This is a genomic window from Paenibacillus pseudetheri, from assembly GCF_924513355.1.
Taxonomy (GTDB): domain Bacteria; phylum Bacillota; class Bacilli; order Paenibacillales; family Paenibacillaceae; genus Paenibacillus_AQ; species Paenibacillus_AQ pseudetheri.
The window spans coordinates 57672-115342 of the sequence record NZ_CAKMAB010000016.1 but is presented as its reverse complement, the minus strand read 5'-3'; the positions used below and the strand labels follow the sequence as shown (position 1 = coordinate 115342).

The 57671-nt window shown below is 44.3% G+C and carries 57 protein-coding genes, 1 other RNA gene and 1 riboswitch (1 of these 59 only partly in view); of the genes, 16 read left to right on the top strand and 42 right to left on the bottom strand.

Translation table 11 applies throughout. From position 1 onward, the window contains the following. From L1028_RS16415 to L1028_RS16405, 3 genes are all read left to right on the top strand, one after another. Nucleotides 1-1242: the 3' portion of an RsmB/NOP family class I SAM-dependent RNA methyltransferase gene (locus tag L1028_RS16415; RefSeq protein WP_234535585.1), read on the top strand. Its footprint begins 162 nt before the window's first position; only the last 1242 of its 1404 coding nucleotides appear in the window; its start codon lies off the left edge, out of view; it ends in the stop codon at nt 1240-1242. A gap of 111 nt (nt 1243-1353) precedes the next feature. Beyond that, nucleotides 1354-1446 (top strand): YjcZ family sporulation protein, encoded by a 93-nt coding sequence (locus L1028_RS16410; RefSeq protein ID WP_234535583.1) that lies wholly within the window; start codon nt 1354-1356, stop codon nt 1444-1446. A 456-nt stretch (nt 1447-1902) separates the two neighbouring features. After that, the gene (locus tag L1028_RS16405) at nt 1903-1995 is read left to right on the top strand and encodes a YjcZ family sporulation protein (RefSeq protein ID WP_234535581.1); all 93 of its coding nucleotides are present in this window, start codon (nt 1903-1905) and stop codon (nt 1993-1995) included. 403 nt (nt 1996-2398) lie between these two features. Here L1028_RS16405 and L1028_RS16400 read toward each other — a convergent pair whose 3' ends face one another. Continuing rightward, on the bottom strand, nt 2399-3040 hold the full coding sequence (locus L1028_RS16400; protein ID WP_234535578.1) for a histidine phosphatase family protein: 642 nt from the start codon (nt 3038-3040) through the stop codon (nt 2399-2401). 249 nt (nt 3041-3289) lie between these two features. Between L1028_RS16400 and L1028_RS16395 the strand changes: the two genes are divergently transcribed. After that, nucleotides 3290-3511: a TetR-like C-terminal domain-containing protein gene (locus tag L1028_RS16395; protein ID WP_234535576.1), complete on the top strand. Its 222-nt coding sequence runs from the start codon at nt 3290-3292 to the stop codon at nt 3509-3511. A gap of 13 nt (nt 3512-3524) precedes the next feature. On the opposite strand, the gene L1028_RS16390 is transcribed toward L1028_RS16395, so the two are convergent. The 18 genes from L1028_RS16390 to L1028_RS16305 form a co-directional block, all read right to left on the bottom strand. Then, on the bottom strand, nt 3525-4508 hold the full coding sequence (locus L1028_RS16390) for an ABC transporter ATP-binding protein (protein ID WP_234535574.1): 984 nt from the start codon (nt 4506-4508) through the stop codon (nt 3525-3527). Nucleotides 4509-4541: 33 nt separating this feature from the next. Then, nucleotides 4542-5291, bottom strand: coding sequence for an ABC transporter permease (locus L1028_RS16385; RefSeq protein WP_234535572.1), 750 nt, complete (start codon nt 5289-5291; stop codon nt 4542-4544). 29 nt (nt 5292-5320) lie between these two features. Beyond that, complete coding sequence (locus L1028_RS16380) at nt 5321-6142, bottom strand: ABC transporter permease (RefSeq protein ID WP_234535570.1); 822 nt, start codon at nt 6140-6142, stop codon at nt 5321-5323. A 49-nt stretch (nt 6143-6191) separates the two neighbouring features. Further along, entirely contained in the window at nt 6192-7364 is a 1173-nt protein-coding gene (locus L1028_RS16375) for a serine hydrolase domain-containing protein (RefSeq protein ID WP_234535568.1), read from the bottom strand. 145 nt (nt 7365-7509) lie between these two features. Further along, on the bottom strand, nt 7510-7908 hold the full coding sequence (locus L1028_RS16370; RefSeq protein WP_234535566.1) for a hypothetical protein: 399 nt from the start codon (nt 7906-7908) through the stop codon (nt 7510-7512). 181 nt (nt 7909-8089) lie between these two features. Continuing rightward, on the bottom strand, nt 8090-9646 hold the full coding sequence (locus L1028_RS16365) for an extracellular solute-binding protein (protein ID WP_234535564.1): 1557 nt from the start codon (nt 9644-9646) through the stop codon (nt 8090-8092). A gap of 58 nt (nt 9647-9704) precedes the next feature. After that, complete coding sequence (locus L1028_RS16360; protein WP_234535562.1) at nt 9705-11999, bottom strand: DUF4962 domain-containing protein; 2295 nt, start codon at nt 11997-11999, stop codon at nt 9705-9707. A gap of 2 nt (nt 12000-12001) precedes the next feature. Then, the gene (locus L1028_RS16355) at nt 12002-14080 is read right to left on the bottom strand and encodes a heparinase II/III domain-containing protein (protein WP_234535560.1); all 2079 of its coding nucleotides are present in this window, start codon (nt 14078-14080) and stop codon (nt 12002-12004) included. After that, complete coding sequence (locus L1028_RS16350; protein WP_234535558.1) at nt 14077-14838, bottom strand: SDR family NAD(P)-dependent oxidoreductase; 762 nt, start codon at nt 14836-14838, stop codon at nt 14077-14079. The genes L1028_RS16355 and L1028_RS16350 overlap by 4 nt, the downstream gene beginning before the upstream one ends. A 49-nt stretch (nt 14839-14887) precedes the next feature. After that, nucleotides 14888-16684, bottom strand: a complete 1797-nt coding sequence (locus L1028_RS16345) for a sensor histidine kinase (RefSeq protein ID WP_234535556.1) — start codon at nt 16682-16684, stop codon at nt 14888-14890. Then, on the bottom strand, nt 16684-17715 hold the full coding sequence (locus L1028_RS16340) for a response regulator transcription factor (RefSeq protein WP_234535555.1): 1032 nt from the start codon (nt 17713-17715) through the stop codon (nt 16684-16686). The genes L1028_RS16345 and L1028_RS16340 overlap by 1 nt, the downstream gene beginning before the upstream one ends. A gap of 63 nt (nt 17716-17778) precedes the next feature. Continuing rightward, a complete protein-coding gene (locus L1028_RS16335) occupies nt 17779-18663 on the bottom strand; it encodes a carbohydrate ABC transporter permease (RefSeq protein WP_234535553.1) in 885 nt (294 codons plus the stop codon). Between the two features lie 21 nt (nt 18664-18684). Beyond that, nucleotides 18685-19641, bottom strand: coding sequence for an ABC transporter permease (locus tag L1028_RS16330; RefSeq protein ID WP_234535551.1), 957 nt, complete (start codon nt 19639-19641; stop codon nt 18685-18687). Next, nucleotides 19631-19837: a tautomerase family protein gene (locus L1028_RS16325; protein WP_234535549.1), complete on the bottom strand. Its 207-nt coding sequence runs from the start codon at nt 19835-19837 to the stop codon at nt 19631-19633. The genes L1028_RS16330 and L1028_RS16325 overlap by 11 nt, the downstream gene beginning before the upstream one ends. Before the next feature lie 234 nt (nt 19838-20071). Continuing rightward, nucleotides 20072-20782 carry a Crp/Fnr family transcriptional regulator gene (locus L1028_RS16320; protein ID WP_234535547.1) on the bottom strand — a complete coding sequence of 237 codons (711 nt, stop codon included), beginning with the start codon at nt 20780-20782 and terminating at the stop codon, nt 20072-20074. A 46-nt stretch (nt 20783-20828) separates the two neighbouring features. Further along, complete coding sequence (gene rd / locus L1028_RS16315) at nt 20829-21011, bottom strand: rubredoxin (RefSeq protein ID WP_234535544.1); 183 nt, start codon at nt 21009-21011, stop codon at nt 20829-20831. Nucleotides 21012-21039: 28 nt separating this feature from the next. Beyond that, entirely contained in the window at nt 21040-22254 is a 1215-nt protein-coding gene (locus L1028_RS16310; protein WP_234535542.1) for an NAD(P)/FAD-dependent oxidoreductase, read from the bottom strand. Between the two features lie 16 nt (nt 22255-22270). Further along, nucleotides 22271-23509, bottom strand: a complete 1239-nt coding sequence (locus L1028_RS16305; RefSeq protein ID WP_234535541.1) for an FprA family A-type flavoprotein — start codon at nt 23507-23509, stop codon at nt 22271-22273. A 234-nt stretch (nt 23510-23743) separates the two neighbouring features. Between L1028_RS16305 and L1028_RS16300 the strand changes: the two genes are divergently transcribed. Beyond that, the gene (locus L1028_RS16300; RefSeq protein WP_234535540.1) at nt 23744-24760 is read left to right on the top strand and encodes a CapA family protein; all 1017 of its coding nucleotides are present in this window, start codon (nt 23744-23746) and stop codon (nt 24758-24760) included. Between the two features lie 99 nt (nt 24761-24859). Here the strand turns inward: L1028_RS16300 and L1028_RS16295 are convergent, their stop codons facing one another. From L1028_RS16295 to L1028_RS16260, 8 genes are all read right to left on the bottom strand, one after another. Next, complete coding sequence (locus tag L1028_RS16295) at nt 24860-25981, bottom strand: NADH-dependent flavin oxidoreductase (protein ID WP_234535539.1); 1122 nt, start codon at nt 25979-25981, stop codon at nt 24860-24862. A 153-nt stretch (nt 25982-26134) separates the two neighbouring features. Next, a complete protein-coding gene (locus tag L1028_RS16290; protein WP_234535538.1) occupies nt 26135-26983 on the bottom strand; it encodes a DUF6612 family protein in 849 nt (282 codons plus the stop codon). Between the two features lie 117 nt (nt 26984-27100). After that, nucleotides 27101-27192, bottom strand: a riboswitch (cyclic di-GMP riboswitch). Between the two features lie 207 nt (nt 27193-27399). Further along, nucleotides 27400-28200 carry a Cof-type HAD-IIB family hydrolase gene (locus tag L1028_RS16285; protein WP_234535537.1) on the bottom strand — a complete coding sequence of 267 codons (801 nt, stop codon included), beginning with the start codon at nt 28198-28200 and terminating at the stop codon, nt 27400-27402. A 92-nt stretch (nt 28201-28292) separates the two neighbouring features. After that, complete coding sequence (locus L1028_RS16280) at nt 28293-29057, bottom strand: pseudouridine synthase (protein ID WP_234535536.1); 765 nt, start codon at nt 29055-29057, stop codon at nt 28293-28295. 2 nt (nt 29058-29059) lie between these two features. Then, the gene (locus L1028_RS16275) at nt 29060-30580 is read right to left on the bottom strand and encodes an RsmB/NOP family class I SAM-dependent RNA methyltransferase (RefSeq protein WP_234535535.1); all 1521 of its coding nucleotides are present in this window, start codon (nt 30578-30580) and stop codon (nt 29060-29062) included. 102 nt (nt 30581-30682) lie between these two features. After that, nucleotides 30683-31135: a DUF309 domain-containing protein gene (locus tag L1028_RS16270; RefSeq protein ID WP_234535534.1), complete on the bottom strand. Its 453-nt coding sequence runs from the start codon at nt 31133-31135 to the stop codon at nt 30683-30685. Next, the gene (gene yjbM / locus L1028_RS16265; RefSeq protein WP_042126350.1) at nt 31125-31937 is read right to left on the bottom strand and encodes a GTP diphosphokinase; all 813 of its coding nucleotides are present in this window, start codon (nt 31935-31937) and stop codon (nt 31125-31127) included. The genes L1028_RS16270 and yjbM overlap by 11 nt, the downstream gene beginning before the upstream one ends. A gap of 30 nt (nt 31938-31967) precedes the next feature. Beyond that, entirely contained in the window at nt 31968-33062 is a 1095-nt protein-coding gene (locus tag L1028_RS16260) for a quinone-dependent dihydroorotate dehydrogenase (RefSeq protein WP_234535533.1), read from the bottom strand. Nucleotides 33063-33273: 211 nt separating this feature from the next. On the opposite strand from L1028_RS16260, the gene L1028_RS16255 reads away from it, so the two are divergent. Continuing rightward, complete coding sequence (locus L1028_RS16255; protein WP_167348489.1) at nt 33274-33411, top strand: hypothetical protein; 138 nt, start codon at nt 33274-33276, stop codon at nt 33409-33411. On the opposite strand, the gene L1028_RS16250 is transcribed toward L1028_RS16255, so the two are convergent. From L1028_RS16250 to L1028_RS16240, 3 genes are all read right to left on the bottom strand, one after another. Next, a complete protein-coding gene (locus L1028_RS16250) occupies nt 33408-34841 on the bottom strand; it encodes a L,D-transpeptidase (RefSeq protein WP_234535532.1) in 1434 nt (477 codons plus the stop codon). The two genes, L1028_RS16255 and L1028_RS16250, sit on opposite strands and share 4 nt — an antisense overlap. 135 nt (nt 34842-34976) lie before the next feature. Further along, complete coding sequence (locus tag L1028_RS16245; RefSeq protein WP_060624367.1) at nt 34977-35219, bottom strand: ferredoxin; 243 nt, start codon at nt 35217-35219, stop codon at nt 34977-34979. Between the two features lie 150 nt (nt 35220-35369). Beyond that, the gene (locus tag L1028_RS16240) at nt 35370-36701 is read right to left on the bottom strand and encodes a DNA polymerase IV (protein WP_423803052.1); all 1332 of its coding nucleotides are present in this window, start codon (nt 36699-36701) and stop codon (nt 35370-35372) included. Between the two features lie 179 nt (nt 36702-36880). Here L1028_RS16240 and cimA point away from each other — a divergent pair, with 179 nt between their 5' ends. Then, a complete protein-coding gene (cimA, locus tag L1028_RS16235; protein ID WP_234535531.1) occupies nt 36881-38500 on the top strand; it encodes a citramalate synthase in 1620 nt (539 codons plus the stop codon). 92 nt (nt 38501-38592) lie between these two features. On the opposite strand, the gene L1028_RS16230 is transcribed toward cimA, so the two are convergent. Next, on the bottom strand, nt 38593-39156 hold the full coding sequence (locus tag L1028_RS16230) for a TlpA family protein disulfide reductase (RefSeq protein ID WP_234535530.1): 564 nt from the start codon (nt 39154-39156) through the stop codon (nt 38593-38595). 195 nt (nt 39157-39351) lie between these two features. Between L1028_RS16230 and L1028_RS16225 the strand changes: the two genes are divergently transcribed. After that, a complete protein-coding gene (locus L1028_RS16225) occupies nt 39352-39834 on the top strand; it encodes a M67 family metallopeptidase (protein WP_234535529.1) in 483 nt (160 codons plus the stop codon). On the opposite strand, the gene L1028_RS16220 is transcribed toward L1028_RS16225, so the two are convergent. The 3 genes from L1028_RS16220 to L1028_RS16210 are packed head-to-tail and all read right to left on the bottom strand — an operon-like array spanning nt 39816 to nt 43070. Then, nucleotides 39816-40565 (bottom strand): exonuclease domain-containing protein, encoded by a 750-nt coding sequence (locus L1028_RS16220; RefSeq protein ID WP_234535528.1) that lies wholly within the window; start codon nt 40563-40565, stop codon nt 39816-39818. The two genes, L1028_RS16225 and L1028_RS16220, sit on opposite strands and share 19 nt — an antisense overlap. Then, nucleotides 40562-41635 carry a DUF294 nucleotidyltransferase-like domain-containing protein gene (locus L1028_RS16215; protein ID WP_234535598.1) on the bottom strand — a complete coding sequence of 358 codons (1074 nt, stop codon included), beginning with the start codon at nt 41633-41635 and terminating at the stop codon, nt 40562-40564. The genes L1028_RS16220 and L1028_RS16215 overlap by 4 nt, the downstream gene beginning before the upstream one ends. Nucleotides 41636-41675: 40 nt before the next feature. Continuing rightward, nucleotides 41676-43070: an ammonium transporter gene (locus L1028_RS16210; protein WP_234535527.1), complete on the bottom strand. Its 1395-nt coding sequence runs from the start codon at nt 43068-43070 to the stop codon at nt 41676-41678. 545 nt (nt 43071-43615) lie between these two features. On the opposite strand from L1028_RS16210, the gene L1028_RS16205 reads away from it, so the two are divergent. Both L1028_RS16205 and L1028_RS16200 read left to right on the top strand, forming a co-directional pair. Further along, complete coding sequence (locus L1028_RS16205; RefSeq protein ID WP_042186848.1) at nt 43616-44050, top strand: MerR family transcriptional regulator; 435 nt, start codon at nt 43616-43618, stop codon at nt 44048-44050. Between the two features lie 35 nt (nt 44051-44085). Beyond that, the gene (locus tag L1028_RS16200; RefSeq protein WP_234535526.1) at nt 44086-44757 is read left to right on the top strand and encodes a zinc metallopeptidase; all 672 of its coding nucleotides are present in this window, start codon (nt 44086-44088) and stop codon (nt 44755-44757) included. Nucleotides 44758-44789: 32 nt separating this feature from the next. Here L1028_RS16200 and gltC read toward each other — a convergent pair whose 3' ends face one another. Both gltC and L1028_RS16190 read right to left on the bottom strand, forming a co-directional pair. Next, on the bottom strand, nt 44790-45704 hold the full coding sequence (gltC, locus tag L1028_RS16195) for a glutamate biosynthesis transcriptional regulator GltC (RefSeq protein WP_042186843.1): 915 nt from the start codon (nt 45702-45704) through the stop codon (nt 44790-44792). A 4-nt stretch (nt 45705-45708) separates the two neighbouring features. Further along, nucleotides 45709-46344: a rhomboid family intramembrane serine protease gene (locus tag L1028_RS16190; protein ID WP_234535525.1), complete on the bottom strand. Its 636-nt coding sequence runs from the start codon at nt 46342-46344 to the stop codon at nt 45709-45711. Nucleotides 46345-46460: 116 nt separating this feature from the next. On the opposite strand from L1028_RS16190, the gene tpx reads away from it, so the two are divergent. Next, nucleotides 46461-46979 carry a thiol peroxidase gene (tpx, locus tag L1028_RS16185; protein ID WP_234535524.1) on the top strand — a complete coding sequence of 173 codons (519 nt, stop codon included), beginning with the start codon at nt 46461-46463 and terminating at the stop codon, nt 46977-46979. 296 nt (nt 46980-47275) lie between these two features. Here tpx and L1028_RS16180 read toward each other — a convergent pair whose 3' ends face one another. From L1028_RS16180 to L1028_RS16170, 3 genes are all read right to left on the bottom strand, one after another. Further along, nucleotides 47276-47665 carry a DUF1499 domain-containing protein gene (locus L1028_RS16180; RefSeq protein ID WP_060624376.1) on the bottom strand — a complete coding sequence of 130 codons (390 nt, stop codon included), beginning with the start codon at nt 47663-47665 and terminating at the stop codon, nt 47276-47278. A gap of 159 nt (nt 47666-47824) precedes the next feature. Then, a non-coding RNA gene (ssrS, locus tag L1028_RS16175) (6S RNA) lies at nt 47825-48016 on the bottom strand. Between the two features lie 100 nt (nt 48017-48116). After that, complete coding sequence (locus L1028_RS16170) at nt 48117-48938, bottom strand: YesL family protein (protein ID WP_234535523.1); 822 nt, start codon at nt 48936-48938, stop codon at nt 48117-48119. Nucleotides 48939-49124: 186 nt separating this feature from the next. Here L1028_RS16170 and L1028_RS16165 point away from each other — a divergent pair, with 186 nt between their 5' ends. Then, on the top strand, nt 49125-49220 hold the full coding sequence (locus L1028_RS16165) for a YjcZ family sporulation protein (RefSeq protein WP_234535522.1): 96 nt from the start codon (nt 49125-49127) through the stop codon (nt 49218-49220). Nucleotides 49221-49341: 121 nt separating this feature from the next. Here L1028_RS16165 and cshA read toward each other — a convergent pair whose 3' ends face one another. Next, nucleotides 49342-50988 carry a degradosome RNA helicase CshA gene (gene cshA, locus L1028_RS16160; protein ID WP_279306869.1) on the bottom strand — a complete coding sequence of 549 codons (1647 nt, stop codon included), beginning with the start codon at nt 50986-50988 and terminating at the stop codon, nt 49342-49344. Between the two features lie 332 nt (nt 50989-51320). Here cshA and L1028_RS16155 point away from each other — a divergent pair, with 332 nt between their 5' ends. From L1028_RS16155 to L1028_RS16140, 4 genes are all read left to right on the top strand, one after another. Then, entirely contained in the window at nt 51321-52142 is an 822-nt protein-coding gene (locus L1028_RS16155; protein ID WP_042126312.1) for a YitT family protein, read from the top strand. Between the two features lie 191 nt (nt 52143-52333). After that, on the top strand, nt 52334-52522 hold the full coding sequence (locus L1028_RS16150; RefSeq protein ID WP_036689649.1) for a hypothetical protein: 189 nt from the start codon (nt 52334-52336) through the stop codon (nt 52520-52522). A 230-nt stretch (nt 52523-52752) separates the two neighbouring features. Next, nucleotides 52753-53961 (top strand): putative glycoside hydrolase, encoded by a 1209-nt coding sequence (locus tag L1028_RS16145; RefSeq protein WP_234535520.1) that lies wholly within the window; start codon nt 52753-52755, stop codon nt 53959-53961. A gap of 153 nt (nt 53962-54114) precedes the next feature. After that, nucleotides 54115-55485, top strand: a complete 1371-nt coding sequence (locus L1028_RS16140) for an MATE family efflux transporter (RefSeq protein ID WP_234535519.1) — start codon at nt 54115-54117, stop codon at nt 55483-55485. 64 nt (nt 55486-55549) lie between these two features. Here L1028_RS16140 and pfkA read toward each other — a convergent pair whose 3' ends face one another. After that, nucleotides 55550-56521 carry a 6-phosphofructokinase gene (pfkA, locus tag L1028_RS16135; protein WP_234535518.1) on the bottom strand — a complete coding sequence of 324 codons (972 nt, stop codon included), beginning with the start codon at nt 56519-56521 and terminating at the stop codon, nt 55550-55552. 66 nt (nt 56522-56587) lie between these two features. Continuing rightward, nucleotides 56588-57670: a tetraprenyl-beta-curcumene synthase family protein gene (locus tag L1028_RS16130; RefSeq protein WP_234535517.1), complete on the bottom strand. Its 1083-nt coding sequence runs from the start codon at nt 57668-57670 to the stop codon at nt 56588-56590. Nucleotide 57671: the final 1 nt, after the last annotated feature.

The window sequence follows — 57671 nt, the reverse complement described above, 5'->3', positions numbered from 1 at the left end:
CGCACAGTCTCACAGTTTGATCTGAAACCTATCCCATGGTGCCCTGATGGTTATTATTATGAAGAGCCCGCCCGACCAGGCAGGCACCCTTACCATGCTGCTGGACTATATTATATTCAGGAGCCTTCCGCAATGTCCGCAGCTGAACTGCTGGCACCTAAACCCGGTGAAACCGTCCTCGACCTTGCAGCAGCCCCTGGGGGTAAAACTACGCATATCGCTGGTTTAATGCAAGGACAAGGCCTCTTAATCTCTAATGAAATTCATCCAGAGCGCGCAAAAATTCTTGCAGAGAACGTAGAACGTTTAGGCATTAAGAATACCCTCGTAACCTGTGCAACGCCAGAACAGCTGTCTTCGCGCTTTCCACTTACTTTTGACCGAATTATGCTAGATGCTCCTTGCTCAGGAGAAGGCATGTTTCGAAAAGATCCAAATGCCGTTCAAGAGTGGTCTCCTGACCATGTGGTTATGTGTGCGGCGAGACAATGGGATATCCTGCAGGACGCCTACCTTATGCTTAAGCCCGGAGGTACTCTAGCCTACTCTACTTGCACCTTTAACCGCAAAGAGAATGAGGATACCATTGCCCGATTGACGGATCGTTACCCCGATATGGAACTTCTTACCTGGAAGCGCCTGTGGCCACATTTAAAAAAAGGCGAAGGCCACTTTGTTGCACTCCTACGTAAGCACAGAGTCACCGAAAACGACGTTATCGATGACGCCAAACGCAGCACCAAAAAGCGTCGAAGCAAAAGCAACCCAAAAATTAATTCTTCCGTTCGCGATGCATACCAGTTATTCCAAGACTGGGCCGCGGTAGAGCTTCCTGGTTTCTCATATCAAGGCGTCCCTCTGCTGTTCGGAGAATCCCTTTATTTGCTGCCTGAATCCTTTAATGGTAATTTCCATACTGGACTGCTGGATGGTCTGCGTATTCCACGAGCCGGGCTACATATTGCCCATTTGAAGAAAAATCGGATTGAACCCGCTCACGCCCTTGCGATGGCAATTCAACACACACAAGTAACACGTAGTTATGATCTCAGTAGTGGGGGGCTTGAAATACATGCTTGGCTCCGGGGCGAAAGCTTACCTGTGCCGGTAGAATTACATGGATGGACACTTGTAACTTTAGATGGATTGCCGATAAGTTGGGGCAAAGCAAGTGCAGGCCAACTTAAGAATCATCTTCCAAAAGGACTACGCATCCTAAAAGCCCATATTGACGAGCAATAGGCCATAGACCAGTGCAACAGGCCCTCTTTGGCATATGATGTCATTATCTCAGAAAGCTACGACACCCGCCGCAGCATTGAGAACAAAACATATATTAAGGAGGAATATAACATGGGTGAATTTCGAGGAGGCTTCACTTCGACCAGCTCGATCTTGGTACTTTTCATCTTGCTCGTCATCATTTCCTGTACGTTTTGCGTCTAATACCAATACCGGCTTAATAAGCATTGAAATTAAAGCGGCTGTGTCGTCCTTCTTAGGGCGGTGCGGCCGCTTTATTTCTTTCCGACATAACATCTCCATTTGTTATTCTCGTGAATATTTACCGTTTGAAATCCAGATTTACGAAATAACTGATCTATCTCTTCGTTCTTTGTGTATTGTTTCATGTGATAATTGATTTTATAGATCTCAGAAATAATAACAAAGGTACCGCCTACCTTTAGCACCCTAGACACTTCACTTATATCATGTTCAAGATCCTGCCAGCTTAAGAATCATCTTCCCAAAGGACTACGCATCCTAAAAACCCATATTGACGAGCAATAGGCCATAGACCAGTGCAATAGGCCCTCTTTGGCATATGATGTCATTATCTCAGAAAGCTGCGACACCCGCCGCAGCATTGAGAACAAGACATATATTAAGGAGGAATATAACATGGGTGAATTTCGAGGAGGCTTCACTTCGACCGGCTCGATCTTGGTACTTTTCATCTTGCTCGTCATCATTTCCTGTACGTTGTGCGTTTAATACCAATCCGGCTTAATAAGCATTGAAATTAAAGCGGCTGTGTCGTCCTTCTTAGGGCGGTGCGGCCGCTTTATTTCTTTCCGACATAACATCTCCATTTGCTATTCTCGTGAATCTTTACCGTTTGAAATCCAGATTTACGAAATAACTGATCTATCTCTTCGTTCTTTTCTTTGTGTATTGTTCATGTGATAATTGATTTTATAGATCTCAGAAATAATAACAAACGTTCCGCATGCCTTCAGCACCCTAAACACTTCACTTACATCCTGTTCAAGATCGGGCCAGAAGTGAAAAATCCATCGTTGAAGGGTAACGCCGATACATCTCCTCGACTAATCTTCACCCTCTACAGAGTCAGTGAATTTGTCTTGGGAAATTCCTTGAATATTCTGCTCCCCAATCAATGGGCTATACCAGCAGCCTGATCACTTGATATATGTTCCGTAAGATTTTCAGCTGTAACTACCCACTTCTCTACTTGATACTCTATTTTATGAATACTTGTATATGAAGCCGCGAAATGATCATTCTTATTGGTCCACGGTATCCCTTTTAAAATATGGTATATAACATTAATTACACCACCATGAGTGACTACAATTACATTTTCTTTTGGATCAGTACTCTCCAGTTCATTACATAGTTTCGAGAAACTTATACTTATTCGCGTAAAAAACTCCTGTGGGCTCTCTCCTCCTGGAAATCTTTCATCCATTCTTAAAGCCGAGAAATAGAGACCCGGGTATCGTTCATTTGCAATTTCATGGGGCATTCCCGCGATTACACCATTGTTCGTTTCTCTGCAATTCGGACTGCTTTCAACACGCAAGCTAAGCGCTCTGGCGATCTCATTTGCTGTATCTAACGCACGCTGCAAATCACTGCTAAGGATACGAGTAATTTTATAGCTAGTTTGATTCTCCTTAAGATAACAACCAAGCCGTTCGGCTTGTCTATACCCCTCTACTACAAGTCCTCGTTGACTCCAACCACCACGATAGCCCTCATCATCTATACCATGCCTTATAAAATATATAGCCATTGATTGTATACCTCCAAAAAAAGATTGTTATACATTTCCACCCTTTTACTCCTCTATTTTTCTAAAGTATCCTATTCGGCCGAAACTAAAAAAAGCTACCGGGTAATCGGAGCCTTTTTTAGCTGAGCCTAGTGATTATTTGCATTAAACTTCGAAAACGCTTGTTTTTATGACTTTTGAGCCAAGCATACATATCATCATAAATGCCTGGAGGCTCAGCTCCAACAACTAATCGAAAGTTGCTCCGCAGTGGAGGATGAAACTGAGCCCATTATGATACAATTTTTAGAAAACAATCTTGATCTAGATAAGCTGAGTAAAGATATATCTGTGCAATTTTTAAGTTCGGCGACTGTCGGAGTGATTGAATGGTGGTTTACACATAGTAATCCTTGCTCTGCAAAAGAGATCACTGAAAAGTTATGGTCAATGCTCGATCTGAATCTGCAAATGATCCATTCTCAAGCTTGAAAATATTATCATGTTATCCCACATCCATCTCATAAATGGAGCTGATGATCTTTTCAATTTGGATCTCCTTAATGGATATATCAAGGATCTCTACCTTTTCGCTAAGAATATGCAGAAACTCACCCATTTTACACTGCTCGGTATCGATCTCTAATTCCACTTCGTAATCCGATATTCTTTCCGATATCAGAGTCCCAGGCAGACTAATATCTCCAATAGTTGTGGCGGCTGAAAGCCTAACTACTTTTTTTGCGCCCAGATGCAGTCGAAGTTCAGAGAACTTATCGTCATATACTTTTTTACCTTGATGAATTATAAGTACTCTTTGAACCAAGCGCTCCACATCTTCCAAGTCATGTGTCGTCAGAATAAATGTGGTACCTTCCTGATTCATTTGCTTAATAAATTCTCTGATTCTTTGTTTAGCTATCACATCCAGCCCGATCGTCGGCTCATCCAAAAAAACCACAGGTGGTGAATGAAGCATCGCCATAATAAACTCGCATTTCATTCGTTCTCCCAGGGAAAGGGTGCGCGTAGGTTTAGTGATAATATCGCCAATCTCAAACATGTTTACAAATCGGTCTAGTCTTGTACGAAAGTCGTTCGTAGGAATATCATAGATTTCCTTGTTCATATAAAAGCTATCCAAAGGAGGAATGTCCCATATTAACTGCGATTTCTGTCCGAACAGTACTCCGATTTGTTTTACATACTGATTTTTCTGCTTATGAGGGTTGTACCCAAGAACATTTATTTCGCCCGATGTAGGATAGAGAACGCCCGTCAGCATTTTAATAGTTGTAGATTTTCCCGCTCCGTTTGGACCCAGAATGCCAATGATTTCTCCTTTTCCAACACTGAACGAAAGATCTTCTACAGAGGTAATTATCGATTTTTCACGGTGAAACAGACTTTTAAATACGCTTTTTGCATCTTGTCCACGGTGATAGGTTTCATATTGCTTGGTTAAGTTCTTGACGGTAATAATATCCAATGTAATTCTCCTTCTTAGATCTAAACTAATCTTTTATCCTCCGGCGCTTTTATAACTGCGAAGCATGTACGTATAGAGCCAAATTCCGAAGGCAGCAAATAACACACACGGGATAATCGCTATAAAAAAATAGGCTTCCCATCGTCCAATCAGTGTTGATGCTGGAAAGTAGGCAATCATGGAAACCGGAAAAAGAAAAGAACTCACGGCTACGACTGCTTTAGGAAAAATAGTCCCTGGATAACGTCCAAAAGACTTAATGCTCTCAAACATCTCCGGTAAGCGGGAATTCGCTACCCATTTGAAGGAAATCGCTGCAACGATGAGCGACACACCGAACATGACCAGCAGCCCTGCTCCAAACAACAACAGGAATAACAACCAAGAGCTGAAAGTCACCCCTTCGATTCCACTAAGAGCGTACCCGAACATAATTATCCCACCACCCAAAAGCCCAATACTTTCGAATTCAAAAGATCTGGCCAACAGTAAAAATAAGCTCGAGGTCGGTTTAATTAATACCACTTCCAGAGTACCCTCGACTACATGGGACATCGTATTCCACATAATTCCGTTAAAAAAAATCCCGGCACAAGCCGTAGACAGAATAAAAACGGATTGAATTAATAGCGCCTCTTGAAAGGTCCATCCTTCAAATGAAGCATTCGAATTATAAATGAATACCGTTACTAGAGGAAACAACACATTCCCTATGAGCATGATAAGGCTATTAAGAATAAAATTAACGCGATAAGTGATAGCAGAAGCAATATTCGCCTTCATACAAGTTTTGTATATTAGATACATACGTTTCATGCGCCCACCCCCGTAAAATGCTTAAGCGATACCGCATACAGCACCCGGCAGACTATTCCGGCAACAATAACGGCTATGAACTGTAACAACAAAACTTGAGGAATAGGTAAGGTTATATCAGCTAAAGTATAGCTACCAGTATAGACCATTGCAGGAAGAAAGGTCGTATATTGAAACGGTAAGAAAAAGGAAGCCATCTGTAAGGATTTTGGAAAAAAGACTAATGGAATCAGCGATCCTGAGAATATCCCCTCGCAAAGACTGAAAAAGTTACGAATACTGGAGGATTGAACCATCCAAAAGGCGACCATTCCAATACTATAATGGATGAAAAAGTTCATCATAAACGCCATTGCAATCGAAAGCATTGCGTATAATAAATTTGCGGGCAAAACATCGATATGAAAAATAAAGAAAAAAATCATAAAGCAGGGTATAAATTCAAATAGAAGCCCAAGTACCCTATGCCCCGCCTTCTGAGATAAAGCAAAGAACATATGATTCATTGGTCTTAACGAGAAGGTAATGAACTTCCCTGTGCGAATGAGCATTTGTAAATTCCAATCGGCAAAATCCATGGTCAAGTAGTTGATCAACATCGTGGCACAAAAATAAGAGAGCATCTGAGAGAGCGACATCCCGTTAATAGAGGATTCCCCGCTATAAACAGCGCTCCATATATAATACTGTACTAAAAAATATACCGGGCCTACAAAAATAGAAACCATCGAATGCGTTCTGTACGCACTCCATTCCTTATAAGTAACAAAAGCAACCGCTCTCATCACGCGAAAGCGGTGCTTTATCTTCTCAAACATAAGTCACATCCTGCCTATCTTTGATCTCTCACAACAACTAACCTTTTTCTTATTCGAGTCCAGACCAGATCACATTGTTTGTGCCGAAAATAGCTCTACCGTCCCATATATGGTTATGAAAAGGGATATACCAAACGGCAACCAGCTTTTCTACCGGGTCAATGACCAAGGAACAAGATCCCCATCCTTCGTGAAAAAAAGTGCCTTCAGAGTAAGAAGTACTAACATTATAGCGAAGATCAGGCCCAAGACCGTAGGGTCTATCTACTCCTCCATCTCCCCATGCGTAGTTTGGAAGCTTCTCAGAATTGAACCGCTTGGTCATTTTCTGAACAGCCATTCGGCTTAAGATATGACTTCCTTCATATTCCCCTTGGTTAAGCAGCATGATCCCGAACTTTTGTAGATCATTAACGGTTGAATACATTCCCCCACCAGTCCCGGGAGTTTTAATTTCCTCATCAGATTTTCTTTCTTCATCCGTTATTTCCCCTGTTTGAAGTTTCTGAAGATATTCCTTGGCTTCTTCTGAACGAATGGCGATCCTGCCAGCTTTCTCAGGCGGTATATCAAAGAAAGTATCTGTCATGCCTAACGGTTTCACAATGTTGTTCATTATGTAATCTTCTGCAAAAACACCTGTTATTTTCTCGATAATTGCACCAAGAACCACGTATCCGAATGATGAATACATCCATTGCGTACCTACCGGAAAACGAATGCCATAGGAAAGTCCAGCTTTAATCCAGTTTTCTTTTCCAAGCTCTGATTCATAAATATACCACCAAGCACTTTTATAGTAGGTATCACTTATAGTGCCATGATCAGGTGCGATACCGGAGGTATGAGTCAGTAAATGAGCAATTGTAATCGGCTTAAAAGGTTCTGCATCAAACTCCGGTAGAATAGAACTAACAGGCTGCCCCATGAAAATCTTACCGTCATCCGCAAGCTGCCAGATCGCTGTCGCCGTAAAGAGTTTAGTAATTGAAGCGATCCGAAAGATTGTATCTGTTTTCATTTCTTGTGTGCTATCTTCTTCGTAACTGAAGCGTCCCCCCGCTCCATTAGCAAATATTTTTCCATAACGACTAAGAGAATAGATATAACCATCAGCCACTTTCTGATCACAGAGATCCTCATAAAAATGATTAAGTGCCTCTAAACGGTCCTCCCTGTAATTCGCTTCATTCAACTTGCTAAGCTCTGTGGATGATAACATTATTCGCACTCCCCCTTATTATTCCAATAAAATACATGATAGCATAAATATCTTGCAATAAAACCCAAATAATTGAAAGGGTAATTTTACATTTAACTATTTTATACTGCTCTAATAATTTTGTAACAGCAATGCTGTAGTCTCGTTAACGGTTTGTCGTTAGAGATTTAACTAGTGCCATTCCGCTAACCAGACCGAATACTACACCATCATGTAGGGTTGCAAATTTGTAGATCTCTATATTCGAAATGTTAAAATACATTACTAAAATTGGATAAATAAGCAGAATAAAACTTGGAAGAAACACAATAAACAATAGCGGCCAATTGACAACAAATGCTTTAGGTAATCCTTCTAATAACGCCAGATACATCCCATAGACAAAAGGGACAATAGCCATGATCCACACAGTATTTTCTAATTGATAGTTCTTTTGTGCCTCTTCAGTGTAATGACTAATTAGCGAGTTTCCATAATGTAATAAGAGCGCCCCCACTATGATCCAGACAAGATAATATAAAAGTTTTGAATTCCGCATCTTCATGAAATCACTCCGTTTCTTTTTATAGGATTCTTTAAAATATCTTTAATTAACTTACCATATAATCCATATTTCGGATATCGCATTAAAGTAAACTTACCCTAACTAAAAAGGCTACCTCTCGGCAGCCCTTTGTAAATTCTCTACAACTCTAATTGAATTTCGGCTCCTCTGGAGGGTAAGCTTATCTGCGTGGCATGGTGACGCCAGCCTTGCTATTATATTTTTCCGTAGCTTCCTTGATGACATCGTTGCCGCCCTTAGAAAGCCACTCTTCCACAACCTTCGGCCAGTCGCTGATAGGCTCCTTGCCATATACCATCTTTACCATGTGCGTCAGTAGTACCGGAGGAGCCGTGTCCGAGTTAGGTGCAATGTCCGGATTCTTTACCAAGGCATCTAGCCGCGGGTCGAACTGAATTCCGTCACGGCCTTCGTTAGCCAGAATGGTATCATATACATTTATCAGGCTTCTGCCTTCTTCTGTCATGTTAAGAACACCCTTGTTATAAGTAGTATCCTGAACCATCCAGAGGAAAGACTGACGGTAACGCTCCTCATCTATAGCGGCGGAATCCGTAGGCGAAGTGTATACGATTTTACCGTTCTCTTCCTTGTAGGTTTCGTCCTTGATCCCAAAGGTAAAGAAGGTTTCCGCTTCTTCGCTCAGCATCCAGTCAAAAAATTTCACGATATCCGCAGCATTCTTCGTACCTTCCTTGATAAAGTAGGTGCGCGTGGCGGAGCCGTACAAGTAGGAGCCTCCTTTTCCATCAGGTCCAACTGGCGAAGGAATAATCTCCAGCTTGGCGGATGGCGTCGTAGCCTTCAATTGCTGCTCCCACTGCAGAAGCTCGTTGGCATTCATCGTCCACATGCCCGCTTTGCCTGAGAGAATCGCATTTTTGTAATTGGTCGGGTTGATGGTGGCGAATTCCTTGTTGATCAAACCCTCAGTATACATGGTGTTGTAGGTTTGTAACGCCTTCATCATATTTTCGCTGTCCATAAACTTCGGCTGAACCTGGCCGTTTACTTCCTCGAACATAGTCAGGTACGGAAAAACATCATAAGCGCCAAAGAAAGCGTCCGCATATTTGAAATCTTGACGGCCCATGTACGGGTTCTCTATCCCCAGCTTTTTGAAGGCACGCAATACAGTCAAGTACTCATCGACCGTTTTTGGAACCTGCAATCCGGTTTGATCCAGCAGGTCCTTGCGAATCCAAGTCGCCCGGCGGGATGGATTGGACAGAAACTCCGGTATTGCGTAGATTTTTCCTTGATAGGTGACGTTCTCCCACGCTTCCTTCGGTATTACTTTCAACAGATTCTGGCCGTTTTGCTGCAGCAGATCATCCAAGGGCATGAACACGCCAGCTTCAACGGAACCAGCCATTTCCTTGCCATTTACACCGCCCGAGCCTTGAACGACATCCGGAATATCATTAGTGGCGAACATCTGCACCATTTTCTGCTCGAACTCTTTATGAGGAACCAACACAATGTCCAAGTCGGTGTTTGTCATTTCCTCCAGCTTTTTCACCCATTTGTCCTTATTCAAGTCGGGTGATTTCTCAACATAGTTAAAAGCCAGCGTCCGCATCGAGATCGAGAATTCAGTTTTCTGCGGCGTATTTGACGCGCCTCCGGCAGTCTCTTCTTTGTCCTTGTTCGAGCAACCTGCAATAACGGTAGCGCCCATTACGGTAGCCAGACAGATGCCGATCCATTTTTTCATAATATAACCCTCTCCTTGTACAATGGGGTGTCATACGTAAAATGAAGATATTTTAGGATTAATAAGCTTTTGGAATCTCAACCCGGTGGGTAACCCCCTGATTCGTAAAATAGACATGAACCCCATGGTCCTGATCGTCCATAAAGTACGATACGTAATCCCGGCTTCCTGATTTTTGGGGAATTAGAAGAGTCACGATCCGATGACTTATAGCCTCTTGAGTAGTTGCAGTCAAATGCCAATGCTCTGGCAGCCCTTCCCATTCCTTGGGATCTACATCGGTAAATTGATTGTTCTGTCTAAGTGCCATTTCTCCCGAGGAACTATAGACAAATCTGCCCTCCATTTGAGCTTTTTTACCCTTTACTTTAAAAGATTGATCCTTCAACTTCATGGGATACAGCGTATGAAACAGCCAATCCAATTTACCCGGACGTTCCAGATCGACACTATCTGTAATAACAAAGTAAGCGCTATCAAAGAAGAATATTTCCCGCACATATCGCTTGATATAGGGTACATTCTCGCGGTAGGCTTCGGTGGCATCCATTTGCGTGTAGTTGATCCCAGGCGTACTGTACGCTTTCAACACCTTGCCGTAGGCTGCCATGTTCTTCGACTTGTCCGTGCCAGCATATTGGCCTTTGCCATCAATAAGAATTACGTTCTTGGAGCGGGTCTGCCTGCGCCACTGCATATGCATCGTACTGTTGAATGCAACATAATAGCCGCTTTCAATCGCCAAAGGCTCGCCGAAGGCATGCAGCAGGAAGGCGTTTTGATCCCCATGGCTATGGCTTACGGAGCCGTAACGGCTGCTCTTGGCCAACAGCATGATATGTTCCTGCGGGTCCTCCATCCGATGATGCATGGCGACCCATCCCACATCCTGAAACCACTTCAGAGGTTCTGCAGCCACCGGTGGCTCTGAAGAAATCTGCGGATAATCCGTGCGATAAACCATCTCATCGAAGTGGAAATCCCACCAGCCGTAGTTATAAAAGATCATCTGGGTATCAGGGTTCAGTTCCTTAGTTTGCTCAAAATACCACTGGTACTGCCCATTTCCGGTTAAAGCGGCGAATTGGCGGATATTGAAGCCCGTCTTGAGATTGACCGGATCTCCCAGTGACGATTGATCGCCGAAGCTGGCTCTCACGGTATCCGGACTGAAGCAATAGAGCGGAAAGTCACCGGTTTTGCGAAAGAAAGGACGGTCATAGAAATTGATTGCTATATATTTGCGAATTAGATTGAGCGCCTCCGTAACGAATGCCATCTGAGTGGTCCAATACATCGGACCTTCGGCCCACCCTCCATCTTTGCCACCCCATGGGGTATACATGGCGGAGAAATACTCCAGCGTATAATCAAGCCACTCCTGCGCCTTCTCCTCCTCGCCCAACATGGAAATACAACAGGGAACGAGCACAGAGGACAAAGAGCGGATAGCATGGCTGTCATAAGGAACTTGATGGATACGGGAACGTTCGATGACATGGAAAGCGATCTGCCCGGTTCTTCGCAGTAGCGCCTGCCTTACCTTAAGGCGTTCTTCTTCCGTCAGAGAGCCGTGAAGCCAATCATAGCCCCATGCCAACGCTCCGGCTATACGAAAAGAGCATTCGTCATTGTAATCCCGGCTGGTGGTACCATCCGTGTTCCAGCTAGCAGCATGAAGCAGCCACTCTTTAGCTTTGGCGATAAGCACCTCGTCCTCCAGCACAACTCCAGCTATTGCAAGATGCCGGACAGCATAGAAAACTTCCTGGCAGTCCATATACATCTGCCGCCATAGTTTGGCGACACGCTTATTATCTGGATACGGCGCAGGCTCGGGAATAAGCTCGCGCTCCGTCCAGGGTAGAACGGAATACTTCAGGAAGTCATCCCAACCAGTTGAAATGGGGTCTTGACGGACAACTTCCCGGTAAGACAGAAGTTGCTCCGCTTGAAGCCAAAGCCGCGGATGGTTTGCGGAAGCAGCTGAGTATCGTTCTGTTCGGGAAGGCAGTGGCGTTAGCGGCAAGTTATCCTCCACCACAAAAGCTCTTACTTTACTCCATTCGGAACGGATATCATTCTCCCCGATAAGACTGTATCGCCAATAATACGAGCCGGGTGCCAACGGCTTATCCGGGGTGAACAAATTATAGGGAATTCGACTGTAGGTCAACGTACCTTCAGGTTCAAATTCAGTGTTTAAAGAGATTTGCAGCTCATACATACTCTCTTCCAGACATGCAGGCATCCAAGTAAACCGCGGAGGATTCTCTCCAACATCTGTATGTTCATCTGGCCCATATGACAGGTCGAGTACGCCGCTGGTAGGTTGAAATAAAGGTTCTAACATCTCTACTCCTCCGTATTCCGGGACTTTTCCTGAATCAGTCCCGCTTTAGGGTCAAGGCAGTAGACCACTACTTGCCCAGTTGTTGCTATTTGGATTCGGGGCGGTTCGCCCACCTGGCTCACTAGCTTCAGTACAGCAGGTTCGTGACCGTCCCGATAAACCGAAATAAAATCAACCGACGGACCTTTGTGCCGAAGCATAATGCCTCGTAGTAATCTACCCGGGTCTTCGGCAATACCCGGTGTGCGGATTTCATGCATAATGGAGCCGGGCGCAAGTAGAGTACTCGTGGATACTTCATACTCCCGGCCGGTGCTCACTCCCTCATAACGGATATTCCACTCCGTATTTAACGTACAATCTGTCTCATTTTTCATTGCGTACAGTACTTCTACTGAGCCATAGCCCGCTTCCAGTCCGAGGACTGTCGGAGAGTCCGTCTGGACACGATGAGGGTCGACCGGTAACAGCAAATGTCCTGTCGGATGAAACCATAGGTCTACTTCCTGATCCCGTTCCGTCACCTGCTTAACATGAAACCAATCCAACAGCCAACCGTCGGTCAATACAAGATGCCTGTCTAGAACAGCCCCTTCATAGGCGCCGTCCGAACGAATCCACAAGTACGTAGCGTTGCTTTCCTGACGGAACTGACAGCAGCATCCGGTATGTGGAGCTTGGGAGAGACCTCCGATGGTGACCGTGTTATGACTCACGGTTTCGGAATACCATTCCTTGCGCAAAACAGATCCGTAAGGAACCATACCCAGCTCGGGAGCAACCTCCCCCCATCGGTGCATAATCGTGATATGAAGCTTGTCAAAATGCCCATGTGATCCGCCATGCTCTCCGAAATCTGCCAGAACGGACAGCGGATTGCCCGGGTGGCGGAGCACGGCGAATCCAGAATCCGGCAGCAGGATAGAGTCCCTCACCCTGTAACTGGACTGAAGCTCCTTACTCTCACCTGCTCCATACAGCACTGCCTCCAGACCCGTCTGTAATCCCTGCCCGTATAGATACCTATAAGCATTCGCCAGTATTGGCTGGAAATTGAGATCTTTGTAAACCGCACATCCTATTTCAAACACTTCAGCAATTTCTCGGGCGAAAGGAACGCGCGCATAAGGACCATCATGTACGGCTGGAAGCTCCCCGTTATCGCCGCTAAGCTCTACCAGCAACTGAAACATGCCACGGATGGATTGTCCTTGATCACCTTTGGCCTCATAGAGATCAACTCCGAAGCGCCCAGCCATCTCGGCTGTTATGAGATAAGCCCGCAATACAAAAATATGGTAGTACGTGCTGCCTTCAAATTCAAAGCCATCTGGCTTAACGCCAATGGACAGATGATGATAGAATCCGCCTTCTCCCTCCAGCAAAGAAGCAAGCTTTTCTCTGGTGTCTTTGGCGGCATATACACAAGCCAGGCTAGCGTTCAGCCATGCGGTATAATTGTTCTCTGCATTCTTCTTCTCATAAATGAGGATGTGGCGGTATTGCTCCATACTCTCCTCCAGCATCGTGAAGAACACTTGCAGCTTTACCTCTTCCTCCTCAGTGAACGTTACTCCATCATCCACAAGAAGCAGATAGGCCCGAATAAGCGTGGTGGACCAGATAGCCTCTGTCAGCGCCTGATGAAAGGCACGGCCACTAAGCATCCAGGGTTGGGCATCGGGATGAACCGGATACAAGGGGAACTGCTCTGCATAACCGACAAGAATCTTCCGGGCTAACCTGCTATAGAATTCTTCTCCGTCTGCGGCGAATACCGCGGCAGCTTGCAGGGCGTATCGTGCCATCGCCTGATGCCGGTATACCAGCCACGCTCCCCGGTAGGGTTCACCTTCCAGCTTGCAGCCCTTCGAGCAAGAAAAGACAACCGCATCTTGCTCCATAGCATCAAAGATTAGCTCAGTATGATGCTGGGGACATACATATTGGTGCCACCAGCCACCCGGTTCTGTCGGGAGCAGAATCTCTTCGCTCCGTAAGGGATGTAGCTCCATTTTCAATTTATCCACCTCAAGACCAACCCAGGAAAAAGTATCTGCTTTCTCCTTAAGGTTCATCATCGCATGAACAAACCTCCGTTAATTTCAATAATTTCGCCTGTCAGATAATCCGACAGCTCTGAAGCGAGGAAGAGTGCCACATTACTCACATCCTGTGGAGCACCTTCCCGGCCCAGCGGAATCTTCGCAATCGTTGCCTGTCTTGCCGCATCCGCAGTAAAGGTTGCATGGAAAGCGGTCTGACCGATAAATCCAGGAGAGATAGCGTTTACATTAATTCCGTGAGGACTCAGCTCTTTGGCAAGTCCCTTGGTATAAGACCATACTGCAGCTTTACCTGCTGCATAAACGGAAGCCCCCGGTCCGCCGCCGTCATGAGCCGCGAGGGAAGATACATTGATGATTTTCCCGCTTTTCTTGGCAATCATTCCTGCTGCTACAGCTTTGCAGGCAAACACGCATGATTTAAAATTGACGTCCATTACCTTATTGTAATGTTCTTCGTTCATTTCAATATTGGGGACCCGTTTGATCATACCGCCCGCATTGTTGACGAGGATATCAATGGTTCCGCCAAAATGCTCCTCAATTTCCTTGACCATATTGTCCAATTGGGCAGGACTTGTTGCGTCTGCCTGAAAAGCATAAGCTTCTCCTCCGGCCTGACAGATCGCGTCGACCGTCTCCTCCGCAGAACCAAGCAAATAGTTTACAGCCACTTTGGCGCCGGAAGCAGCCAAGGTCTGTAAGATTTGCCGGCCTATCCCTGCATTGGACCCTGTAACAAGCGCAATTTTACCCGTTAAGTCAATTTTCATGTGCCTATTTCACTCCTAGTAGTAGTTTTTTCTGAAAACATCTATTTTCTCACTCCGCAGGCATGGATAAGATCAGCCGGGTTCCCTCATTCTCCACGCTTTCGACACTTAACCCGTATAGTTCACCGAACACCATTTGAATTCTCCGGTGCACGTTCATGAGCCCGATTCCACCTCTATGATAGAAGGAGTCTCCTTCCGTATCCGCCAGCTGATTCAGATTCAGCTTCTCACGAAGTTTAACAAGCCGTTCACGGGACATCCCAACTCCGTTATCCTCTACAAGAACTAGAAACCGGTCTCCCTCTATTCTGGCGTCGATTCGAATATAGTGCCTGTCTTCAATTCCCTCGGGAAACGCATGCTGAAAAATATTTTCGATCAAGGGCTGAAGTGTAAGCCTGACCATCTTAGCCAGTAGCAGCGTCGGTGGAATCACAACGTCGATTTCGAACTCCCTGCCGATCCGGTGCTTGAGAATCGTCATATAGCTCAGTACATGATTAAGCTCATTGGCAATCGTAATTTCCTCCAGATTGGTTTGAATGGAGTAGCGAAGCATGAATGCCATGGCCTCCACTATTTCTGTGATTTCATCCGAATCCTGAACAACCGCGTAACATTTAATAGTCTCTAATGTGTTATATAGATAGTGCGGATTAATCTGCAGCTGGAGTGCCTGGAATTCAGCTTGATGACGCTCCAGGGCCTCCTTCTGGGTTGTAAGCTCAGCTTCGTATACCCGCTCTATCATTTCAGACAGCCGGGTCACCATAAGATTGTAGCTGCGCATTAATCCCCCCAGCTCATCCTGACGGCCGTTCATCTCAAGCCTGCGCCACTTGCCTTTTTCCGTCTCCCTCATGCCCTCCTTAAGAATCAGGATCGGCTTCGTGATGGATCGTCCGAACCAGATAGCAAGCAATAGTGTGCCAACAAGCGTAAGAGCTCCCACCACCAGCGTGGTCGTACGAATGGTGGAAATAGGCTTGCGCAGCTCGCTAACTGGTATGGATACTACAAGCTGCCATTTGGAATATTCGGATTTTCTAGACACGAACAAATACTCTTTCCCGCCTACCTTTTCCACGACAGAGTCATTTGGGTGTTGAAATACGTTCTGAATTTGCTCAGCAGATAACCCAGGATGGTTCTTATTCCCTTCCGCCCTATAGAGGAGTTTGCTGAATTCGTCCATGATAAAGTAGGATCCGCCCTGTCCCAGATCAAGAGGTTCCCATATGCGGGCCAGATCCTCTGCCTTGAATTCAATGGCCACTATACCTTTGGGACGATAGGAAGAGACCCCTCTGATTCGGCGGACCATCGTAATAATGTTCTTATCCCCTTCATTCATCACATTCGTGTTGAGAATGGTGATGCGGCCGCTCTCCGGCGTATGTTCGTTTAAGAAACGATAGCGTTCCTGGGGATGAAACTGCAGGCTATATGCTTGATAGGAGTTATCATCGCTAATGGCCTTGCCGTGTTCACCGATCACGTACATCAGATTAATCTGGGGATACAGAATAAACAAAGAACGAAACAAATACTTCTGTATGTCATTCGTATATTGATAGTAGGAGAAGCTATCCTCCGGGTCCATATCCAGGAACTCTTTGACTTGATTGTAGGACAGGATGGAGTCGCTGGCCTTTTCATAATTTTGCAAATACAGATCTGTTTGATAGGACGCGCTTCGGATGACTTGGGCAATGGACTTCTCTGAAGATTTATCCAGCTCAGCCGAAGCCTGAAAATAGGAGATAAATCCAACCATGGACAAGGATAGAAGTATGACGGTCAAAAAAGAGGCAAACAACTTGTTCGACAGACTTTTTCTCATCAATCTATTCCCAGCTGGTTGCGATACTCAGAAGGAGCCAACCCGGTGAACTTCTTAAATGTCTTCGTAAAATGAGGATGGTCTGCATACCCGACCTCATAGGAAATATCGGTGATCCGAAAGCTTGCATCGGCAAGCAACCTTTTGGCCTTCTCCATCCTGCGTTTGATGCGGTAATGTACAAAGGTCTCTCCCGTCGAGTGTTTAAACATCTGGCTGAAGTAAGAGGCATTTAGACCAAGTACTTCCGCCACCTCCTCCAGCGATACTTCCTGGGCGAGATGCTTTTCGATGAATGCTTTAGCTTCCTCTATCGGATCCTTCGCTTTACCCTTTCGCTTTCTACGAAGCTCTTCCAATATAGCTGTTGACGCTTCTGCGAAGCAGTGGAATAACTGTTCAGGTCCAGCTGCTGCGGACAAGTCTAGCACGCTTTTACCGGGTATGACCGAATTGACAAGGAGCTTCTTCACGAGCAAGGCGTAGCCCTCTTCCAGAAGCTCTTTTTGCTGACTTCGGCTCATCCTGCGCTGGAGGAAGTCAGTTTCCCATTCCTGTAGTACAAGGTACAATCTCTCTTTATCCAAGGTCCAGATGGCATCATCCATACGCATGACCCATTCATCGAGCTTAGCGATAGAAACAAAACTCTCCAGCTTCTTTCTATTCGCTTCCAGTTTGGCGATCACATTTTGAAGGTTCCCTTTGCTCACGGGCTTCAGGAGATATTCTTTCACTCCATAGGACACGCATTGGCGGGCGTATTCAAAATCCCCGTAACCTGAGATAACAACGGTTTGAATATCCGTCTCCATCTCCGACAATCGCCGGCATAACTCCAGTCCGTCTACTTTGGGCATACGGATATCTGTAAATAGAAAATCCGGCTGTTCCTCCATAATGAGCTGAATTGCCTCTTCGCCATTCTGAGCCAGCTTGATATTATACGGATGCTCGCTGCATTGCTGGATCATGATAGACAGTCCCTTTCGAATCATGGGCTCGTCGTCTACGATTAATACACATCTCATCCATGGATACCACCTTCCGATTCGTCTCGCTTAACGCGTCCTATTCTACCACACTATATTAGATCAGGATTTGACGGATCCGACCATCATTCCTTTAACAAAATGGCGTTGAAGAAACGGATAAATCATGATAATCGGAATAGTAGCAACAATGATAACAGCCATTTTGATACCTTCAGGTGAAGTATGAGCCAAAGAACTATAAACTGAGGAAGCCGGGTCAATGCTGATATCATCCGTCTCGAAGAGCTTCTTCAGCATCACTTGCAGAGGCCATAAGGCCGGCTTGTTGATATAATACAGAGCGCTCATGTACGTATTCCAGTGTCCGACGGCGTAGAAAATCCCCAATGAGGCCATTACCGGTTTGGACAACGGCAGTACCATATTGATGATGATCCGCAGCTCGCCACACCCGTCGATTCTGGAGGAATCTATCAGCTCCTGAGGGAGCTGCATAAAGAAACTTCTCATCACGAAAAAGTTAAAAGCGCTGATCGCGCCCGGTATCATGAGTGCCCACAGGGAGTTCATAAGCCCTAAATTTTTGATCAGGATAAAGTTCGGAATAAGAGGGGCGCTGAATACCATAGTGAACAATACCATCATGACGATGTATTTGCGTCCTACAAATTCCGGTCGCGACACCGGATAAGCGAGAGATGCTGTCGCAATCAGATTGATGGCGGTGCCCAGTACCGTAATATAGACAGAGACACCAAACGCTCGCCAAATGGCATGATCGCTGAAAACGTACTGGTAATTAATCGCTGTGAATTCCTTTGGCAGCAAACCTACACTGCCATTAATAATTGCTTCAGAGCTGCTAAAAGACTGGGCAATCACATTCAGAAACGGCAGAAACATAGCCAAAGCTAGGGCGGTCAGAAACAAAAGATTGAACACATTAAATAGATTCTGGCCGCGAGTATAGCGTACTCTCATCATCCCTACCTCCATAAAGAGCGATTAATACAGCGATTCACCGGTTGTTTTTTTGCTCAAAATGTTGCCGATGAGCACCAGAATGAGTCCAACTACCGACTTGAATAGCCCCACTGCTGTTGTATAACTGTATTGCTGAGACAGCAGCCCCGCCTTATAGATATAAGTGTCCAGAATCTCCCCGTTCCCGGTATTAAGCGCGTTCAGGAATACCCATACCCGCTCGAAGCCAAGATCAAGAAATCTCCCGATATGGAGAAGGAACAAAATCATAATTGTCGGTATCAGAGACGGCAGCGTAATGGCTAAGGTTTGTTTCCAGCGTCCGGCTCCGTCTACTTCAGCAGCCTCGTAAAGATCTGGGTTTATTCCTGCCAACGCGGCTAAATAAATGATGGTACCGTACCCGGAATCTCTCCAAATACCGGAACTGATCAAAATCGTGCGGATGTATGAATTTTCACCAAGAAAATAAATCGGTTCAAAGCCGAAGGTTTGTAAAACTTGATTCACAATCCCCGTTCCAGGAGAGAGGATGCCCAAGGCGATGCCGCTGACAATTACCCAGGATAGGAAATGGGGCATATAAACCACCGTTTGCAAAAACCGTTTGTAAAACACAAGCCGTAGTTCATTTAACAGGAGCGCAAGCAATATCGGAGCCGGAAAGGCAAATAAGAGATCATACAAACCTAGCAGGATCGTATTGCTTAAGATTCTTCCGAAATCCTGGTATTGAAACATGGTCCTAAAGTGCTCAAGTCCCACCCATTCACTGCCTGTAAAGCCTTTAAAAATATTGTAGTTCTGAAACGCAATCACTGAACCAGCCAACGGAAAATACTTGAAAATGATAAAGTACAAAATCCCGGGAATCGCGATCACATAAAGCGCTCTGAATTTCCACATGTTTGAAAACAGAGACCTTCTCGTATCGGCTTTGTAGTTAATAAGGTCAATCCCGGTTAACTTAGCCTTCATAACCATTTCCTATAGGTCCTTTTTTCAGCAGGTTCGCCGGAGCATTCTCATCTAAGGGAATTTCTTGAAATTCGATGGTAATAAACCGTTCCTCCCGTTCAATAATTCGGGATAGCTCCCGCGTGAATACAGTAACGATCTCCTCCTTCTGCTCACTCGTTCGGCCTTCGTACATCCTAATCTCAATATGTGGCATCAGCTTTCCTCCATTTCCTCGAATAGTGATTGAATCTAACCTCATTCTAGCTACAATAAAGCGCTTGCAATATGGAGTTTCTATGAGTGAGCTTGTGTTTTCTTTAGGGTATATTTGGTAACGGCCAACCCTCTACTACCACATGATCATTTTTGAAATAAAAAGCGGCATTTCCCCTACCGTAACTAGGGTTGAAATGCCGCTTTATTATTTTAGATTATTTAATGACTGTTTTTAATACCCCATATAACTTTCCAAACCGGCTAGATCTATAATAAGCATTTGCTTGTTTCCGATTAGCTCAATAAGACCTGAATCTTCAAACCTTGAGAATTTTCTGCTAATAGTTTCGCGGGTGACCCCAACATAACTGGCCAGCTCTTCACGAGACAACGGAAGGTCAATATGAATATGAGCGCCACGCTGCTTACCATATTTGTCACCGAGTTCCATGATCATACAAGCAATTCGTATTTCGGGATCTTTGGTCGCCAGGCTTTGCGCCAGATTTTCTGTATGGGCCAGTCTTTTGGTCACACTCTTCAGTAGCCTGAGCGAAATATCAGGATTATCCCTCATCAGCTGCTCCATATCCGTTCGGGTCAGCATGCAAATGCTAGTGTCTTTCAGAGCATAAGCACTGAAGTTGCTCAGCTCATCGCTGTTAAAAATACTCAGTTCCCCGAAAAAGTCTCCGTTCGTCAAGATGTGCAAAATTTGTTCTTTTCCCTCAGGAGTTGTTTTGGATAATTTAACATGCCCTCGCTGAATAATGTAGAGCGTATCCGACAGCGCCCCTTCTAGAACTAACGGTTGACCTTTAGTGAACTTACGATGCTTGATCATGGCGCTGATCCGGGAGAGATCGTCATCGCTTAACGCAGCAAAAATAGGTACCTTGCGGGTACAAGGTTCAGCAGCGTATTGGCAAGAATACTCCTTCATAACTGTCCCCCCTGTTGTTGATTTTTTGTACAACTCCACCTTCCCTTTAGGATGCAGAAGTTTTTTTGTCTTCAACCGGCGCAAAATGACTGGTATCTTCACCGCATACCGGACAGACCCAATCTTCAGGCAAGTCTTCAAATGCAGTGCCTGCAACAACATCCTCATCGGGATCGCCTACTGCCGGATCATAGATATAACCACAGGGTACACAAATGTATTTTTTCATCTTTATCATCTCCTAAAAAGTTAATAGTTTAGTTCAACCTGGTTTGTACTACAGCCATAATTTCCTCGATGCTATTCCCGTTAACATCAATCCCCGTAAGGGGGATGCCTTGCTCTATAGCGGTTTTATACCCCAGAGAAGCTGCTGCACCTTGCCAGGATATCGCACCGATCATTGTGTTATCTTTCACATAGATACGCGTATATACACCATTGTCTTCTCCGCTCACCACCATATCGCAATACCGTTCATCCACGTTGCCTATTGAAAATAAAGAGATGCCAAAGGCGTTAAACAAGGTAACCGGAACAGCTTTACGATACGCAGTCAGATTGGCGACCATATTACTGCCGGCAATCCGGCCCTGCTCAATCGCTCCGCCCCACAGTCCTTCCACATGCCCGTTAACTTCAGCAACATCTCCGGCTGCGTACACATGCGGATCATTTGTTTGCATTTGTTCATTTACGATAATGCCCTGCCGGACTTGAATACTCGAGCCACTTACCAGTTCCGTATTCGGTACAATACCAATGGAGTAGACTACATGGTCACAGGAAAAATGAGATTGGTCATCCATCGTAATTCCGGTAACAAACTCTGTTCCTGTAATAGACGCCACATCTGCTTGAAGAATAACCTTCACACCTGCTTGTTCAAGGTTCTCCTTAAGTAGCTGTGAGGATTTCTCATCAAGCTGTCTGCCCATCAACCGCTGAAGAGCTTCGATCACCGTTACCTGATATCCAGCTTCATGCAGCGCCCAAGCGGTTTCGATTCCCTGCACTCCCCCACCGATTACGGCTACATGGCTGCCATCCTGCAAGTTTTCTTTCAATCTGTCTGCGTCGTTCATGTCCCGGAGGGTATGAACATTGTTCAGTCCGAAACCCTCAAGGGAAAGTGCACGATTCTTCGCTCCCATGCACAATAGAAGCTTATGATAAGAAACACTCTGCCCATCTTCTGTCACAATAATTTGCCGGTCCGGGTGGACAGAACTGATTCGCGTCGAGGTTTTTACGGATATACGGTTATAGCGGTACCATTTTTCCTTCTTAATCAGTACCTTCTCACTGTGCAGGTCGGTAAACAGCCCTTTGGTCAGCTTAATCCGGTTATAGGGCAGTAGGCTTTCCTCCCCGAGGATCGAAATTTCCGATTCTGCGTCTTGATCACGGATGGCTTTGGCGGCATGGACGGCGGCTACTCCGCCGCCAACAATAACGTAATGTTTCGTCATCCTATGTTCCTCCTCCCTAAAATGAACTCAGTAGCAAATCTGAAACAAATTCAGCCGCATTTTTAATTTTTTGAACTTTCTCAGGCTCTTTAGGGGAAAACCTGATTCTTACAGGGAACTCTACATGTGTCATCCCCGTGGATTTAATAACCTCAGACGTGCTTTGGACCGTCATATTTGTTCCGTTCAGATAATCCTGAATGACTTCAATGGCTTCACCACTCCAACCGTAGGAGCCAAAGGCTGCAGCAAGTTTGCCTTCCAGATTCATATTGTGCAATTCTTTCAGAATGTTCTCCAGGTTCCCGATCATGTCCGCGTATTTAGTGGAGCTGCCAATAAAGACCGCGTCTGCTGACGTTATGCTGTTCAGAATATCAGTGGCACTGCTTTTATCTGCATCCCAGACCTCTGTCTCAATATTATTTTCCTGCAAGCAATCCTGTATAATTTTGGCCATCTTCTTGGTACTATTTTTGATGGTAGTATATACGATCGTTGCCTTTTTTCCTTGCGTCGTTTCGCGGCTCAATGTGGCGTACATATCGATATATTTACGAATGTCCTCCCTGATCACAAACCCATGGGATGGAGCGATCATCCGGATCTCAAGATCCTTAACAGCCTCTAACAGTGTTCTTACATATCTTCTATGAGGATGAATAATAGCTGCGTAATAGCCCTGGAAATCCTCCGTAATATCAAACCCGGCTTCATCGCTGAATAGATTCTCTACAGCAACATGCGTGCTAAAAATATCACAAGGAAATAAGATTTGATCTTCGATACAATAGGTGATCATCGTTTCAGCGGTATGGAGATACGGTGTTTCTTTAAACAACAGCGTTTTCCCGCCAATATCCAGCTTGTCTCCGTCTTTAACCACCAGGAAGTTCCGGCTATGTAGCTTGTACATTTCCTGTAATTCGGGAACAGCAATCTCGGTGCATACGATCGTGGCATTTGCAGCCTTGGCGGCGAGAGCTGCCAATCCACCAGAGTGATCAGGCTCTGTATGGTTAATTACAATGTAATGAATATCTAGAAGATCAATCATTTCACCCAGGCACTCGGCATATTCACGTCCGAATTCCATATCAACGGTATCAATGACAGTCGGCTTACCTGTTTTTAATAAATAAGAATTATAGGTAGTTCCTTTTGCTAGAATCAGGCGGTGAAATGGAACCTGGCGGTTATCGATTTTGCCTATCCAGTAAGTATCCTCGGCGATTTTTTTGAATTGTGTACTCATTTCTTTAACCTCCCATGCTTGATTGATAATGTTTATCAACAACCATATTTTATTATGGCTGCCAAACAAAAAAGAGGATTTGAATCAAATTATGAAAGTTTTAAAAAAATGAATACCTTAAATTTAGACGATCTAAATAAAGTGATTATGCGTTGGATCACATTTTAAATAAAAAAATAACCCATAACAACTTTATGCCATATCCTAATGAAAATAATAAAAAGGTGGATATCCATGACTGAAATACAAATAGCTGCTGTGGGAGATCTAATGGTCAAACGTTATATTATTTCGGATGCTCAACAGCCTGACGGAACCTATTCGTTCAGCCCCCTGTTTGCAAAAGTAGCTCCTTATCTGAAACAGGCTGATTTGACGATTGGCAATCTAGAAACCACCTTTGCTGGAAGTGGCCCCGAATGCCGGAAAAGCCCACGATCAGGCGGTCCGATTTTCAAGTGTCCAGACGAACTGGCCCCTGCACTTAAGGAAGCCGGATTCGACGTATTAGTAACGGCCAACAATCATTGTATGGATTATGGTGCCCCGGGTCTGGTTCGGACGTTACGAGTTCTGGACCGTAATGGAATCGACCACACGGGAACAGCTAAATCATTAGAAGAATCCAAGAGAGCTCTTATTAAAAACGTCAAAGGTATTACGATTGGCATCCTCTCCTACACAGCAGGAACCAACCGAATTCCTGTACCAGTAAGTAAGCCATGGCTGGTTAATCGGATATCTACCCCCAAGATCATTCGGGAGATTCGAGATTTAAAAAAGAAAGTCGATCTAGTCTTGCTTTATCTGCATTTCGGAAGCGAATACCGTTACACTCCAAACAAGAGGCAAAAAGAGCTGGTCAATTTCTTCTTTAAAAATGGCGCCGACATCATCCTTGGGTCTCACCCACATGTTCTTCAACCGTTAGCGCTTCGGGGAAAAAAACAATTCGTTATTTACTCATTGGGGAATTTTGTTTCGACTAAACTAATGAATATTCCTTATACACAAAGCGGTATCATACTTACGCTTAAAATAAAGAAGGATGAAAAAGGACACACAAGTATAACTAACGTCGGTTACATCCCGACTTGTGTAGATCGAAGAATAAAAAGCGGCAGGAAAATTACAGAAATCATCCCCATCCGCGACGCATTAAAGAGAAGCGACACTGATATAAAAACAGAGCGGAGAATTCTCATGAATCGAATGTTGAAACATACGACGACAATCTTAAAGAGGGAATAGAACCGTTATTATAATAGACTGTGGAAATAAAAATAACGTTCCGCGGAATTTACCGTGGAACGTTATAGATTTAGCGCTCAGTAAAAACTATATTTGGGTTTATCGTAAACGATCGGGCATCATTATTTTAAGGAATTCTAGAATACCATTCTCTACTACGAGTTCTTCTCTATCTTGATCAGCAAGTACTCTTCTGATGATATCTTCTTTACCCTCCATCACTTTACTTGTCCAATGAGGATCAATGATAAGAGAACGTCCTACTGCTACTAATTCAGCATTTGTCAACGTTTCCTCTGCGTTCTGTTTGGTACGGATATCTCCTACCCCAATTAAAGGTACACGACCATTGATTTTTTCATGTACATATTGCAGGATTGATTTTCCTTTAAAATCTTCAGATGCAGATACTTTCTTAAAGTCCCCTAATGAAATATGCAGATAATCCAGCTTTTTATCAGCTAATCTATCAATGAGATAAAGGGTATCTGCCATATTAATTCCAGGCTCTTCATATTCTTCTGGAGAAAAACGATAACCGACAATAAAATCCTTAACCTTTGAATTATCAACGACAGCAATAATTGCATCAACTAATTGGTTAATAAAATTAAATCTTTTCTCTAAACTTCCGCCCCATTGGTCTTCCCGACGGTTGGAGTGTGGAGAGAAGAATTGTTGGATTAAATATGTGTTTGCTCCATGAATTTCTACTCCATCAAATCCAGCTTGAATCGCACGTTGAGTCGCTTTTTTAAAATCCTCAATTAAACCGAAAATTTCATCTTCTGCTAATGCTCTTGGAATTTCTGCATTCGGACGTTCGGCAGCAATAGCGCTAGCGGAAACGGGTTGTACGCCACGTAATATTTTTGAATCTGTCATTCTTCCTGCATGGAAAAGTTGTAAAATAGCTTTTGTTCCATTTCGTTTAATAGTCGACGCTAGTTGGCTAAGGCTTGGAATAAACTGATCGGAGGAAACGCTAAGTTCACCTTCCCATCCTTTTCCACCCTCTTGTACATTTGCTGCCGCAGTGATAACCGCACCTACTTCGCCCGTTCTTAGCGAATAGTATTTCAATTCATCTTGTGTTACTACACCGTCATAAAAGCTCATTCGCGTGGTCATTGGAGCCATAACCACGCGATTTTTCAATGTCAGTCCTCTGCGAAAAGTTAATGTTTTGTCTAGTGCTATCATCTTTTTCCCAACTTTCATTAAATTATATTTAACAGGATATTATATACATGCGCATACATATAAATTACAGTAATGATTTATTCTTGTCAACTAATAAAGAACTGCTGTTGAATACAACAAAAAGCGCTGTTCCGCTGAACAGCGCTTTTCGCTCGTTAAGAATCGTCCTGATTATTCTAGTTCGGCCGGTTTTACAATGGCTGCACCTTTGTTATTCTTGGAATATTTAGCTTCGATTTTCGTGGTGTATGTATCTTTTTCTCCGTCACTTATCAGCACATAATTCAGATCGACTGTCAGCTTTTCCGTTTGCCAGGTCTTAGTATTGACGAATAATTTCCACGTTACGCTTTTGGGTTGAACTATCTCACCATCCCAGAGGTTCTCCTGGTCATAGAGTTTGATTATTCCCTTAGCTGCTGTCGGATCGGTTACCGTGAACTGTAGGACCGTTTGTGCGCCAGCAGTGCTGACTTTCATAGATTTTTTATAACTTTTGACCGAATCAAGCATGGAAACAGGATCGTATTGACCTTTGGAGTAAAAAGAATCCCACTCCATCTTCTCCAGTCCAATCCAATACTGTGCATCAGGATCGATTGGCTCCCCGTCATCGTCGTAACCTTCATCTTCAGATTCATCGATCAGTTCACTTCCGTCTACAAGATAGTAAAACTCCTTGTCATTGGCATATAGACTGTAAGATGTTTCTAAAAGACTGCTATCGACGGTGCCTGCTGCGGCAAAATTCGGCAGACGGTTGACATCCAGCTTCAGAGTGTTGGTGTTGCTGATACGTACCCCGCCGCTTTGAACATCCTGTTTTTTGGTCACATCTAAGTGGAAATTCTTTATTGCTTTTGAAGCTGCCGTTACTTTGCTGATCATTTGATCCGCGGTTACTGCTGTTGTGGTAGCTGCAGATACAACTTCAGGATTAGACATCGATCCGATCGTTCCGGACAGCAATAATGCACCCGCTGCCAAACCTGTACCTATTGTTTTTAAAAAACTCTTCATGTACTTCCCCTTTCGGCCCCTTGCGATAATGTAACACCGTAGGTAGGAATAATAAAAACAGCTCGAAATAGACTACACGTCCTTCAGAGCTATTCCTTATGATTTCTAAGACATCCCTATGGCGGCCTGGCGATCATTTCCTTCTGTCAAAAGGTTTTAGACCCACGGCTTTGTGTCATCATCTTTCGATGATTTTACCTTTAACGCGGACTTTCAATTAGTTTAAATCAGATTAAAGAACGCTTGTCCCTTCGTTAATTTTATCATGGTCATATTTACCTGTAAACGACTTATCTTCCATTTCCGTTTACCAACTGATTTACTCGTATCCTTATATCAACGTAAAAAAAGCATAAAACAGGACTCCAGTCCACTTTATGCTTTGTATCTAAACTTATTTTACAGGGTCAAAAAGATTAGGATAAACAATACTTAACCAGCGCATCACGCACGCCATGCTCGTTGTTCGAACCCGTAACAGCATTCGCTGCCGCTTTTACCTCTACCGGAGAATTATCCATCGCCACGCCCATCCCCGCATAAGTAAGCATAGAAATATCATTAAAATAATTACCGATCGAGAGGACTTCTTCCTGCGGAATTCCCAGCTTCACAGCAAGATTTTTTAAGGCGTTGCCTTTAGAGGATTCAGGATGCATCAAATCAACAAAAAATTCACCACTCCGCAAAATGTTATACTCAGGGGTCCAAGTACGCCATTCACGTTCAGCTTCGTCAAGGATTTCTGACTGTGTAAATACAGTAAACTTAACCACTGGTTCACGGAAATCTTCCCAGGCCGGTAACGTCGCTGGCATAATACGGAAGTGCTCATACATATAATTAGCTTCTTTAGTCAGATTCTCTACATTATCAACATACATATCAAAAGCAGTATTCACATCATAATGAATATTGTGCTTACGGCAATAGTCGATATAGGGGTCAAGACCACGTGCATCCATACCGTATTGGTGCAGCACTTCTCGATCTTCCACACGCACCGTCGCTGCTCCATTGTGACCAAGCACGTAACCAGTCAGCCCCATTTCCTCCATGAAAGGAATCGAGTTCTGTGGACTGCGTCCCGTACACAATACGATTTGACCGCCAAGACGTGTAACCTCAGCAATAGCTTCCTTATTCTCAGAGCTTAAGAGGTGATCATCATTTAATAGCGTACCGTCCACATCTAGTGCAATCAGTTTGTATCTCATACTCCACCATCCTTGTCTTTCTTTTTCTATATATATTGAACTTGGCTTTTTGAGTTAAGTTTCCAAAATCAATTTATATATCATTTTCTCTACTATCCTTCTGACCCATCTGCGCCTAAGAGTGCCAGTTCCTCTAACGTCAGTTCCCGACAAGCTCCCAGCGGCAGACTTTCATCCAGCTTCAATTCTCCCATAGATACACGTTTCAGAAAAGTGACTTTTTTGCCAACCGCCTGAAACATACGCTTCACCTGATGAAATTTCCCCTCAGTGATGATAAGTGAAATATGAGAAATCACTTTGCTCCCGCGCTCTCTTCCAAGAATGGTTAAGTGTGCAGGTAAAGTAACGTAGCCATCTTCCAGCTCCACCCCTGCTGCAAAAGCCGCGACATCATCCGAGTCTACATCGCCCTCGATGGTTGCCTCGTATGTTTTCGGGACATGCTTGCGTGGCGACAGCAATTCATGGGCGAGTTTCCCATCATTAGTGATCAGCAGCAGTCCTACAGTATCCTTATCTAGCCTTCCTACAGGAAACGGTTCAAACTGTGCATATTCGTGCTTTAAAAGATCCAAAACTGTCCGATCCCGCTTGTCCTCCGTAGCTGACAGGACACCTGGGGGTTTGTTCATCATAAGATATATGAATTCACGGTAGGTAACAACCTCTCCCCCTACCTCTATTTTATCGGCATAAGGATCCACATGAAACCCACTATCTTTTACCACTGTCCCGTTCACCAATATTAAGCCTTGTTTAGCTTGTTTACGGATATCACTGCGCGACCCCACTCCAATATGGGACAACACTTTATCTATTCGTTGTTTTTTGGCGGGCTTACCTGATTGGCTCATTGTTACATCCACCTCCAGCCTGCGGGATATTCGTTCTTGAGTATACCATCCTGCCACTTACCCCAGCCTGCGCTGTAGCCATCAATGCAGACCAGAACGTATCCCTTTTGGGCACTTCCTATTCTAATAGAGAGACGTTCTTGAGAAATCGACAACGTCTCTCCTTTAAGATAGGAAATAGCTTCATGATTCGTACTGGAGAGTGATACACTTCGGCAGCTTTCTTCGGGATGCAAAGCTGTAGCCATCGGATGTCCCGGGATAAATCTTCCGTTACGGATTTGTCCTACATACCATCCCGGACGAATCGTTTTTAATCCATTTAGTCTTTCCTTAGGAAGTGGAGAAATGTACAGATGGTCACCGAACAGAACCGGATATCCTTTAGGTTCCCACCCAAGCTGATCTCGTACAAAATTTCCATACGCAGTCAAAGCTTGCTCGTCACCTGAAACTTGCCGACCACGGTCAGCGCCACCAGTAGGTTTGTGAGAAGGTTTCCCTTCTTTCCCCCGTCTTCCTTCTGATTTATTGGATGATTTAACGTGTGCTGCACCTTTTGGAACAGTAGTTCTTGCAGATTCATTTAACTTGACCTCTATGTGATCACGTTCCTCCATTGAAAGCCTAATTCCCCCATGTTGTAGTACAGCCATGAAATGTCCTTCGCCTTTCACCTTATGCGGCCACAGTCTTGCTGTACCTGAGAGTTCTCCGAAGCCAGGAGCAAATGAGCCTGTACCTCCTACCGTTACCACTGAGAATTGTGGATGTTCAGAAATAAACTCCGCTATAATTTCCTCATTTTCTTCTGTAGCAAAGGTACAGGTCGAATAGACAAGTATACCTCCCGGTGCCAATGCTGTTGCAGCAGAACGTAAAATATCCCGCTGCATGGATGCATATTTGGCAGGTGTACCCGAATCCCACTGCTTCACCATGTCTTCATCTTTACGGAACATCCCTTCACCAGAGCAGGGAGCATCAATCAAGATCTTGTCAAAAAAAAGCGGGAATGCAGCCGCGATATGCTCTGGACTTTCGTTCAGTACAATACCATTACGAACCCCGTACAGCTCCAGATTTTTGGCTAGAGCTTTAGTCCGTTCTGGATGAAGATCATTACTAACCAGCAATCCTTCCCCTAACAGCTTGGCAGAAATCTGCGTAGATTTCCCTCCAGGGGCTGCACATAAATCAAGTACACGATCACCTGGTTCAATATTAAGCAATTCCACAGGTGCCATCGCACTCGGCTCTTGAATGTAATACAAACCTGCGTGGTAGTGAGGATGTTTACCAGGTCTAGCCCCATTCTCTGTATAAAATCCTGTCGGACACCAAGGAATGGGTTCCAGTCCTAAAGTAGAAAGAGCCTTTAAACTCTCCACGGAAATCTTCAAGGTGTTAACACGGACGCCCCCGTATGGGGTTTCCTTATAAGAATCCGCAAATTGATTATAATCTGTTCCCAGCATGTCCATCATACGCTCGCTGAAAGAACTGGGCAATTGTGCCGCCATGATGCCGTCCTCCTGATAGTATTGCAAAAATTTAGGTGTTTAAAGATTCAAGGAACACCCCTACGGGTGTCCCTTATACAATACTCATATATAGAGGATCTTTTACTTACGATGAAAGGATGTCGGTCTCTGAGGACCACGTCGTTGAGGGTTATTCGGTGTGATAGCTACAGCTGCATTCTCCACTTGGTCCGCTAGACTTGGATCAATAATCTCTATGGTTAGATCGTAATAAGAAAATGGCCGCTCATCATATGATGCTAAGCGCCGAACATAATCTTTCACTTCCTCCACGAGTTTCGCCAGATTAATGCCGAGTGTCGCTGCTGGATACTCTTCCAGTTTGGCAGAAGAACCACTCAGCATAATAGCTGCACCGCGCACATTCTGATTGCGAAAATGGTATAATCCTACTGCTACTTGGAGAAGTGCTTTGTACAAAGGATCTCGTTCCTGGGCAAGCCACAGTTCTTCGAGCACCTCGTGGCATTCGAAATAATCCCTGTCACGATTAAAGTACACTAGGTATTCCAAGTACAATGGTTCATAAGCCATCCGGCAAACTATCCTTTTTAGCTGCGGAAAGGAGTCCCCGCACATGATCCAGAAGTTCCTTCATCGCTTCCATATCCTGAACCTGCCATATTTCGTTAAAGCGAGCCTGCGTATCTATAGCTTCATTCACCAAGTGATAGAAATACAATTGATGAATGGCCTTGAGAATCTGCGTGGTCATATTCGAGTTTTCCTCGAATGTCTTCTGTGCTTCCAGAATCTCTTCCCGAATACTGGACATTTCACTGTCGAGGATCGATGCTGCTTCAGCTGCCGTCTTTAGTCGAACACGCATTTCATCGGGTAGACTCTCCCGATATTTATAGTTCAGGGAATGCTCTATGGTAGCCCAGAAATTCATAGCTAGCGTACGAATTTGGATCTCCGCGAGCACAATTTTCTGGCCAAGCGCTGTTTGCACAGGATATTTAATAATCATATGGAAGCTGCGGTAGCCGCTCTCTTTATAATTAGTGATGTAATCCTTCTCATAGAGTACTTCAAGATCCTTACGGGCCCGGATATATTCGGCCACTCTGCGGATATCCTCCACGAATTGGCACATGATCCGAATTCCTGCAATGTCTTCAATCCCCGTCTCCAGATCTTCCATCTTCACATTCAGCCGTTTAGCCTTTTCAAGAATGCTTGACAGCCGTTTTACACGCCCCGTTACGAATTCTATCGGCGTGTATTCCTCTCTTTTCTTCAACTCCGAACGCATTGTTTTGAATTTAACTTTCAATTCTTCCACAGTCTGTTCATATGGAAGTAAAAAAGTTCCCCAGTCCCTGCCGTCCATCGCCTTCGTCCTCCTGTCCTTTCGTCTCCTTCAGTGATGATCAGCGCCCACTGCTTCAGAGATATGACTGAATCCATCCCGCCGTAAAAGCTGCCGTAATCCGGCATGCAATTTGCGGTTAATCTCCGGTCCTTCGTAGATAAGAGCTGTATAAATTTCGACCAGACTTGCACCTGCTCTTATCTTGTCATACGCATCCTGACTGGTGAAAATACCGCCTGATCCTATAATCGGCATTTTCCCTTCCGTCTGGCGATAAATACTGCGAATGATCTCCGTTGAGCGGTCGCGTAGCGGCTTGCCGCTTAAGCCCCCCGTCTCATTAGCCTTTTCATGACTAAGTCCATCACGGTTCAATGTAGTATTCGTAGCAATAATACCATCCATACCAGTTTCTGTCAGCGTCTGAACCATATACTCCAGCTCCGTGTCACTTACGTCTGGTGCTATCTTAACCAACAAGCTTCTGGTAATACCGGTAGCTTTACGCTGAATCTCCATTTCTTCCTTCACCTGAGCTAGCAGGAACGACAATTCACTGCCATGCTGGAGACTGCGCAGACCGGGTGTATTCGGCGAGCTGATATTGACCACAAAAAAATCACCGTACGGATAAAGCGTACGGATGCACTGACGATAGTCTTCATGAGCCGCTTCATTACTAGTTATCTTATTCCGTCCAATATTAACTGCTATTGGAATTCTCCGATTCTTTAATTTCTTCAGACGCTGTGCCATAGCATCAGCCCCTTCGTTATTGAAGCCCATTCGATTAATCAGCGCTTCATCCGAAGGAAGACGGAACAAACGAGGGCTATCATTACCCGGTTGACCCTTAGGGGTAACCGTGCCCACTTCCATAAATCCAAACCCGATCGAAGAGAATCCGACTACGGCTTCGGCATTTTTATCTAAACCTGCAGCAAGTCCAACTGGTGTCGGGAAATGCGTTCCGAACAGATCAACCGCTAAATCCGCCGTTTCAGGAACTCCGTACATTAAACGTAGCGCCGCGCTTCCACCCGGCACTGATGACGATTTATCCAATCCACCTATGACGAGATGGTGAGCCTTCTCGGGATCAATCTTGAAAAAAATTGGTTTACCAAAATTACGATACAACACCGTTCTCGCTCCTTAAGGGGTACTTCACAAATCCACGTGTCTACCCGTTTCTGTAGGTTTCTTCTTAATTTTAGCCTTTTCTTGAACAAAAGAAAAGTATTTTACAGTCCGAGTATGTTGAGTACATAACGCAGAGTATAGTAATTTTCTTGTAAACGCATTACAATATAGGTGTAATCAGCGATTAAGAGAGAAAGAAGGTATGCCCAGTATGTCTACTAAACGTAAACCACCAACTTTGCAGCAAAAGAAAGAAGAAGTTAACCGTAAAGCGCTAATGTGGATCGGCGTCAGTTTAACTTTACTAATTCTTCTAATCATCGTTCTGTTTATCGTTGCAGGAAACTAATTCAGCCAGTGGTATACTTTGTGGGGGTTGGTCTGATCATGCTTAGCAGTAGAGCTGAAGCGTTTAGCCGGCACAAGCTGCTTTTCAGGCAGAACCCCTCTACTAATCACTACTGTTGTACCTTTAGGAATCAGCGCGAAGAGCTCCTCTACATCTTCTCGGCCCATTCGAATACATCCAAGGGATTCATCCTTACCAACACTGTCAGGCTCATTCGTGCCGTGAATAGCATAATTACTGTCCGAAAGCTGAAGCCCTCTGCTACCGAAATCCCCATCATCTCGACCATTTGGATTGACTACTTTATCTGTAATCACGAAGTTGCCCTCCGGTGTCTTATCTCCGCCAAGTCCTACCGCATAGTTTCGTAGAATAATAGAACCGCTGACTACCGCCAATCGGTGATTTTGTTTATCCACAACGACCCTTAGCGGCTGATCAAAAAAAGGAACGTCACTCGTAACACTTCCACTCACACTTAATGCTGTCGGTATACGCCTCACACCATCGTTAGATGAGCTTGAAGGCTCCGCTTTGTCTTCTGTTCCAGGTGCCATCTTGTTCTTAGCCACCGCTTTAAGAGGGCTGAATTCCCGCTTCATGACGGTTGTCGTCCCACCTATCCAGTTCTCAGGAAAAGATCCCGTCAAATCCGCTAATGTATCTGGAAGCTTCCCTTTAGCATCTTGATAAGCCTGGATTGCACTCCATAGTGTGGCAAGTTCCTCTTGGTCACCCTGCCATTCAACTCCATCCTTGGCGAGTTGCCCTTGCTCTGGCGGCTCACATGCACATACCTTAGGATCGTAAGACTGATACACCATCCGTCCCTTTCCATTCTTTTGCAGTGTGAAATTTAGCGGAAGCTTCTCTTTCCAGAACAGCCACTTTCCCTCTCGCTCCATCCCTAACGCAGCAGCTTCAAAAGGTTCTTTACGCATTAGCATTTTCGCCATTAACTTCCCTTGCGAAGCCGCAGCTGCATTCTCTTGCGCTGTATACATCACTTTTTTCGCCTCAACAACAGGCTCTTGGACAGAGTCTTTTGGATCTGGCAGATCTTTGGCTTCAGAAGCTGCCGTGTCTTGAAGGACTTCTTGTTCTCCTGTAACGCCGATCCCCGGAGCCACTGCTGAAGGTACAATCAACAGTAAAAGAAACATTAACACTAGTGATATGTATCTCAATCTTTGTTGGCCGCGCTCACGCTGGCGACTCGCTTGCAGCAATCCATCTTCGTATTCGCGCAGCATTTCAGCAGGTACCTTACTGTGCTCGAATGCCTCATACACTTCACCAGCCTGATTGAAGCAATAGTTAGCTTTTCCATGTTGACCGTTCTTATTGTATTCCTTCCCCAGCAAGTACCATGCCATTTTGTTATCTGGGTGCATCTGTACATATGCTTTGAGGTGCTGTGAGTTCTTCATCGGAACCTCCGAGAGTTTATAATTCCTACCTTTATTAATATCGGTCAGACATAGCAAAAAAGACATCCCTGGCCGAACAAAATGTTCGCAGAAGATGTCTTTATCTGGTGTCGCACGTTACTCTTTATCGAGTAATTAACCTTCTTTATTAAAAGGTTCGTCCGCAATTTTAATGGAGTCGGTTGGGCAACCATCACAGGAATCTTGGAGATCATCAAACAAATCGTCCGGAATCGCTGTCACACCGCAGTTTTTGTCATTTTCGTAAATAACTTCTGCCAAACCTTCATCATCGTAATCAAAAATATCAGGAGCCGTTGCGCCACATGCACCACAAGCGATACAAGTGTCTTTTTCGACCCAAGTGTACTTAGCCATTTTTTTCTCTGCCTCCTGTTAAGCAATACTGCGCTGTTGAACCAGCGTCTTATTTTTCTCATATTAATATAAAAAGAATACAATTTCAATTGATTTTCTATACGTTTGCATTTCTGACGCATTCTATAGTATCAATTTCGACACGTTTTATCAATCTTTATCTGACTCAACAGACAACAGATTATCCTTTTGCAGTGAGGTGCCTCGTTCCTTATGATTACGGAGCCTTGCAGAATGGGAGTCACTTAACATCCCAGCGGTCAAAACTGCATTTTCACCAAACTTATTGCGAAGCATATCCATGGCCTTGGTCAGTGACTCTTTCTTAGGCTGCTGTTCGTAATCGAACAAATCCAGCTGAATTGCAGAATCCTCTTTAGCGATTAATCCTTGCAAGGTCACACCAAGCAGTCGAACGGGCTTCTCCCCATTCCAATGTCGAACATAAAGATCACAGACAGACTTGTAGATATCTTCTCCACTCTCTGAAGGCGCCTCAAGCTGCCGCGAACGAGTAATGGTCTTCATATCCGGCGTCCGGATGGTAAGCTGTACACCCGAAGCCACAAGCCCTTGCTTCCGCAAGCGCCGTGCTACCTGATCACTTAGATTCAGCAAAATGGGGCGTACCTCAGCAAGGCCAATAACATCCCGCGGCAGTGTAGTGGTGTGTCCGATCGACTTACTTTGCTCCCGCTCAGGATTTACTATCCCATGATCGATTCCGTTCCCTGCACGTTTTAGCCATGAGCCCATAACTCCAAAATTCTCAACCAGCATTTTCTCATCAGACGCCGCTAATTGTCCAATGCTGTAAATTCCAAGCTTACGGAGCTTCTCTGCCGTTTTTCCACCGATACCGAACATTTCATTACATGGCTTGTCCCATAAAATCTTAGGTACATCACGCAGCCGTAGCACCGAAATACCATTTGGCTTTTTTAAATCCGAAGCCATCTTCGCCAGGAGCTTATTTGGAGCAATACCAACGGAGCATGGCAAGCCCAATTCTTCCATTATACGGCGCTGAATGGTTTCCGCAATTTCCATAGGCGTACCGAATTGCCTGGAGCCAGTTACATCTAAGTAACATTCATCTATCGACACTGCTTCCAATAATGGTGTATAGCTATAAGCAATCTGCATAAACGCATTAGAATATTTGCGGTATAAATGGAAGTCCGGCTTAATAACGATGAGCGATGGACAAATACGAAGCGCCTTCTGAACCTGCATACCCGTCGAGATCCCCAATCTGCGGGCGACATACGAACAAGTAACAATAATCCCTTTCCGTAATTCAACGCTACCCGCAACCGCAGTAGCCTTACCTCTGAATTGGTCAGGATCTTCTGCCTCATGTACCGAGCAATAAAAAGCATTCATATCCACATGCAGGATAACCCTGCCACTCGTTGGATAATACTGATCAACATTCTGCACAATATCTACCTTCTTATCCTCAGGGTCTCTATTGTCCAATTTAGAATACCTCTCCGCTGCGGTTAGGTCAACTTAAGAGGCTGTAAAGTTCTTTGTTACATTCCCGCGTAAAAATGCTATAATATATAAATTCATTTCCCTTGCCAATGCTTCCGATGTGAGTTTTGCACGAAGTGAATCCGGAAGACGAAGCTTACAAAACTTTTAGGAGGACACTCATGTCTAAGTCCATCTCCATCTTCGATACTACATTACGCGACGGCACCCAAGGTGAAGGCATCAGTCTGTCGGCTGACGACAAGCTGAAGATTGCCAAGAAGCTCGATGATCTGGGTGTGCACTATATTGAAGGTGGCATCCCGGGAAGCAACAATAAAGACATTGAATTTTTCAAAAGAGTCAAGGAGCTTCATCTGAACGCCAAAATCACAGCGTTCGGCAGCACACGGCGGAAGAATTCCTTGGCCGAAAACGATGACAATTTAAAACGTATGATTGATGCAGGCGTTCCTGCTGCTACACTCGTCGGGAAATCTTGGGATTTTCATGTACACACTGCATTACAGACTACGCTTGAGGAGAATCTCGCCATGATTGGCGACTCCATATCCTACTTGAAACGCAAAGGCCTTGAAGTGATCTTTGATGCCGAGCATTTCTTTGATGGTTACAAGAACAATCCTGAATATGCAGCAGCCGTTCTGTCCAAAGCCCGGGAAGCCGGAGCAGATTGGCTTGTAATGTGCGATACCAACGGTGGAACATTACCTTTTGAAATTCATGAGATTGTTACCGCTCTGACGGGGCAGCTACCTGGAGCAAATCTTGGAATTCACACTCACAATGACTGTGAGCTGGCGGTAGCTAATACACTTAGCGCCATCGGTGCTGGAGCACGGCAAATTCAAGGTACCATTAATGGTTACGGTGAACGATGCGGCAATGCCAACCTATGTTCCATCATCCCTACCCTTCAGCTCAAAATGGGATACCACTGTATTTCTGGTGATTCATTACCGCAGCTTACGAACACAGCACGCTATATTAGTGAAGTTGCCAATGTTAATCTGCCGGTAAATCAACCTTATGTCGGAAATGCAGCTTTCGCACACAAAGGTGGAATCCATGTCTCCGCTATCATGCGTGATTCACGGACCTATGAGCACATCGCTCCCGAGCTTGTAGGGAATAAACAACGTGTGCTCGTCTCTGAACTGGCTGGACAGAGCAATGTGCTCTCCAAGGCGCAAGATATGGGTTTGAATTTGGATCCAAGCAGCGAGCAAGCTCGTCGGGTGATCGAGAAAATCAAAACGATGGAGCATCAGGGGTATCAATTCGAAGGTGCCGATGCCTCGCTGGAGCTATTGCTTCGGGAAGCTACTGGCGAGATGAATGAAACCTTTACCTTTGAATCCTTCAAGATGTTAGTCGAAAAAACCGCAGAGCATCCAGTTGTATCTGAAGCCTTCGTTAAACTGAAGGTTGGCAATGAGAACCTTTATACCGCTGCTGAAGGTAACGGTCCGGTCAATGCACTCGACAACGCTCTTCGTAAAGCGCTGCAGACCTACTTCCCGCAATTGAAGGAAATGCATCTATCCGACTATAAAGTCCGTGTTATAGATGAACAGGATCAGACTGCTGCGAAAGTACGGGTATTGATTGAATCCAAGAACTTCACAGACACTTGGAGTACGGTTGGCGTCTCCAGTAACGTCATTGAAGCCAGTTGGGAAGCACTTGTTGACAGTATGCGCTACGCACTTCTGAATCAACTCTTGCTGGAAAATGAAAAGTCTGGAAGTAATGAACCTAGAGGCCTGGTAAATCATTAATTCATACCTTTCATAAGCATTCATATGACGAAGAACCCCCTTCAACAGTTAACTGTAATGAAGGGGGCCTTTTATTCTTTGGAGTAGATCCTTTATGATTCGGTAAGCTTGATAATTTTTTTCTCCAGCTCTTCCGGACTAAGAATGCCCAGAATAATCTCTGAGATCACTCCATTCTTGTCAATAAGTACATTGGTAGGAAATACAGCTCCGTTATATTTACTGTACACCTCATCTTTCACATCAAACATAACCGGGAACACAAGACCGTATTTCTTAATAAAACGTTCTGCATTGGGTTTATAATCCTGACTACTCACATTAATACCGTAAATATCTAGAACATCCTTATACTTAGTCGCCATGGTGTTAAGCTCCGGAGCTTCCTCCTTGCAAGGATCACACCATGAAGCCCAGAAATTAACGAGGACTGCCTTCTCTCGTGGTCCGTTAACTACATATGTAGTCCCGTCCGTTCCTTGGAGTGAAAATGAAGGAGCGAGCAGTCCGGCCTTAGGTCCTATTTTCATTGGCGGCTCATCTTGTTGTCCAAAAACAGCGGTAGCCTCCGGCTCACGATTATGCCACACCGCAAACACAGCTACACATACAATAAGAATCACTATCGTGATATTCAATTTACTTACTGCTTTCATAGGGATCTGTTCCTTTTCGAATGGAATAGTTTTCTACTATTGTACCCTCATTAACTTCAATTTCAAACCATCCATTTTTTAAGAAAAACAATAAATTATGTATAACGGGAAACTCGTACTCGTACACATAATTTCGTTCAAAAAAAGAGGGTTTCGTCAGCGACGAAACCCTAATGAAGAGAGAGGGGTGAACAAATGGCAGCATTACAGGGAAATGTCCAGCCTATAAGACTGAAATATTCCGTACAGCAAGCACTGGGGAAGCACTTGCTGTCCAGTTACCCGCATGAAGCATGCGGAGTCCTGCTGGGTGCTGCCGCAGCGGGTGGCATGCTCATCGATACTTACGTACCTATGCGCAACGTAGCGCCAGACCCATTGCACACATTCACTCCCCACCCTGAAGAGTGGATTCATGTTCTTTACAATGAGCCGACACTCATCGGTTTATTTCATTCCCACCCAAATTCAGAACCTATACCTTCGGTTGCCGATTATAAAGGATTAGCAGCACTAGGACCTGAATTTAAGGTCTACCTTATTGGTTCTCCCAGAACCGAAGTTGGCTGCTCTCCATTTCTGAATGGTTTTTATATTGAGCGGTATTCAAATGAACAAGGAACATCTTTCCCTTTCCCTGAACTATCTCAAGCTCCGCTTCATGTTCTACTTAAATAAGCATATAAATCGCCTAAGGTATCTACTTGGCCACGCTCCGAAATTTCGCGAAGATAAGCCACCCACAGCTGGGCTGTCATTTTGGCATCTTCTAATGCATTGTGACGTCCATGAATCGGAATTTCATGGACAAATAACAGTTCATCGAGTGTATAGTTATTTCGCTGCGGCTCGAGCCAACGTGCAAGCATCATCGTGTCCAGCACCCGGTGTGTAAGCTGAACTTTAGAAGTTCTCCACAGCGCGGCATTAAGAAAAGCTTTATCATGCGAGCTTGCATGTGCCACTAGCACATTTTGCCCCACAAATGACATGAAATTATGAAGGCCATCAATTAAGGAAGGGGCGGACCCAGTCATTTCTTCCGTTATCCCTGTTAACCTCGTAATATCTTCTGGAATTGCTGTCTGACAATTCACCAAGGTGTAAAAGCATTCATCTTCCTTAATTTCCTCTCCAACCACCTTAATTGCACCAAACGACATAATTTCATCTCCATGCTGATGAGAAAATCCCGTCGTCTCTAAATCAAATATAACCGTCTCCAGTTCAGACAGAGGAGTACGCAGCACCTCAGGGCGACGCTTCTCACGCATGAGAGATCGGATATAGGCCATTTGCTGCGCAGTCTGATGAGCAGCTTCTCCCCCTCTCATCGAAGCGATTGCCGACGGCATTCCACCTTGTCTCAGGTTGTTCCAGAATCCTCCATTCTTGTTTGGCTCCCTCATGTTCGCCACCTTTCCGCTGAGCGGAGCTGACGCTGCAACGCCCGATGAAGGCGTCTAACAAGCAGCAGACTTTCACGCAGCTCAGACAATAGCTGCTTATTCTTCAGTTCACTCTCAGCAATATAATCACTGCTGATTAACAAGCCATTCTGGACACTAAAGGGCGTGTTCACCCGCATCCGCATCGCCAACAAGAAAGCCCGCTGAATATCATCCAAATGTTGATATTTGTGAAGTCTTTCAAGCTCTTCAATTCGCTCTAAGGTCGAGCTAGCTCTAATACGATGCAATAACGATAAGCGTCTAACAATGTTCACGAGCGGGATATAGACTCCATACTTAATATCAAATCCACCTGCATAATCCCCAAAGCGCTCTGTCAACACCTGTCCCAGCAGATTTAAAGTCGCTTTATGGCGGACTGTATTACGAAGAACAGCCACAGACAACTCCTCATTGTCAATAAAACCCTCATAGAAAGCCTTTTGCCACAATGCTGATAACTCCGTACTTCCCGCAACATGGCGCATATCTGAAGAAATGATAAGATACCGAATCGGCTCCCATTCCAACTGGGTTCTCCATTCCTTCAGCTGCTCCTTCCATTCCGATAACGTCTTCCTCCACATCCCTTGGGAGCACATTACCTTGCCTGCACATTTCTCATACCCTACTTCTTCAAGCAGATCGGATAACATTATTCCAAAAAATTCAAAGTATCTATTCTTCTCCCCATCCGGTTCACCCTCAACGATCAAACCATTATCCTGATCGCTCCACAGTGTGGCTTCTTGCCTTCCACTACTGCCAAACACAATAAAGGAATAAGTACAGGGAGGCGGGCCATAGCCCGCCTCTTTCATCTGCGCCTCACATATTAGTACTGCAGTCTCTGCAATAAGATCATGCATTGTATTCACGCGAAACATCCATTCCTCAATCGGAATTACATTCAACTGTTCCAGTAGAATACTTTGGCAGGCAATTCGCCTCTCCCTAAGTTCCTGTGGCGAACCGGCTAAAACGATGGTCCTAAAGCATTCTTCATCATACCCATCCGTTAACTCCATCGAAGCCACACGGTCCGCCTCCCTATTCTCAGGATTCATATTATTGTTTAAGGGTTTTGGATTCCGATTCTGCGATTAATTTCATTTGTTCAGGGTATCCGTAAGTACCATGCTCACTGATATCCAGACCCATCAATTCTTCTTCTTCCGTAACACGAAGTCCTGTTGTTACCTTCATTACATATAAGATAATGAAAGAAAGCACGGCTACGAAAGCAAATGTTCCTACTACCCCAAGCACTTGAACACCCAGCTGGTGGAAACCCCCACCGTAGAACAATCCGGCTTCCCCTACCAAAGCACCTTTAGTAATAAGATCCGGTGCAGCGAATAGGCCCGTGGAAACCGCGCCCCACATTCCCGCAATACCATGTACCGAGAAAGCATAGATTGGATCGTCGAGTCCTGCACGTTCCAGCCATTGAGAAGTCATGAATGTGAACCCACCCGCTACTAAACCAATAATGATCGCTGCCCATGGTTCAACGTAAGCACATGCACCAGTGATCGCAACCAGTGCAGCTAGAACACCATTCAGCATTGCTGGAATATCTGATTTACCAAAATACAACCAAGAAGTAATTAATGCCGCCAAACCACCTGCTGCTGCTGCGATATTCGTGGTTAATGCTACGTGACCGAAGAAACCTCCCATTGGGGACAAAGCACTACCTGGATTGAATCCGAACCAACCAAACCAGAGGATAATCACACCGAGTACAGTAAATACTTGGTTATGACCTGGAATAATGACAGGTTTACCTTCTTTATTAAACTTACCAAGTCGTGGTTTTAGCAATATGGTTGCTACAACCGCTGCAGTGGCACCTGTAAGATGGACAACCGTGGAACCTGCATAATCTTGCATTCCCAGCTCAGCCAACCAGCCGCCGCCCCATACCCAGTGCGCTACGACAGGATAAATTACGATTGAGAATAAAATTCCGAATATAATGTACACACTTATCTTTGCACGTTCTGCCATGCCTCCAGATACGATAGCTAAGGAAACTGCTGCAAACGCCAATTGGAACAAGAATTTAACATTTAAAGTAACATCAGAAAATGCAAGTGATTCAAATGAAGCTGCTGCTGAATCTCCGCCATACAAGAAGCCTGTAGTACCGAAGAAGCCATTACCGTTACCGAAGCCAAGTCCAAAGCCTACGGCCCAGAAACACACACTCGCAATAGCTAGTGTCAGTACCGTCTTACCAGCTACGTGACCTGCATTCTTCATTCGAACTGATCCTGCTTCAAGCATCGCGAACCCTGCTTGCATAAAGAAAACTAAGATGAATGCCAGGAAGGTAAAAGCGGTATCCAATCCGACCTGCAAATCTGCATTTGTTGGACCTTCTGCCGCAAAAGCACTTACTGGATAAACCATCAGCGTAATCATGGCCAGTAAAATCATCAACCATTTCTTTTTCATTTTCCCCACTCCCCAATGTTATATTTTCTAACAAAACATGAAATTCTTAATGTCATTATAATCAGAAGTCAGGTAAATTAACAAGACTATTTTGGGGAATGTTTTTATTTTATTTTCCATCAAGCCCACAAAATCCCCATATTACGCTTGGACTATTTCAATACTCCAGGCCCACGCAGCTAAGAATCCATTGAAATAACTACGTGAACATCCGCTCTAATATTAATTTTTTATGGAATTCTTCTTATTGATCCTACAACAAACATAACATATGATGTCATGTTTATAGTCATGCTTTATTAATAAACATAATCGGTTCAAATTTGATATCACATGGAGTTTGAGTGTATTGTATATAAACAACGCATTTCCTTTCATGAATTAACCTCTCTTTAATGCATATACTTTATGAAAGTATGACGTTTGACTGTATGGTTTCCAGTTTGTTATCATTACAGATAGCATAATAGAAACCACCAATATAGGAGACGACTACTCTTTATGGACAGTCGAATTCGATTAGTGAGGCGAGGTAGCATGGGGATATGATTCTATATCGAATTGGAGAATTAGCTAAGGCTGCTCACATCAGTGAGCGCACCATAGATTATTACACGAAATTGGGGTTAATCTCCCCAGAGTCAAGAAGCACCAAAAATTACCGACTGTACAGTCATGAAACCTTGGTCGACTTAGAACGTATTAATCAATTAAAGCATGACAAGTATTCATTGGAAGAAATCAAATCCATGATGAGCAAATGGAGCGAGGCTACTCCTGAAACTGACGTATCTGATAAATTAGTCGAGCTTGAGCAGCATATGCAACGACTAGAACGTGAAGTAAAGGCACTTGAACCAATTATAAGCGGTCTGAAGCCGGGACAGGCCAGACGCGCGCTCTCTAACTTACTCCCACAAGGAGTGGCCTGCATGGAGGCGATTCGGCTTCTATTGCTTACGCAAGGACCGCCAATGTAAATACCCTATTTACAATACAGTGGAGGAATGCAGCTATGGGAATGTATCTATTAGTAATTATCGCCTTTATTTTTTCATTATGGGCCCAGTTCAGAGTTAAAGGGACATTCAGCAAATGGTCCAAGGTGGCCAACTTAAACGGTCTGACAGGATATGAAGCAGCTAGACGTATGCTCGACGCAAATGGACTTCACGATGTTCCGATTGAGCCTGTAAGAGGTACGCTTTCTGACCATTATGATCCGATTCACAGAGTTGTACGCTTATCAGAGCCTGTTTATTATGAGAGTTCTATCGCAGCAGTCTCAGTCGCTTGTCACGAAGTGGGTCACGCCATTCAGCATAAAGTAAGCTATCCTATGTTAACACTACGTCACCGGATGTTCCCGGTAGTTAATTTTGCATCAGGTATAGCACCATTCATGCTTATGGCAGGATTTATATTCGGTTACTTTAATCTTGTAGGCCTTGGTATCATTTTCTTCTCGGCCGCTGTTGCCTTCCAGCTTGTGACACTCCCAGTTGAGTTCAATGCCAGCAACCGGGCACGTCAAGTCATGGTAGAGCAAGGCTACATTCGTAACGAAGAGGAACGCGGAGTAGCCAAAGTCCTAAACGCAGCTGCATTAACATACGTTGCCGCCGCGCTAGTCTCCTTACTCGAACTGCTTCGTTTGATTATCGTCTTTTTAGGTAACCGCGACTAATACAAAGTACAACAAAACAATACCCCGGAAGGCTAAGAGCCGACCGGGGTATTATTTTGCCTCGCTTTAAAATAGGATATCAAAAAAGTCCGAAACGAACGTGCAACCAGCGGCAACTTACTATCTGTTCGGTAAATCAAACCAACCGTCCTCGTCACAGCAGGCTCCACAACCCTTACTTGAGCTGGCTGGAGAGGATTCGTCTGATAGAACGCCATCTCCGGAAGAAGGCTTACACCCATCCCTGCCGCCACTAAACCACGTATGGTATCAGTCTCCCCACCTTCGAATGCAATCTGCGGCTGAAATCCCGCCTGCAAGCACGCTTGCCAAACGATCGGTCTCAAAGAATAACCTTGACTGAATAGAACAAACTTTTCATTTTGAAGCTGTTCCAGTCGGATCTCAGATTCTCCTGCCAGCTGATGATTCTGAGGAAGTATTGCAAATAACTCTTCAGTCATAACAATATCTCCAGAGACATGCTCATCATTTTCCGGAAATGGCGAAATAAATGTTAAATCCACCTCTCCGGATAATACATCCTTTATCAACGAAGGGTAAGACCCCTGCTTAAAACGAAACTTGACATGGGGATAGTGCTGGCGGAATTCTGCAACGATAGTCGGGATAAGATGCGTTCCAAGACTGTGAGGAAACCCTATACGAATCTCTCCACGTTCCGGATCTAGAAATTCATGCACTTCATTTACCGAATGTTCCAATTCTTTAAGAATACTATCCACCCGCTTGCAAAAGAGCTGTCCAACCGGCGTAAGCTGCAAATTACGCCCTTTTTGCATGAACAAGTCAACCCCAAGCTCTTGCTCCAATTGATGAATCTGACGGCTTACCGCAGACTGCGCTACATGAAGTTCCTCCGCCGCTCTTGTTACATGTTCTTTTTGGGCTACCTTTAGAAAATATTGCAGCTGTCTTAGCTCCACTCCATCATCGCCCCTGTCTTAGGCTTTTTTTAAATATACGAATAATAAGTCCATATAGGAAAAAGCCAGAAATCAAGCCTCCGATATGCGCAACCCAATTCACATTTGGTGTTGCAAACGACATAATGATCCCGATTACAAGCAAACCGTATAACGTCTTTCTCGAGCCTTCGTCCATCATCGCCCGTTGAATAACAGCAATGTATAAAAATGCGCCATAGACGGCGTAAATTGCTCCAGAAGCACCTACCGAGACCGTACCTGCCTCTAATACTGAGCGACTGCTGATTGCAATCGTTAGAATATTCGCAAGAACTCCACCTACCACATAAAGAATTGCATATCGCCACCAGCCAAGCAGGCGCTCCAGAGGCGGTGCAAATACAAGTAGGGCGAAGCTATTAAAGAATAGATGGGAAAACCCATTATGTAAAAAAATAGCCGCCACATAACGCCACAGTTCCTCTTTATACGGGCTAACATCAACTATAGCACCAAAATCAACAAGTGTTTGTATATTGGTGGATCCACCATTGAACGCCATGAGCATAAACATAATTACATTAGCTACAATGAGAAGACATGTTACCGGGTAGTACCGGAGATAACTTTTCCAATTTTCATACCGAATAAATATCATTACACCCATCCCTTTACATTTATATCTTGCTCTGTTGGACATCTCCCTATAAATAAGATTATAATTTATTGTGGCAGTAAGAGCCAATATTACAATTCGAGGAGGAAAACAAGGATATGACGCAAGAAAGAACAGGCGTAGCTACTTTCAAAAGCAGCCCCATCACTCTGGTAGGACCCAAGCTTACAGCTGGTGATCCCGCTCCTGATTTTGTTCTTAGTAAGAATCTACTGGAAGAAGTGTCTCTTAGTGATTATGCCGGTAAAATCAAGCTGATCAGTGTTGTACCTTCTCTAGATACTGGTGTATGTGATGCACAGACCCGCCGGTTCAATAGTGAAGCTGCAGAGCTAGGTGACGATGTAGTTATCCTCACGGTAAGTATGGACCTACCATTTGCTCAAGCCCGCTGGTGTGGCGCTGCAGGAATCGATCGCGTAATCACTCTATCCGATCACAAAGCAGCCTCATTCGGACAAGCTTATGGCGTACTAATCAAAGAATTCCGGTTAGATATGCGTTCTATTTTTGTACTAGACAAGAATAACAAACTCACCTATGTTGAATATTTGAGTGAAATGACTGAGCACCCTAATTACGAAGATGCTATAGCTGCTGTGAAGAGTTTGCTCTAATTCTCTAGAACAGTAAGTTAGCGGCCATTTTCGACAATACTTACTTATCACTGCAAGCATAAATGTCTTTGTCTCCTTCTAAGGACGACAAGCGTTTATGCGAAAAATATAAGACATAAAGTATAGGTGTAGAACTTATACTTTCTTATATTTTGAAAAAAGCGGAAGAAGGTCCATCCTTCTCCCGCTTTTTTTGTAATAGAAAGATTTATCGATAACATCCAGAGCAGTCAACATTTGCGTAAACGCATTCATACAATCCCTAAGTAAGAAGGTTTAGTAAGAATCTCTGAAAATTAGTCTGCTTTGTATTTTCCTAATTTTTTGTCCAAAGACGCATACAACCGCTGAATGACACGGTAATTAGCACCCAAATCACCTAGCGAACCTCTAGATGCAGAGTACATATCTACGCCACAACGTACTGGTGTGGTATTGAGCACAGAGACAGTAATGTCCAGTGTACGGCCGAATGCCGTTCTCTTCTCCAAAGTGATCTCACCTACTGACTCCACTTCATGAAGCACCTTGAATCCAGGAATCTTCTTAAGCGTTGATGAAACTTCCTCCCAAGCTTTGTCTTTCGTAAGACTGTAATAACGCGTTTTTAATGTCGGATCTTTTGCGCGGTCGCTTGTTCCATCATGACTGCGGAATAAACCAACCAAGGTTCTTTTTAACGACAAAATTCTTCCCCCTCTACAAATCCCAAGTTCATTATTCTAAGTGTAACACTCTTGTCTCAGGAACAAAAGGGTATTACTCACTTTATCCTTGTTCCAGACATACAAAAAAGCGCCCGTTCCCAACTTTCGCGGGAAACAGGGCGCTTGGCTTAAACAAGAGAAAAACCCGCTTATGCCGTCCGGCTACAGTGTCTTCTGAACCTGCTAGAGCAGGTGGGTGACCGCAGAAAACGTTTTTGAATTCCCCAAGTCATATAGACAGGGCTGTTCAGCTGCGCTTCGTGTAGATCTCCCAAGACATTATCATTGGTTCAAAACAACGAGCAACCGTAACGAACATCGCAGGATTTGTTATTATTATATTGCGTTTTAACGAAAAAGTAAACCTGTATGCGCTTTATTTTACATTGGAATTAAATTACTGACGATTTCCGATGCTTAATACTCGTCTTTAAATACGTTTTACATCTTTATCCTCAACATCATCTTCATAATCGTCGTCGTCATCGTCATCATCTTGATTGATCAAAGCAGCTTCTCGCTCTTCTTCCTCTTTCAGTTTCTTCTGCTCCACCTGCAATTGCAGTTTATTATAGGTAGCATAGAAGTTAAAGAAAGCAGCCATCGCAATCAACGATGGAATACAGATGAAATACAGTGCTGGATATCTAAGACCAATATAAGCTAGCACTGCAGCTGCAATTAAAGTTGAGAACACGCGAATTGGACGTGCTATAGTCAACAATATTGAGTTAGTCATCACTTGTTTAAAGCTCATTTGATAATGAACGACAATAGAAAAGAAGTTAAACATGGACACCGACAAAATAATCATGAGCACTAACATCAAAATACCAACAATTCTGAAGTTAGGCATTTGTGTCATGTAAACCGTTACATCGACGTACATAATAACGAACATCAATGTGTAGATAATACCACCGAGCATACTTTTTAAATAATTCTCTTTATACCCCTGAAAAAACGTACGAAAAGTTCCTACATCCGTGTTCCCCATAACCCATTTGCGCACAACGGTAAACAAAGCCGCCGAAGCAGGAAAAACTGTAAATGGAGCAAGAATCCCCATAGCCCAGTTCAATGTGAGCTGCTCATTTACTCCACCTGAGCTTGTCCCAAGCATCATCAATTTCATCAATCCAAAAAATAAAAACGGGGCGGAACATAGTGCCCATAAGATATTACTAGCTGCGATACGTGTAATCCATTCTGTGATGCGGTATAAACCGCCCATTGCTCCTTTAAACTCCAATTCCCTTCCTCCTCTGTCTCTTGCATACTGCTTATCTTAACTATACCTCATTTGACCTACTCTTTTCCATAGCCCAACTTTCTGAATTCTAGGTCATCGTCTATACATTAAGTCTATTAAGTCCATATTATGGGAGTGTAATTATAACAATTTCCAGAATCACCACATTCTAAAGGAGGTTATTGTATGTCCTCACCTGTTGGCCACGGCGGCTGGACTTCCACTGGTACGATCCTCGTATTGTTTATTCTGCTCGTTATCATCACTCGTACTTTCATATAAAAAAGCCGCTAATTCATTTAAACACCCTTATATTCCAGCAAAAAGAAGACGAGAACCGCTATTCGGCATCTCGTCTTCTTTGTATTTTGATAAATCATCACCCGCAGGTTCTGATCAAGTATTAATTATCGAAATCTTCGCGTTTAGCTGGACGTGTGCTTGTGCTGCTTGGGCGAGTAGATGGTTTGCGGTCCGCACTGCGGTTCGCTCCACCATCACGGCTAGCTGCGCCATCACGGTTGCCTTTATAGCCACCGCCATAACCGCCACTGCCGCTACCATAGTTACTGCCACCGCTGCTGTAGCCACCACGACTTCCGCCACCGCTGTTGTCACGGTTTCCACGGTATCCACCAGTGCTGCCACCGGAAGTACCACGGTTGCCACCATAACCACCATTAGGTTTGCGGCCACTGCGAATGTCGTTCTTACCACCACGACGTTTAGCACGGATTGGATCTTCAGGAGTCAATTCAATTGCAGAATCCTTCTTATCACCAGTCAGAAGCTTCATTGCAGCTGACAGCAATTGAACGGAATCATATTGCTCAAGCAATTGAATAGAAATACCTTTGTACTCATTCAATTCACCGCTCTCAACCATTTCAAGTAAGCGCTCTGCTGTTACGCGTTGTTTACCTTCAATAGCCTCAGCCATAGTTGGCAATGGTTTACGAGTAATACGGTGACGAGTAACGCGTTCGATCAAATGCAGGTGATCCATTTCGCGTGGAGTAACGAAAGACCAAGCTGTACCTTCTTTACCAGCGCGACCAGTACGACCGATACGGTGTACATAGCTTTCTGGATCTTGCGGCAAGTCAAAGTTAATTACATGAGTAACGCCGGATACGTCCAAACCACGAGCTGCTACGTCAGTAGCTACCAGCACATCAATGCTGCCATCACGGAATTTACGCATTACAGCATCACGTTGGTTCTGAGACAAGTCACCATGTAATCCATCAGCAGAGTATCCACGTTTTTGCAAAGCTTCTGCAAGCTCATCAACCCGGCGCTTCGTGCGTCCGAACACGATTGCAAGCTCAGGTGATTCCATATCAATCAAACGACTAAGTGCTTCGAACTTTTGACGTTCAGGTACTTCAACATATGCTTGATCAATCAGCGGAGCACTGATTTGTTTCGGTATAACGGAGACGTGTTGCGGGTTGTTCAGGAATTGCTGTGCAAGACGTTGAATGTTTGGAGGCATTGTAGCCGAGAACAACATAGTTTGACGCTCTTCAGGAACGAGCTTGAGGATGGTCTGAATATCTTCCATAAAGCCCATATCCAGCATTTCATCTGCTTCATCCAATACAACAGTTTGAACATCATCCAAACGAATGGTTTTACGGTTGATATGGTCAAGCAAACGTCCTGGTGTACCAATAATAATTTGTGGTTTCTTCTTAAGACCACGGATTTGGCGACCAATATCTTGTCCGCCATAAATTGCCAACGAACGAAGACCTTTAAAACGGCTTAGCTTACCGATTTCTTCTGATACTTGAATGGCCAACTCACGTGTTGGTGCCATAATAAGTGCCAGAATTTTTTCGTCTTCTCGATTAATCTTCGAAATGAGGGGGATACCAAAAGCAGCAGTCTTACCTGTACCAGTCTGTGCTTGACCAATCAGATCCGACCCAGTCAATGCGAGTGGGATTGACTGCTCCTGTATCGGTGTTGCCTCCTCAAATCCTAACTCTGTGATTGCTTGTAGCACTTTTGGCTCCAAGCCAAATTCTGCGAATGTTTTCAAATTATTCATGCTCCTTCTATACAGTGGACATTCCACATGCTTGTCTGTATTCTTAAGTAGCGGTAAACACATTTATATGCTGTCCAATCATGCTCTTTTTTCTGCATGATATAGCGCTTTTGGGACGAAAAGCCTCCCTTTCATCAGGTACTTCCTTGTACCTGAGCAACTGTAGCTTTACATCCGATGCAATGCAAAAATACCATTGTAACGTCCTACTCAAGAATATCCTGTACATTATATCACAACTCTAAGTAGGAATACCAGTGGGTTCCTTTCTTTTCATTGCATACATGGTTTATTCATAAATTTATTTATCGAGGTGGATTTGCTTGTTAAGACAGATTTGGAATTGTATTGCAGTTATTTTCGGGGCAGCGTTGATTGCCAGTGGATTTAATCTTTTTCTAATCCCTCATCGCTTACTCAGCGGAGGAGTATCCGGGCTTTCAATGTTAGTGGGTTACTTTACACCAATAAACATAAGCCTCTTGTACTTGCTCTTTAATATTCCATTGCTTGTAGCTGGTTGGTTCCAGCTAGGCCGGAGATTTATTATGCTAAGCATGTTATCCGTTGTGGCAACAACCTGGTTCTTGACGATCATTCCCGAATATTTGGTAGCTACTGATATGCTGCTTTCTTCTGTATTTGGTGGAGTGCTAGTCGGCATTGGCTGTGGCTTCAGCTTCCGTGCAGGTGGTTCATCCGGAGGTTTTGATATCCTGGGTTCCATCATCACTAAATTCCGCGATTTCCCAGTTGGAAACGTGGTGGTGAGCTTAAACGGACTCGTTATTCTTGCCGCGGCATATTTTGATAACAACTGGAACTTGGCTCTAGCATCGATGGTATCTATATACGTAACGGGTAAGGTACTGGACATGATTCACATCAGCCATTTAAAGGTAACCGTATATATAGTAACAAATCGTACAGATGAACTCCTTCAGCATCTAATGGGACTCCAACGTGGTGTCACAAAGATTAAAACAGAAGGCGCTTATTCTCATGTTGAGAAGGACATGCTAATGACAGTAACAACTCGCTACGAACTTGCTGAACTGCAACGTATTATCCGCACGACAGATCCTCAAGCATTTGTAAATATTGTCGAGACAGTTGGTGTTATGGGTTCCTTCCGAAAAAGATAAAATCGGCTATGAAAAGTATTAATTTGGAAAATGCACCAATCACAGAATTGTGATATATTATAATCAGGCAGAACCCTAACAATTTCATAAAGATTGAGATTTACCCCTCTTTTTTCCAAGCACTTCGTTTTCCGATGATTACTGAATTCCATTCAGACCTATCGAAAAAGGAAAGGGTGATTTTTGTGGAAATGGAAACGGTAAAGCTGTCAGCAATCGTCATGAGGTGGTATCCTGATATGATGCCGTTTCTCAAACAGGATGAATTAAATTCCGTAATCGTTCTGCGTGACGGGCTTAGTATTCTGGAACCTGCAGATGCCATGGATATCATCCATTACAGTATCTGTGAACATCAGAATTCTGCTTATCTTCAATGAGTAAGCCGCAAGAGAAGTCTTGATAGTTGCCGCCTTAAGTTCGGCCATGTCGCCGTGTTGAGGCGGCATTTACTTTTTAACAAAACGTTTAGAATCTGTGCGTCCCGGTTATATACAACAAGGATGGTTTTTCAGACCCCCTCTGAGCCAACATTATTACAACACTGTTCTTTTTAGAAGCAACCGTTCCTATATAATTTAGGAAATGTACATAAAGGGAGAGAATACGAATGAACATCACCTGGGCTCTACTGATGATGGCCTTGGGAAGTGTAGGCGTGCAACAGAATCAACATGACGCTGAAGTGGCAATCGCATTGAAGTCCGCCATGAATCCCCCCATCATCGCTGCGCAAAATAATAATTCAAATGTTTCAACTCCAGCTCCAAATGCTACAGCAGAAACAAATGACTCACAAAGTATGCTACACGCAGATCCTCAGCCGGATGCACCAAAAGTAAAAGGCATTTATGTTACCGCATACAGTGCCGGTGGAGAGCGAATGGAAAAGCTTCTTTCTTTACTTGATCAGACGGAACTGAATTCTATGGTCATCGACATTAAGGATGATACAGGTTACATCACGTATAAGACCGATAATCCAGAACTTCAGAAACTCGGTAATCCGCAGCCATTTATTGGCGACATCAACAAGCTGATGGAAAGATTGAAGAAACATGATGTATATCCTATCGCTCGAATTGTTGTCTTTAAGGACTCTATACTTGCCAAAAAGAACCCGCAATTATCCTTTGTTAATGCAGACGGCACAGTATGGAAGAATAAAGGCGGCGATAGCTTTGTTAATCCTTATAATGATGATGTCTGGAAGTACAATGTCGATATTGCCAAAGAAGCTGTCAAACTCGGCTTTAAAGAAATTCAATTCGACTATGTGCGCTTTCCTGAAGGATTCGAAAAACGTGCAGACACACTTAAATACACCAAAACCAGCGATTCTCGCGTAGATATCATTTCTAATTTTGTAAAATACGCAAAAGCAGAACTTGCTCCACTTGGTGTTCGTGTATCCGTAGATATTTTTGGATATGCCGCCTCTGCTCCTGCTGAGGGCATAGGACAAGACTTCGTTAAAATATCCAAGAATGTGGATGTCATCAGCCCGATGATTTATCCGAGTCATTATTCAACGGGATGGTTTGGAGTGAAAGAGCCTGACTTAGATCCGTATGCTACCATTAAAGGCTCCATGGTTGATACCCATAAGAAGCTTGATCCTCTAGGCAGCTACAAACCTGTTATTCGTCCCTGGATTCAAGATTTTACAGCAAGCTGGCTCGGAAAAGGTCATTATATTAAATACGGTAAAAACCAGGTGGAAGATCAAATCCGCGCTTTAAGAGATGAAAATGTAGAGGAGTTTCTGCTCTGGAATGCTAATAACCGATATACCTCCGACGTCGATTATGAGAAATAATGTATATAGCCCTTATTATTTATAATTGAAATCAGGTAGGATATAAATACTTAGATTTAGATAAAGACCCGGCATCTGCCGGGTCTTTTAATGGAGAGAAAGGGAACTTTTACTCTAATCATTAAAAACCAACAAAGAATGAGGCAAAGAACGATGATACAAACCACCTCTTTAAAACAAAAAGCAATACAATTTTTTCATATTTTATTTCCAATTCTGGTTACACAGATTGCTTTGTCAGCGATAACCTTCTTTGATACAAACATGTCAGGTAAGTTTGGTACAGCCGATCTGGCAGGTGTGGCGATAGGAACCAGCCTCTGGATTCCAATTCAAACGGGCTTAAGTGGAATTCTTATGGGGATTACCCCCATCGTCTCTCAGCTCATTGGAAGCAAAAAAGAAAAGGATGTAGCCTATCAAGTCACACAGGGAATCTGGTTATCACTGATCGTTTCTGTAATTGTCTTACTAATCGGGAGCTTCGCCTTGTCACCTATCCTTAATTTTATGAACCTGGAGCCGACTGTAAGAGATGTTGCATTCCGTTTCCTTAGTGCGATCTCCTTCGGAATTATCCCGCTGTTTGGATATACAGTTCTTCGTAGTTGTATAGACGCTCTGGGACAAACACGAGTGTCCATGTTGATCACACTCATAGCCTTACCCGTGAATGTTGGTTTGAACTACTTGCTGATCTTTGGGAAATTCGGGTTTCCTCGACTTGGTGGTGTTGGAGCTGGAGTGGCATCAGCGATCACCTACTGGGTAATCTTTTCGGTTGCCCTGCTGTTCATTTATCGAGCAGAACCCTTTGCTAGCCTTAGAATCTTCCGAAAGTTCTACTTTATATCGCTAAAAAGCTTCAAAGATCTAATGAAGATCGGTGTACCTATTGGCTTCTCGATTTTTTTTGAAACTGCAGTTTTCTCTGCTGTAACCTTGTTGATGAGTCGGTTCGATACTGTAACGATTGCTGCTCATCAAGCAGCTATTAATTTTGCAACTACGTTATATATGATTCCGCTCAGTATCTGTATGAGCCTTACCATTCTCGTCGGCTTCGAGACTGGATCCGGCAGGCAAAAAGATGCCCGTCAATATGCCATTATGGGAATTGGACTTGCGGCTATCCTCTCCCTGGCAACAGCACTCCTGCTCTTCTTTGCTGGCTATCATGTAGCTGGCCTATACTCTGATGAGCCGGATGTCATTTCATTAATTCAGCATTTCTTGATCTATGCGATCTTTTTCCAAATTTCCGATGCAATAGCCACACCTACACAAGGAGCACTTCGTGGATATAAGGATGTTAATCCAGCCTTCATTATTTGCTTTATAGCTTATTGGGTTATAGGGCTTCCAACAGGCTATGTACTTGCAACTTACACGGATCTAGGAGCATATGGTTATTGGATTGGCTTGATCACCGGCCTTGCGATTGGGGCCGCACTGCTCTTGACTCGGCTTGTTAAAGTTCAACGCCGTTATGCCACACAGGCAGACGCACAAGCACATCATTAATAATCAAAAGCACACAAAAAAGGAACAGTGCGAAGTTCGCAGCTGTTCCTTTTTTGTGTGTTAATTATTGAGAAAGACGGGATGCAAGCTCGTACAACTCCACGTCAAATTCCTTCTTCGTATTCACTACAAGATCGATATCTGTAAGGGTTAGTTCACCCTTGATTATACCGCAACCTTTATCAGACTCACCTTCAATTAGTTTACGAACGGCAAAGTCACCAAGACGGCTAGCAAGGTTCCGGTCTCCAGGGGTTGGTGTTCCTCCGCGCTGAATATGTCCAAGTACAGTAACCCGTGCATCCAGTGAAGCATGACGATCTTTCAACGCTTGGGCCACATCTTCGCCTTTACCCACACCTTCTGCAACAATAACGATACTGTGACGTTTACCTCTGACAAAATTGTCGCGCATCCGATCCGCAACTTCATTCAAGTCATATGGCATTTCAGGCACAAGAATTGTTTCGGCTCCAGAAGCCAGACCCGCATGCAGTGCGATATCTCCACAATGACGTCCCATAACTTCAACAATGGAAGAACGCTCATGGGAGGACATCGTGTCACGCAGCTTGTTAATGGCGTCTACAACGACACCAACTGCTGTATCAAACCCAATGGTGTAATCCGTGAAGGAAATATCATTATCAATAGTTCCCGGTAATGCCATCGTCTTGATACCGAGTTTACTTAGTTTATTAGCACCTTTATAAGAACCATCTCCACCTATAACTACTAGACCATCGATGCCCATTTCATTAAGAATATCTGCACCCTTTTGCTGACCTTCTGGTTTTGTAAACTCCAGACATCTTGCAGATTGCAGAATGGTTCCCCCACGTTGAATAATGTCACCAACACTGCGAAGATCCATTGGGAAAATATCACGATTCAGAAGTCCTTGATACCCACGTTGAACTCCAAAAACTTCAATGCCGTAATAAAGTGCGCTTCTTACAACCGCACGAACAGCGGCGTTCATCCCTTGTGAATCTCCACCACTAGTCAGTACTGCAATTTTTTTGATTTTTGACATTCTGTTGTTCCTCCTTAAAGTTGTGCAATGCCCCATCCGTTGTATAGGTGAAGCTTCGCAGCCTTGTTACAAAAAACGATTGCGTATCCAGCGGCTATTAGCGAAGAAGAACAGCCTTGTAAGCGGACTTCCTCTCATTAGGCTTTTAGATACAGTGCGAACTTCCCGCTGTTCGCTAACTTTCGGATCAGATAAATAAAGTGCCAGCAATCCCTCAATCACCATACGATGCATAGATGATTCCGGAAGTTCACGTACATCCTTACGGGCCCACTCAACCATGGAAGCGATCCGATTTAACATGGTCTCCGTGTCGTCATAATAATTGCAGAAGTTAAGATCACCGCCTGCTCGGTCCTCTTCCTGATCAATTAAATAATCCAGCATAATGTGCAATCCACACACATGTGGAAAGTATGCAGCTCGAATCGATTCCGAAGAAGACTTACTTAGCTTCGGATCACATGCGGATAGAAAAAGCATGAATACGCCTAAAGTAGAGCCCGTCGCAGCCGCAAACTCGTTCCAGTGCAGATGCGGAGCAAGGCTACCCTGCTGCTTCCACCATTCCTTCAGGGCTGTTTCCCTGAGTTCCGGGCGGATATGCTTATACACCTGCAAATCTGTATACAGCACAGCCAAATCACGAATCTCCGCTGCAGCAGCGGAATAACCTGGCAGCAAAGAGATCATCTCCTGGCATTTTCGAACTAGCCTATACAAGTACCCGCCGTCATTCTGTTCATCGCGAAGCGCATAATAATTAACAGGTTCAGCGTTTGGATCAATGGCATCCAGCATAGATTGATGCAGCAGCCTGAAATCTGCAGGATCAAGCGAAGTACTGCGATCACATAAGTTATCTAGATAATCACTGATAGTTTGATAAGCAACAATAAGCGGAATAAGTATATGTCTCATCGATAAATTGCCGGCGGCATAAATACCTCCACCTATGCAGTGAAACTCCTTTGTTTCAATGCTGGCAAGTGCTTGCTTCCGGAGCTCGGGATCGGGAATCCCATTCGCATCTTGGCGCCAGAAGTGCAGACTTTCTCTCACTTCAGGCAGCACGTACTTATAGACCCTGTTCATAAGCCCAATAGGGCCACGCGGGCTAAGGTAACGGCCTTGCTCTAATTCACTCAAT

Bases quoted from the DNA above. Each gene is read 5' to 3' on its own strand.
- L1028_RS16330 (WP_234535551.1), bottom strand. From the start codon at position 19,641: ATGAAGGCTAAGTTAACCGGGATTGACCTTATTAACTACAAAGCCGAT.
- L1028_RS16295 (WP_234535539.1), bottom strand. From the start codon at position 25,981: ATGAAAGTTGGGAAAAAGATGATAGCACTAGACAAAACATTAACTTTT.
- L1028_RS16370 (WP_234535566.1), bottom strand. From the start codon at position 7,908: ATGAAGATGCGGAATTCAAAACTTTTATATTATCTTGTCTGGATCATA.
- L1028_RS16140 (WP_234535519.1), top strand. From the start codon at position 54,115: ATGATACAAACCACCTCTTTAAAACAAAAAGCAATACAATTTTTTCAT.
- L1028_RS16220 (WP_234535528.1), bottom strand. From the start codon at position 40,565: ATGAGGGAGCCAAACAAGAATGGAGGATTCTGGAACAACCTGAGACAA.
- L1028_RS16410 (WP_234535583.1), top strand. From the start codon at position 1,354: ATGGGTGAATTTCGAGGAGGCTTCACTTCGACCAGCTCGATCTTGGTA.
- L1028_RS16255 (WP_167348489.1), top strand. From the start codon at position 33,274: ATGTCTACTAAACGTAAACCACCAACTTTGCAGCAAAAGAAAGAAGAA.
- L1028_RS16270 (WP_234535534.1), bottom strand. From the start codon at position 31,135: ATGGCTTATGAACCATTGTACTTGGAATACCTAGTGTACTTTAATCGT.
- L1028_RS16230 (WP_234535530.1), bottom strand. From the start codon at position 39,156: ATGAAAGCAGTAAGTAAATTGAATATCACGATAGTGATTCTTATTGTA.
- rd (WP_234535544.1), bottom strand. From the start codon at position 21,011: ATGAAAAAATACATTTGTGTACCCTGTGGTTATATCTATGATCCGGCA.
- L1028_RS16345 (WP_234535556.1), bottom strand. From the start codon at position 16,684: ATGAGAAAAAGTCTGTCGAACAAGTTGTTTGCCTCTTTTTTGACCGTC.
- L1028_RS16205 (WP_042186848.1), top strand. From the start codon at position 43,616: ATGATTCTATATCGAATTGGAGAATTAGCTAAGGCTGCTCACATCAGT.
- L1028_RS16285 (WP_234535537.1), bottom strand. From the start codon at position 28,200: ATGAGATACAAACTGATTGCACTAGATGTGGACGGTACGCTATTAAAT.
- L1028_RS16250 (WP_234535532.1), bottom strand. From the start codon at position 34,841: ATGAAGAACTCACAGCACCTCAAAGCATATGTACAGATGCACCCAGAT.
- L1028_RS16340 (WP_234535555.1), bottom strand. From the start codon at position 17,715: ATGAGATGTGTATTAATCGTAGACGACGAGCCCATGATTCGAAAGGGA.
- L1028_RS16290 (WP_234535538.1), bottom strand. From the start codon at position 26,983: ATGAAGAGTTTTTTAAAAACAATAGGTACAGGTTTGGCAGCGGGTGCA.
- L1028_RS16360 (WP_234535562.1), bottom strand. From the start codon at position 11,999: ATGTTAGAACCTTTATTTCAACCTACCAGCGGCGTACTCGACCTGTCA.
- L1028_RS16365 (WP_234535564.1), bottom strand. From the start codon at position 9,646: ATGAAAAAATGGATCGGCATCTGTCTGGCTACCGTAATGGGCGCTACC.
- L1028_RS16190 (WP_234535525.1), bottom strand. From the start codon at position 46,344: ATGATATTTATTCGGTATGAAAATTGGAAAAGTTATCTCCGGTACTAC.
- yjbM (WP_042126350.1), bottom strand. From the start codon at position 31,937: ATGGACGGCAGGGACTGGGGAACTTTTTTACTTCCATATGAACAGACT.
- L1028_RS16300 (WP_234535540.1), top strand. From the start codon at position 23,744: ATGACTGAAATACAAATAGCTGCTGTGGGAGATCTAATGGTCAAACGT.
- L1028_RS16335 (WP_234535553.1), bottom strand. From the start codon at position 18,663: ATGATGAGAGTACGCTATACTCGCGGCCAGAATCTATTTAATGTGTTC.
- L1028_RS16200 (WP_234535526.1), top strand. From the start codon at position 44,086: ATGGGAATGTATCTATTAGTAATTATCGCCTTTATTTTTTCATTATGG.
- L1028_RS16280 (WP_234535536.1), bottom strand. From the start codon at position 29,057: ATGAGCCAATCAGGTAAGCCCGCCAAAAAACAACGAATAGATAAAGTG.
- L1028_RS16325 (WP_234535549.1), bottom strand. From the start codon at position 19,837: ATGCCACATATTGAGATTAGGATGTACGAAGGCCGAACGAGTGAGCAG.
- tpx (WP_234535524.1), top strand. From the start codon at position 46,461: ATGACGCAAGAAAGAACAGGCGTAGCTACTTTCAAAAGCAGCCCCATC.
- L1028_RS16385 (WP_234535572.1), bottom strand. From the start codon at position 5,291: ATGAAGGCGAATATTGCTTCTGCTATCACTTATCGCGTTAATTTTATT.
- L1028_RS16350 (WP_234535558.1), bottom strand. From the start codon at position 14,838: ATGAAAATTGACTTAACGGGTAAAATTGCGCTTGTTACAGGGTCCAAT.
- cimA (WP_234535531.1), top strand. From the start codon at position 36,881: ATGTCTAAGTCCATCTCCATCTTCGATACTACATTACGCGACGGCACC.
- L1028_RS16245 (WP_060624367.1), bottom strand. From the start codon at position 35,219: ATGGCTAAGTACACTTGGGTCGAAAAAGACACTTGTATCGCTTGTGGT.
- L1028_RS16375 (WP_234535568.1), bottom strand. From the start codon at position 7,364: ATGTTATCATCCACAGAGCTTAGCAAGTTGAATGAAGCGAATTACAGG.
- L1028_RS16150 (WP_036689649.1), top strand. From the start codon at position 52,334: ATGGAAACGGTAAAGCTGTCAGCAATCGTCATGAGGTGGTATCCTGAT.
- L1028_RS16355 (WP_234535560.1), bottom strand. From the start codon at position 14,080: ATGATGAACCTTAAGGAGAAAGCAGATACTTTTTCCTGGGTTGGTCTT.
- L1028_RS16310 (WP_234535542.1), bottom strand. From the start codon at position 22,254: ATGACGAAACATTACGTTATTGTTGGCGGCGGAGTAGCCGCCGTCCAT.
- L1028_RS16165 (WP_234535522.1), top strand. From the start codon at position 49,125: ATGTCCTCACCTGTTGGCCACGGCGGCTGGACTTCCACTGGTACGATC.
- L1028_RS16275 (WP_234535535.1), bottom strand. From the start codon at position 30,580: ATGGCGGCACAATTGCCCAGTTCTTTCAGCGAGCGTATGATGGACATG.
- L1028_RS16380 (WP_234535570.1), bottom strand. From the start codon at position 6,142: ATGTTTGAGAAGATAAAGCACCGCTTTCGCGTGATGAGAGCGGTTGCT.
- pfkA (WP_234535518.1), bottom strand. From the start codon at position 56,521: ATGTCAAAAATCAAAAAAATTGCAGTACTGACTAGTGGTGGAGATTCA.
- L1028_RS16225 (WP_234535529.1), top strand. From the start codon at position 39,352: ATGGCAGCATTACAGGGAAATGTCCAGCCTATAAGACTGAAATATTCC.
- L1028_RS16405 (WP_234535581.1), top strand. From the start codon at position 1,903: ATGGGTGAATTTCGAGGAGGCTTCACTTCGACCGGCTCGATCTTGGTA.
- L1028_RS16145 (WP_234535520.1), top strand. From the start codon at position 52,753: ATGAACATCACCTGGGCTCTACTGATGATGGCCTTGGGAAGTGTAGGC.
- L1028_RS16400 (WP_234535578.1), bottom strand. From the start codon at position 3,040: ATGGCTATATATTTTATAAGGCATGGTATAGATGATGAGGGCTATCGT.
- L1028_RS16320 (WP_234535547.1), bottom strand. From the start codon at position 20,782: ATGAAGGAGTATTCTTGCCAATACGCTGCTGAACCTTGTACCCGCAAG.
- L1028_RS16210 (WP_234535527.1), bottom strand. From the start codon at position 43,070: ATGAAAAAGAAATGGTTGATGATTTTACTGGCCATGATTACGCTGATG.
- L1028_RS16305 (WP_234535541.1), bottom strand. From the start codon at position 23,509: ATGAGTACACAATTCAAAAAAATCGCCGAGGATACTTACTGGATAGGC.
- L1028_RS16215 (WP_234535598.1), bottom strand. From the start codon at position 41,635: ATGGAGTTAACGGATGGGTATGATGAAGAATGCTTTAGGACCATCGTT.